Annotated in this window: 54 protein-coding genes, 1 pseudogene and 2 riboswitches (1 of these 57 cut by a window edge); of the genes and pseudogenes, 33 read left to right on the top strand and 22 right to left on the bottom strand. The window is 62.1% G+C overall.

The genetic code is table 11. The annotated features are described in order from the left end of the window. Positions 1-592: 592 nt before the first annotated feature. A complete protein-coding gene (locus tag C1H84_RS05950) occupies positions 593-2,488 on the top strand; it encodes an AAA family ATPase (RefSeq protein WP_113606829.1) in 1,896 nt (631 codons plus the stop codon). Positions 2,489-3,305: 817 nt separating this feature from the next. Here the strand turns inward: C1H84_RS05950 and C1H84_RS18510 are convergent. The 3 genes from C1H84_RS18510 to C1H84_RS05935 all read right to left on the bottom strand — a co-directional run bounded on the left by C1H84_RS18510 (position 3,306) and on the right by C1H84_RS05935 (position 5,577). Beyond that, positions 3,306-3,434, bottom strand: a complete 129-nt coding sequence (locus C1H84_RS18510; RefSeq protein WP_244910820.1) for a flavin reductase family protein — start codon at positions 3,432-3,434, stop codon at positions 3,306-3,308. 72 nt (positions 3,435-3,506) lie between these two features. Then, entirely contained in the window at positions 3,507-4,547 is a 1,041-nt protein-coding gene (locus C1H84_RS05940; RefSeq protein WP_113606828.1) for a methionine synthase, read from the bottom strand. Positions 4,548-4,584: 37 nt separating this feature from the next. Then, positions 4,585-5,577 (bottom strand): putative oxygenase MesX, encoded by a 993-nt coding sequence (locus tag C1H84_RS05935; RefSeq protein ID WP_113606916.1) that lies wholly within the window; start codon positions 5,575-5,577, stop codon positions 4,585-4,587. A gap of 122 nt (positions 5,578-5,699) precedes the next feature. Here C1H84_RS05935 and C1H84_RS05930 point away from each other — a divergent pair, with 122 nt between their 5' ends. The 4 genes from C1H84_RS05930 (at position 5,700) to C1H84_RS05915 (ending at position 10,104) form a co-directional block, all read left to right on the top strand. Beyond that, entirely contained in the window at positions 5,700-6,641 is a 942-nt protein-coding gene (locus tag C1H84_RS05930; RefSeq protein ID WP_113606827.1) for a LysR family transcriptional regulator, read from the top strand. A gap of 221 nt (positions 6,642-6,862) precedes the next feature. Next, a riboswitch (SAM riboswitch) is annotated at positions 6,863-6,953 on the top strand. Positions 6,954-7,093: 140 nt separating this feature from the next. Further along, a complete protein-coding gene (locus C1H84_RS05925) occupies positions 7,094-8,410 on the top strand; it encodes an O-acetylhomoserine aminocarboxypropyltransferase/cysteine synthase family protein (RefSeq protein ID WP_113606826.1) in 1,317 nt (438 codons plus the stop codon). Next, positions 8,407-9,612 (top strand): cystathionine gamma-synthase, encoded by a 1,206-nt coding sequence (locus C1H84_RS05920; RefSeq protein ID WP_113606825.1) that lies wholly within the window; start codon positions 8,407-8,409, stop codon positions 9,610-9,612. The genes C1H84_RS05925 and C1H84_RS05920 overlap by 4 nt, the downstream gene beginning before the upstream one ends. 189 nt (positions 9,613-9,801) lie before the next feature. Beyond that, on the top strand, positions 9,802-10,104 hold the full coding sequence (locus tag C1H84_RS05915) for a hypothetical protein (protein ID WP_146955920.1): 303 nt from the start codon (positions 9,802-9,804) through the stop codon (positions 10,102-10,104). 329 nt (positions 10,105-10,433) lie between these two features. On the opposite strand, the gene C1H84_RS05910 is transcribed toward C1H84_RS05915, so the two are convergent. From C1H84_RS05910 to C1H84_RS05900, 3 genes are read right to left on the bottom strand one after another with little or no spacing between them, the layout of a single operon-like run. Further along, complete coding sequence (locus tag C1H84_RS05910) at positions 10,434-11,105, bottom strand: hypothetical protein (protein WP_146955918.1); 672 nt, start codon at positions 11,103-11,105, stop codon at positions 10,434-10,436. A gap of 14 nt (positions 11,106-11,119) precedes the next feature. After that, positions 11,120-12,163 (bottom strand): restriction endonuclease, encoded by a 1,044-nt coding sequence (locus tag C1H84_RS05905; protein WP_244910819.1) that lies wholly within the window; start codon positions 12,161-12,163, stop codon positions 11,120-11,122. Between the two features lie 37 nt (positions 12,164-12,200). Continuing rightward, complete coding sequence (locus C1H84_RS05900; RefSeq protein ID WP_113606821.1) at positions 12,201-12,749, bottom strand: HNH endonuclease; 549 nt, start codon at positions 12,747-12,749, stop codon at positions 12,201-12,203. A 780-nt stretch (positions 12,750-13,529) separates the two neighbouring features. Between C1H84_RS05900 and C1H84_RS05885 the strand changes: the two genes are divergently transcribed. From C1H84_RS05885 to C1H84_RS17950, 5 genes and pseudogenes are all read left to right on the top strand, one after another. Then, the gene (locus C1H84_RS05885; RefSeq protein WP_146955916.1) at positions 13,530-14,204 is read left to right on the top strand and encodes a MerR family transcriptional regulator; all 675 of its coding nucleotides are present in this window, start codon (positions 13,530-13,532) and stop codon (positions 14,202-14,204) included. A gap of 123 nt (positions 14,205-14,327) precedes the next feature. Beyond that, complete coding sequence (locus C1H84_RS05880) at positions 14,328-15,008, top strand: hypothetical protein (protein WP_113606819.1); 681 nt, start codon at positions 14,328-14,330, stop codon at positions 15,006-15,008. A gap of 220 nt (positions 15,009-15,228) precedes the next feature. Continuing rightward, positions 15,229-16,092 (top strand): annotated as a pseudogene (locus C1H84_RS05875) (AraC family transcriptional regulator). 127 nt (positions 16,093-16,219) lie between these two features. Continuing rightward, complete coding sequence (locus tag C1H84_RS18695; RefSeq protein WP_220124879.1) at positions 16,220-16,333, top strand: PLP-dependent transferase; 114 nt, start codon at positions 16,220-16,222, stop codon at positions 16,331-16,333. A 234-nt stretch (positions 16,334-16,567) separates the two neighbouring features. Next, positions 16,568-18,127 (top strand): hypothetical protein, encoded by a 1,560-nt coding sequence (locus tag C1H84_RS17950; RefSeq protein WP_146955914.1) that lies wholly within the window; start codon positions 16,568-16,570, stop codon positions 18,125-18,127. Positions 18,128-18,375: 248 nt separating this feature from the next. Here the strand turns inward: C1H84_RS17950 and C1H84_RS05870 are convergent, their stop codons facing one another. The 4 genes from C1H84_RS05870 to C1H84_RS05855 all read right to left on the bottom strand — a co-directional run bounded on the left by C1H84_RS05870 (position 18,376) and on the right by C1H84_RS05855 (position 21,647). Next, positions 18,376-18,894, bottom strand: coding sequence for a gamma carbonic anhydrase family protein (locus C1H84_RS05870; protein ID WP_113606818.1), 519 nt, complete (start codon positions 18,892-18,894; stop codon positions 18,376-18,378). A 39-nt stretch (positions 18,895-18,933) separates the two neighbouring features. Continuing rightward, positions 18,934-19,776, bottom strand: coding sequence for a formyltetrahydrofolate deformylase (gene purU / locus C1H84_RS05865; protein ID WP_047118389.1), 843 nt, complete (start codon positions 19,774-19,776; stop codon positions 18,934-18,936). 78 nt (positions 19,777-19,854) lie between these two features. Beyond that, on the bottom strand, positions 19,855-20,364 hold the full coding sequence (locus C1H84_RS17945) for a hypothetical protein (protein ID WP_146955912.1): 510 nt from the start codon (positions 20,362-20,364) through the stop codon (positions 19,855-19,857). Between the two features lie 230 nt (positions 20,365-20,594). Next, entirely contained in the window at positions 20,595-21,647 is a 1,053-nt protein-coding gene (locus tag C1H84_RS05855; protein WP_244910818.1) for a flavin-containing monooxygenase, read from the bottom strand. Between the two features lie 90 nt (positions 21,648-21,737). Beyond that, positions 21,738-21,814, top strand: a riboswitch (ZMP/ZTP riboswitch). A gap of 40 nt (positions 21,815-21,854) precedes the next feature. Here C1H84_RS05855 and C1H84_RS05850 point away from each other — a divergent pair. After that, positions 21,855-22,715: a bifunctional methylenetetrahydrofolate dehydrogenase/methenyltetrahydrofolate cyclohydrolase gene (locus C1H84_RS05850; protein WP_425323558.1), complete on the top strand. Its 861-nt coding sequence runs from the start codon at positions 21,855-21,857 to the stop codon at positions 22,713-22,715. A gap of 503 nt (positions 22,716-23,218) precedes the next feature. Here the strand turns inward: C1H84_RS05850 and C1H84_RS05845 are convergent. From C1H84_RS05845 to C1H84_RS05835, 3 genes are all read right to left on the bottom strand, one after another. Then, positions 23,219-23,605: a hypothetical protein gene (locus C1H84_RS05845; protein ID WP_146955910.1), complete on the bottom strand. Its 387-nt coding sequence runs from the start codon at positions 23,603-23,605 to the stop codon at positions 23,219-23,221. Positions 23,606-24,554: 949 nt separating this feature from the next. After that, positions 24,555-24,893 carry a hypothetical protein gene (locus tag C1H84_RS05840; protein WP_244910817.1) on the bottom strand — a complete coding sequence of 113 codons (339 nt, stop codon included), beginning with the start codon at positions 24,891-24,893 and terminating at the stop codon, positions 24,555-24,557. Positions 24,894-25,129: 236 nt separating this feature from the next. Next, positions 25,130-25,591 (bottom strand): hypothetical protein, encoded by a 462-nt coding sequence (locus C1H84_RS05835; protein WP_146955908.1) that lies wholly within the window; start codon positions 25,589-25,591, stop codon positions 25,130-25,132. Between the two features lie 303 nt (positions 25,592-25,894). Here C1H84_RS05835 and C1H84_RS05830 point away from each other — a divergent pair, with 303 nt between their 5' ends. Further along, positions 25,895-26,353, top strand: coding sequence for a MarR family winged helix-turn-helix transcriptional regulator (locus tag C1H84_RS05830; RefSeq protein WP_244910816.1), 459 nt, complete (start codon positions 25,895-25,897; stop codon positions 26,351-26,353). Between the two features lie 215 nt (positions 26,354-26,568). After that, complete coding sequence (locus C1H84_RS17940) at positions 26,569-26,859, top strand: hypothetical protein (protein WP_146955906.1); 291 nt, start codon at positions 26,569-26,571, stop codon at positions 26,857-26,859. A 113-nt stretch (positions 26,860-26,972) separates the two neighbouring features. Here the strand turns inward: C1H84_RS17940 and C1H84_RS05820 are convergent, their stop codons facing one another. Then, positions 26,973-27,233, bottom strand: coding sequence for a GlsB/YeaQ/YmgE family stress response membrane protein (locus C1H84_RS05820; RefSeq protein WP_053797467.1), 261 nt, complete (start codon positions 27,231-27,233; stop codon positions 26,973-26,975). 423 nt (positions 27,234-27,656) lie between these two features. Then, entirely contained in the window at positions 27,657-29,024 is a 1,368-nt protein-coding gene (locus tag C1H84_RS05815) for an MFS transporter (RefSeq protein ID WP_113606812.1), read from the bottom strand. Between the two features lie 99 nt (positions 29,025-29,123). Here C1H84_RS05815 and C1H84_RS05810 point away from each other — a divergent pair, with 99 nt between their 5' ends. Continuing rightward, positions 29,124-30,041: a LysR family transcriptional regulator gene (locus C1H84_RS05810; protein WP_113606811.1), complete on the top strand. Its 918-nt coding sequence runs from the start codon at positions 29,124-29,126 to the stop codon at positions 30,039-30,041. Positions 30,042-30,090: 49 nt separating this feature from the next. After that, positions 30,091-30,447: a VOC family protein gene (locus C1H84_RS05805; RefSeq protein WP_113606810.1), complete on the top strand. Its 357-nt coding sequence runs from the start codon at positions 30,091-30,093 to the stop codon at positions 30,445-30,447. A gap of 33 nt (positions 30,448-30,480) precedes the next feature. Here the strand turns inward: C1H84_RS05805 and C1H84_RS05800 are convergent, their stop codons facing one another. Together C1H84_RS05800 and C1H84_RS05795 are read right to left on the bottom strand one after the other, a co-directional pair. Continuing rightward, positions 30,481-31,098 (bottom strand): response regulator, encoded by a 618-nt coding sequence (locus C1H84_RS05800; RefSeq protein WP_113606809.1) that lies wholly within the window; start codon positions 31,096-31,098, stop codon positions 30,481-30,483. Continuing rightward, on the bottom strand, positions 31,079-32,260 hold the full coding sequence (locus tag C1H84_RS05795) for a sensor histidine kinase (RefSeq protein WP_146955904.1): 1,182 nt from the start codon (positions 32,258-32,260) through the stop codon (positions 31,079-31,081). Before C1H84_RS05795 ends, C1H84_RS05800 begins: the two co-directional genes overlap by 20 nt. A 110-nt stretch (positions 32,261-32,370) precedes the next feature. Between C1H84_RS05795 and C1H84_RS05790 the strand changes: the two genes are divergently transcribed. From C1H84_RS05790 to C1H84_RS05765, 6 genes are all read left to right on the top strand, one after another. Continuing rightward, entirely contained in the window at positions 32,371-33,171 is an 801-nt protein-coding gene (locus C1H84_RS05790; RefSeq protein WP_113606807.1) for a GAP family protein, read from the top strand. 68 nt (positions 33,172-33,239) lie between these two features. After that, on the top strand, positions 33,240-33,737 hold the full coding sequence (locus tag C1H84_RS05785) for a hypothetical protein (RefSeq protein ID WP_113606806.1): 498 nt from the start codon (positions 33,240-33,242) through the stop codon (positions 33,735-33,737). 51 nt (positions 33,738-33,788) lie between these two features. Next, positions 33,789-34,232, top strand: coding sequence for an NUDIX hydrolase (locus C1H84_RS05780; protein WP_047118405.1), 444 nt, complete (start codon positions 33,789-33,791; stop codon positions 34,230-34,232). Positions 34,233-34,371: 139 nt separating this feature from the next. Further along, positions 34,372-35,208, top strand: a complete 837-nt coding sequence (locus C1H84_RS05775) for an exodeoxyribonuclease III (RefSeq protein WP_082123803.1) — start codon at positions 34,372-34,374, stop codon at positions 35,206-35,208. A gap of 9 nt (positions 35,209-35,217) precedes the next feature. Continuing rightward, positions 35,218-36,228, top strand: coding sequence for a tryptophan--tRNA ligase (gene trpS, locus C1H84_RS05770; RefSeq protein WP_113606805.1), 1,011 nt, complete (start codon positions 35,218-35,220; stop codon positions 36,226-36,228). Between the two features lies 1 nt (position 36,229). Further along, a complete protein-coding gene (locus tag C1H84_RS05765; RefSeq protein ID WP_047118407.1) occupies positions 36,230-36,748 on the top strand; it encodes a 2'-5' RNA ligase family protein in 519 nt (172 codons plus the stop codon). A gap of 258 nt (positions 36,749-37,006) precedes the next feature. Here the strand turns inward: C1H84_RS05765 and C1H84_RS05760 are convergent, their stop codons facing one another. From C1H84_RS05760 to sdhC, 4 genes are all read right to left on the bottom strand, one after another. Then, positions 37,007-37,789, bottom strand: a complete 783-nt coding sequence (locus tag C1H84_RS05760) for a succinate dehydrogenase iron-sulfur subunit (protein WP_047118408.1) — start codon at positions 37,787-37,789, stop codon at positions 37,007-37,009. Next, on the bottom strand, positions 37,789-39,576 hold the full coding sequence (sdhA, locus tag C1H84_RS05755; RefSeq protein ID WP_047118409.1) for a succinate dehydrogenase flavoprotein subunit: 1,788 nt from the start codon (positions 39,574-39,576) through the stop codon (positions 37,789-37,791). Before sdhA ends, C1H84_RS05760 begins: the two co-directional genes overlap by 1 nt. Positions 39,577-39,647: 71 nt before the next feature. Continuing rightward, entirely contained in the window at positions 39,648-40,091 is a 444-nt protein-coding gene (locus tag C1H84_RS05750) for a succinate dehydrogenase hydrophobic membrane anchor subunit (RefSeq protein WP_047118410.1), read from the bottom strand. A gap of 3 nt (positions 40,092-40,094) precedes the next feature. Next, a complete protein-coding gene (gene sdhC / locus C1H84_RS05745) occupies positions 40,095-40,475 on the bottom strand; it encodes a succinate dehydrogenase, cytochrome b556 subunit (RefSeq protein WP_082123805.1) in 381 nt (126 codons plus the stop codon). A gap of 278 nt (positions 40,476-40,753) precedes the next feature. Here sdhC and C1H84_RS05740 point away from each other — a divergent pair, with 278 nt between their 5' ends. From C1H84_RS05740 to C1H84_RS05690, 11 genes are all read left to right on the top strand, one after another. After that, complete coding sequence (locus C1H84_RS05740) at positions 40,754-41,869, top strand: mannose-1-phosphate guanylyltransferase (protein WP_113606804.1); 1,116 nt, start codon at positions 40,754-40,756, stop codon at positions 41,867-41,869. Positions 41,870-42,048: 179 nt separating this feature from the next. Further along, the gene (gene betT, locus C1H84_RS05735) at positions 42,049-44,181 is read left to right on the top strand and encodes a choline BCCT transporter BetT (RefSeq protein WP_113606803.1); all 2,133 of its coding nucleotides are present in this window, start codon (positions 42,049-42,051) and stop codon (positions 44,179-44,181) included. A gap of 133 nt (positions 44,182-44,314) precedes the next feature. Continuing rightward, a complete protein-coding gene (locus C1H84_RS05730; RefSeq protein ID WP_113606802.1) occupies positions 44,315-45,520 on the top strand; it encodes an amidohydrolase in 1,206 nt (401 codons plus the stop codon). Between the two features lie 280 nt (positions 45,521-45,800). Beyond that, positions 45,801-46,889 carry a BMP family lipoprotein gene (locus C1H84_RS05725; protein ID WP_047118415.1) on the top strand — a complete coding sequence of 363 codons (1,089 nt, stop codon included), beginning with the start codon at positions 45,801-45,803 and terminating at the stop codon, positions 46,887-46,889. 116 nt (positions 46,890-47,005) lie between these two features. Then, a complete protein-coding gene (locus C1H84_RS05720) occupies positions 47,006-48,619 on the top strand; it encodes an ABC transporter ATP-binding protein (protein WP_047118416.1) in 1,614 nt (537 codons plus the stop codon). After that, a complete protein-coding gene (locus tag C1H84_RS05715) occupies positions 48,616-49,824 on the top strand; it encodes an ABC transporter permease (RefSeq protein ID WP_047118417.1) in 1,209 nt (402 codons plus the stop codon). The genes C1H84_RS05720 and C1H84_RS05715 overlap by 4 nt, the downstream gene beginning before the upstream one ends. Positions 49,825-49,841: 17 nt before the next feature. Continuing rightward, a complete protein-coding gene (locus C1H84_RS05710; protein ID WP_082344940.1) occupies positions 49,842-51,095 on the top strand; it encodes an ABC transporter permease in 1,254 nt (417 codons plus the stop codon). A 9-nt stretch (positions 51,096-51,104) separates the two neighbouring features. Next, positions 51,105-51,515, top strand: coding sequence for a cytidine deaminase (locus C1H84_RS05705; RefSeq protein WP_047118419.1), 411 nt, complete (start codon positions 51,105-51,107; stop codon positions 51,513-51,515). Between the two features lie 28 nt (positions 51,516-51,543). Beyond that, positions 51,544-52,857 (top strand): thymidine phosphorylase, encoded by a 1,314-nt coding sequence (locus tag C1H84_RS05700; RefSeq protein ID WP_113606801.1) that lies wholly within the window; start codon positions 51,544-51,546, stop codon positions 52,855-52,857. 246 nt (positions 52,858-53,103) lie between these two features. Beyond that, entirely contained in the window at positions 53,104-53,793 is a 690-nt protein-coding gene (locus C1H84_RS05695) for a DedA family protein (protein WP_047118421.1), read from the top strand. Positions 53,794-53,884: 91 nt separating this feature from the next. Next, positions 53,885-55,093 carry an adenosine deaminase gene (locus tag C1H84_RS05690; RefSeq protein WP_113606800.1) on the top strand — a complete coding sequence of 403 codons (1,209 nt, stop codon included), beginning with the start codon at positions 53,885-53,887 and terminating at the stop codon, positions 55,091-55,093. Positions 55,094-55,184: 91 nt separating this feature from the next. On the opposite strand, the gene C1H84_RS05685 is transcribed toward C1H84_RS05690, so the two are convergent. Next, positions 55,185-56,675 carry an aldehyde dehydrogenase family protein gene (locus C1H84_RS05685; RefSeq protein WP_113606799.1) on the bottom strand — a complete coding sequence of 497 codons (1,491 nt, stop codon included), beginning with the start codon at positions 56,673-56,675 and terminating at the stop codon, positions 55,185-55,187. A gap of 121 nt (positions 56,676-56,796) precedes the next feature. Between C1H84_RS05685 and C1H84_RS05680 the strand changes: the two genes are divergently transcribed. Next, positions 56,797-57,051 carry the 5' portion of a MazG nucleotide pyrophosphohydrolase domain-containing protein gene (locus C1H84_RS05680; protein ID WP_047118424.1) on the top strand. It continues 444 nt past the right edge of the window, so the window shows 255 of its 699 coding nt (coding positions 1-255); the start codon lies at positions 56,797-56,799; its stop codon lies beyond the right edge, outside the window.

The raw sequence follows: 57,051 nt of genomic DNA, 5'->3' as shown, positions 1-57,051 counted from the left end.
CCAGCTTTCAAGCTGTGAACTCTCTCGTTCTATCCGCATAGTCCGTACTGGCCCAGTGAGGCGTCGATATGGATCTAGCGAAGTTCTTTTCAACATGATCGATCGAGCGTGGACAGCAGCTCGGCCAGCTCGATGCCCAGTCCATGCATTAGTTGACGATGACGTCAAGGGTTGGGGTCTGTGCCCCGCGCTCGACGCCGATGACGTAGGTCCTGTCCATATCAACGTGGCGTGCGAAGGATTCTGGCATCTGCTATTTACTGGAGGACATATCGACTGACCGGATTTGCGGTACCCACTAACCGTATTTAGCGCACTCAAGTTATTTGATGACATCTACTTTTTGACGTGATATGGTTTCATCACTCTCGGAGAATTAACATGTTTGGCGTTTCGCCTGTTAAGTGATCCAAGTTCCGCAAGGCGTTTTGCGCCTATTTTTCTGTTTATCCAAACTATCAGTTAGCGGAAATGGAGACCACCCCGCTTGGTTTGACGTAAAATTGGAAGAATAAATTTTCGAAGATCACTTAACAAGTTTTGAGCTCTGCTATTATGTTGAAAAAAGGCTCCTAACTCATGCGAGGTTTTCTTGAGAATTTCTAAAGTAAAGATTAATAATTTTCGTTCCCTAAAGAATGTAGTAATTGATTTTAACTCAATTACTTCATTTGTAGGACCGAATGGCGTGGGTAAGTCAAGCGTGCTCCGGGCGCTGGACTGGTTTTTCGCGCCCATCGGAAAGACCCCCCTGCTTGAAGATGACGACGTTACTAATGGATGCGCAAACGAGCCAATTCGTGTAGAGGTACAATTCTCAGGACTATCTGACGAAGATAAAACCGAGCTTGGATCTTACGTGCCTGAAGGTGCAACCACATTCGTTGCGTGGAAGACTCGTTCTGTCGACGGCCGCGAGAACCTATCAGCAAACGCAAAGTCGTATCCCGCATTCAACGAAATACGCAATGCTTCCAGCGCAACGGAGAAACGGGCACTTTATAACACTCTTAGAGCTGCAAATCCTGAGATTGGTCTCTCTTCTGTAGGCAGCACCGCTGCCGTTGACGCTAACCTTCGCCAGTTCGAATCTGAAAATCCTGATTTACTCGAAGATGCGCCCGAGACGCTTCAAACTGATTTTTTCGGGTTCAATAGCGCCAGTAAGATGAGCGGTCTTTTCGACTATGTACTGATCACAGCAGATCTTCGCGCGACGGAAGAATCGTCTGATGCTAAGACAAGTATCATTGGCCGAATTCTCGAGCGAACGATTGACAGGACGGCGGCAGATGAAGAAATCGCTAACTTTATCGAAGTTAGCCGCAAGACCCAACAATCAATATATGAAAAGCACTTCAAAGACCCACTGGAAGACGTATCGCGCCGACTCAACGAGGTTGTAGGAAGCTATAGTCCAGGTCGGATGATCAAAGTGTCGCCATCGGAGGTTGAACTCAAGGCTGCAAAGACCGCCTTTGGCGTGAGTATCCAAGATGGGGATATTGAAACCACTATTGATCGTCAGGGCCACGGGTTTCAAAGGACAATTCTCATTTCGGCACTTCAAATGTTGGCGACTGAAGGGGCAGCTTCTGAGAAGGGTGTCATTTTCTTAGCTATTGAAGAACCTGAACTTTTTCAACATCCGATTCAGGCTCAGGCCTTCGCCAAGGTACTTCGCGATCTTGCTGAAGACACTGGTAAGAATATTCAGGTTGCTTACGCGACGCATAGTCCTTATTTTATTGATGGCGCGAACTTCCATGAAGTTCGTCGTTTGGTGCGTGCCACGGGAGGGGAACGTAACGTTACCGTTCATTCATGCACGGTGGCCGATGTCGAAGTTCGTATCGGTAATCCGGCAAAGAATGAGCAGACCAGGCGACAACTGGCAAGTGTGATCAGTAGCCAATTACCTTCAGCAATTTTCGCCAACGTGGCCTTAGTCGTTGAAGGAACTACAGAACGCGCCGTACTTGAAGGGCTTGCCGATCGCGAATCTATCGGGAAGTTAGAAACCTCTGGTGTCGTGGTTGTACCAGCTCAAAGCAAGACGGGGCTTGCGCTTCCCCACGCAATACTTTCATGCCTTGGAATTCCTACGTACTCGATTTTTGATGCAGATTCAGGCCTCGAAGCTCGACTCAATTCGAAGGACCTTGCGGTTTCAAAAGTTCGAGATAGTGTGAATAACAACTATAAAATGAATCGAGAAGCCTTGCGGTACTTCAATCTGCCTGAGGTGGATATGCCCTCCAAAGTTGTTGGTGATACTGTTGCCATTTTCGAAGACCACCTTGAATCATTACTAGTGAACGAGTGGGCCGGATGGCAAGATGCATGTGACGCCCATGAAGCCAGTACTGGAGAAGTTATTGCTAAGAATAGTTCCATCTACCGAACGATCGCTCGAAGTATGACATCAGAAGCTCCAACACAGCTACAAGAAATCTTAGATCGAGTCATGAAAATGGCAACGACCTAATCAGCTGTCGACTTACTCATGCTGTCAGCGTAGCCCTACCATTCAGAACGATATTTCTGTGCTGTGCAGTAACTTGTGTCAACGCGTTCGACGGCACGACGTATCGATATGCCGGCGCTGCGCCGTTGTTTCAGTTGTCGCTTTTCTGAATCAGAGAGTGGTTGGCGTCGTTTCTTCACGCCGTGTTCGGCGGGCAGTAGCAACAGTATCGATTTCGCGATACCAAATTTTGGCTGAGGCTGATGCTAAGTTCGCCTACTTCATGGCGCTGGCTCAGGGCTTTGGCCGGGCTTTTGTGTATCGATGCGCAACTTTGAAAGCTGGCTGATTTCCCACGTCAGGCTGCCTGCGGATGCATTTCTCGTTGAGTTCTATTCGTGGCGAGATGAGTTGCTGGTAGTGGTGGCATGCCTGGAGTGACATACAGTTACTTCATGGAAGCTTCTGATTAAGTTCAGCGTCAGTCGGTGATTAATTGAAACACTACTTGGCATTTCCGCTTTCAACGACAGAGTACTCACCGCGCCGGCGCCACGACCTGTTGTGATAGACCAGTACATCTCCGGCTTGGCCCGGCGCTACATTGTGGGCAACGTGGGATTCTAGGGCGCGTGCCATGAACACTGTTGATTCTCCAGCCGGAACACGTTCGGTGATCTCGCAGCGCACTCAGGCCCGTACGCAGTCATAGACGGTTTCACCACTCTCCAGCTGGGTCCAGGTCTGTGTTTGGGCAAAACGGTCACTGCCGCTAAAAGCACCTAGCTTCGTCACCTCAATGTCCGGGCATCCAGGAAATGCACCATCTTTGGTGCTCCTAGGCAAGCACCCTGGCGGCCGGGGACGGCGCCGAGACTGAGAACAGCAGCAGCTGCGCGCTCACCGATGCCACCGACAACACGGTCAGCGCCACCGGGCCTTGGCCTGCGTCCGCGGTAATCAGCACGGCACCGCCGGGTGCTCGCGCAAGATCGTCTTGAAGTCTTCCGCGGGCAGCGACGGCGCCGCCACCGGGGTTCTAGACGCGGGCGCCGACAAGCTCCTCGCGCAGCACAGCGGCGCCGGCGCTCAATGCACTGAGCTTCGCCAACGCCACATCACGTGGGAACGGAGCCATGCCGCAGTTGGTGCTCGGGATGAGCTTGTCAGCATCCACGTACGCAAGCGCCTTGCGCAGGGTCTCCGCCACCTCTTCAGGGGTCTCGACCTGCCGGTTTGCCACGTCGATGGCGCCGAGCATGACCCGCTTGCCGCGCACCAGCTCCACGACCTCCACCGGGACATTCGAGTGGTGGGATTCAAGAGAAATGGTGTCGATGGAGGAGCGTTGCAGCAGCGGGAACGACTTCTCGTAGTGGCGCCACTGGGTGCCCAGAGTTGCCTTCCAATCGTTGTTCGCCTTGATGCCGTAGCCGAAACAAATATGCGCAACCGTCTCCGCCTTCAGGCCCTCGCAAGCGCGTTCCAGGGCTGCCACGCCCCAGTCGGCCACCTCGTCGAAGAAGACGTTGAATGCCGGCTCATCGAACTGGATGACATCCACGCCAGCGGCTTCCAGTTCCCTGGCCTCCTGGTTCAAGATGGCGGCGAACTCCCAGGCCAGCTTTTCGCGGCTGCCGTAGTAGGCGTCGTGCAGGGTGTCCACCATGGTCATCGGGCCGGGCAGGGTCCACTTGATCTGGCGGTCGGTCAGCGTGCGCAGGAACTTCGCATCCTGCACAAACACCGGGGCCTTGCGTTCCACTGCGCCGACCACGCTGGGCACGCTGGCCTCGTAGCGGTCGCGGATCAGCACCGTCTGCTTGTTGACGAAGTCAACGCCTGACAGGTGCTCGATGAAGGTGGTCACGAAGTGCTGTCGGGTCTGCTCACCGTCGGAAATGATGTCGATGCCGCGCCGGGTCTGCTCCAGCACCGCGGCGCGCATCGCGTCCTGTTTGCCCTCGGCCAGTGCCGCACCTTCAAGCTTCCACGGCGACCACAGGGTCTCGGTTTCCGAGAGCCAGGAAGGCTTGGGCAGGCTGCCGACGATGGAGGTGGGAAGCAGGGTATTGGTCATAACTGGTCCTTTGAATTCGTGAGGTGTTCAGGGGCGCTTAGGCGGCGGGGACGGCGTAGCCGGCGGCCCATGCGCTCAGCAGTTCGCGGTTCGGGGTGATGAAGTGTTCTTCGGTGTACCTGCCCTGGCTTGCGCCCAGGCGGGTGCGTTCTTCGCGGTCGTAGGAAACCTGGGTGCGCGAGAAGTCCTGCGCGCCCAAGGAAGGCCGGTAGACGGCCGGTGCGGGGGAGTTCGCGTTGTAGATCTCCGGGCGGTAGATCTTCTGGAAGGTCTCCATGGTGGCAATCGTGCTGGCCAGTTGCAGGTTGGTGTAGTCGTTCAGCAGGTCGCCGCGGAAGTAGAAGGCCAGCGGGGCAACGGAGCCGGCGGGCATGAAGTAGCGCACGCGCAGGCCCATCTTCGCGAAGTACTCGTCGGTCAGCGAGTAGTCGTCCTGCTGGTATTCCAGGCCCAGCACCGGGTGGCTGTTGCCGGTGCGGCGGTAGGTCTTGGAGGTGGAGACGCTGATGCAGATCACCGGCAGCTGTTCGAAGCGCTGGCGGTAGGCCTCCGAGTCAAGGAAATGCTGGAAAAGCCGGCCGTGCAGCTCCCCAAAGTCCTCCGGGACCACCGGTTTGCCGGATGCGTCGGCGGTTGCCGGCAGCAGCACGCTGAAGTCGTAGTCCCGCACGTAGGAGGAGAAGTTGTTGCCCACGATGCCGTGGGTGCTCGTCCCGGTGTAGCGGTCCAAGATGCTGGTGTTCAGCACCTCCAGCAGCGGGAAGTCCTGCGCACCCTGTGCCGAGTCGAAGTGCACGTTGGCGGAGATGATTTCCAACTGGAGCGTGAAGCGCTCGCCGTCCGGATTGTCCCAGTGCATCAGGGAATTCAGGCGCCGGTCGATCATCGTCAGCGCGTTGCCCAGGTTCTCCCGGCGGTTCTCGCCGCGGGCCAGGTTCGCGAAGTTCGTGGTGATGCGCGAACTCTCGGCGGGGGTGTAGTCCTGGTTGAAGTCGGTGCTGGAAATGCTGAAGGTCAATGCGTCTGCCATGGCGGCCAATCTGTTGGACATGGGCCTGGACAGGCCGGAATCAGGTGGATGCCTCAATCATGCAGGGCCTTTTTCGATATCGGGTAACTGGGGCTAACTATGGATTGATATAGACTCAGCCTATGGTTCAAAAGGCAAGCGGCCTGACGCTGCAACAGCTTCGCTACTTCACCGCGGTCGCAACCGAGGGATCGATCTCCGCGGCAGCCGACCTGCTCTACGTGGCCCAGCCGAGCATGTCCTCGGCGATGAAGGCGCTCGAATCCCGACTGGGGCGCACGCTGCTGGTGCGCTCGGCCAAGGGCGTGACGCTCACTGTCGAGGGTGCCGAGTTCCTAGGCTACGCCCGCCAGGTGCTCGAACAGGTGCAGCTGCTGGAGCATCGCTACCTGGGCCGTCCGCCCTCCCGCCGCCTGCTGGGCATCTCGACCCAGCATTACTCGTTCTCCGTGGATGCGTTCGTGCGCATGGTCCAGGCCAGCGGTGCCGAGGAGTACGAGTTCTCGCTGCGCGAGACCCGCACCGAGGAGATCATCGAGGACGTGCGCACGCTGCGCAGCGAAATCGGCATCCTCTACCGCAACGACTTCAACCGCAAGGTCATCGACAAGCTGCTGCGCGAATCCCGGCTGGTGTTCCACCCGCTGTTCCTTGCAGACCCGCACATCTTCATCTCGCGCAGCAACCCGCTGGCATCCCGCCGTCGCGCCACCCTGGAGGACCTCGAGGACCTGCCGCGGCTGACCTTCGACCAAGGTGCGAACAACTCGTTCTACTTCGCCGAGGAAATCCTCTCTACCCTGTCCAGCAAACGCGAGATCAGGGTCTCGGACCGCGCGACCATCTTCAACCTCATGATCGGCCTGGGCGGGTACACGATCTCCACCGGCATCATCAGCGACGAGCTGGACCCGTCCATCGTTGCCATCCCGCTGGACATCGACGAGCGGATCGAGATCGGCTGGATCGACCATGCCGCGATCCCGCTGACCGAACAGGCCCAGCGCTACCTTGAAGAAGTGCGCTCGGTGGTCTCCGAGTTCGACGTGCACCTGCTGGGCTGAAATGTCATAGTGCGTCTTCAATTCGTCCTCACGCGACACATATAAACCCATATTCCCCGGAATTCAGGGGTTTTTGCCTCATTCAGCGCGTCACAAAGGCCGTACGGGGCAGGGTCCAGCATGACGAAACCGCGACATATGACGGGCCGCAGCGCTGCATGAAGCGCTGGCCGCGCCACCGCTTGCTCCTGGCGGCGCCGGTGGCCAACCATGGAACTACCTACCCATCAAGAGCGACTAAGAGATCTGGCTCGTCGACGTCGCAGCAACCATCGGGAAACCGAAAGGTGCTAATGCCAGGAACGATGGAGCAGCTCCGAGCCGCGTTATGAACTGCGGCGCTGTGCCTCGTACCGTGATGTCCAGGCCGGCAATCGGCCCGGCGCCGGCGGTGCGCGGCACCGTGTTCGGTGCACTCTCTCGGGGACTACACAACGAGAAGGAGTACTGCCATGGCCCAGCCACGAGACCTCGCACAGCAGTCAACCGCGGCGATCCACGCCGGATACACCCCGAGCGGGGACTACCGACCGCTGACCGTGCCGCTGTATTCCTCCGCGGCCTACAATTTCCCCTCGCATGCGGATGCGGTGGAGAAGTTCGCGCTGCGCCAGACGGGCTTCACCTATTCGCGCACCGGGAACCCCACGGTGTCGGTCTTCGAGCAGCGCGCCGCCGCCCTGGAAGCCGGAGCCTACGCGGTGGCCACCGCCACCGGCCAGGCGGCCGTGGCGCTGGCCCTGTTGGCCCTGACCCAGGGACCCAAGCACATCATCGCCTCCAGCCAGCTCTACGGCGGGACCGTTGACCTGCTCACCGATTCATTCAAAGACTTCGGCATCCGGATCAGCTTCGTGGACCCGGACGACCCGGCGGCCTGGGAGGCCGCCATTGAAGAAGACACCCGCGCGTTCTTCCTTGAATCGGTCACCAATCCACTGTCCACGCTGCCGGACCTGCCGGCGCTCAGCGAGATCGCCCACCGCCACAACATCCCGGTGGTCGTGGACAACACCCTGGCCACCCCTGCCAACTTCCGGCCGCTGCTGCACGGCGCGGACATCGTGGTGCACTCGGCCACCAAAGCCCTGGCAGGCCATGGCCAAGTACTTGGGGGCGTGGTCGTGGACTCCGGGACCTTCGACTTCTCGGACCCAATCCGCTGGGCGCAGATCGCCGCGCCGCGGGCCCGCTACGCCGGCACTTCGCTGCTCGAACGCTATGGGGCCGGAGCCTATTCCATGCTGGTGCGCTCCAAGTTCCTGCACGATCTGGGCCCGACCCTACCGGCGGCCAGCGCCCACGGCATCCTGACCGGCATCGAAACGCTGTCAGTACGCACCGCTGCGGCGCAGCAGAACCTGCTGCTGCTGGCAAACTTCCTGCAGGCCCACCCCGCGGTGGCGCAGGTGCACCACCCCAGCCGCCCCGGGCACCCGCACTTTGAGCGGGCCAAGCGCTTCTTCCCGCGCGGCACCGGCAGCGTGCTGGCGGTGGAACTGCACGACGAGGCCCTGGTCTCCGCGTTCATCGACAGCCTGGAGGTGATTGTGCTGGCCGCCAATATCGGCGACACCCGCACCATGATCGCCCACCCTGCCACCATGACCCACTGCCGGCTCTCCGAAGCGCAGTTGGCCGACGCGGGCCTGAACCGCGCGGTGCTGCGGATCTCGGTAGGGCTGGAAGACCCCGCAGACTTGATCCGCGACCTGGACCGCGCGCTGAACGCGGCCCAGGCCGCGACCCGAGAGGAGAGCTTCGCATGAGCGGCTTCAATACGCTGGCGGTGCACGCCGGCCAGGAAAAGGATCCGCACACCGGTGCGGTGATCCCTCCGATCTACCAGACCAGCACCTTCATCCAGGACGGGATCAACGTGCTGCGCGCTGGCCACGAGTACTCCCGCGGCTCCAACCCAACCCGCAACGGGTTCGAAGCCCAGCTCACCGCCCTGGAAGGCGGAGCCGCAGGCTTCTCCTTCGCCTCCGGGATCGCGGCGGAAGACGCGCTGCTGCGGGCGCTGCTCGCCCCGGGCGACCACATCGTGCTGGGCGCCGACGGCTACGGCGGCACCAACCGGCTGATCACCCGGCTGCACTACAAGTGGGGCATCACCGCCAGCGCCGTGGACATCACCAACCTCGACGCGGTGCGCGCCGCGCTGCGTCCGAACACCGCGCTGCTGTGGGTGGAAACTCCCTCCAACCCGCTGCTGGGCATCGCGGATCTGGCAGGCTGGGCCGCCGTGGCGGCGGAGGCCGGCGCGTTGCTGGTCGTGGACAATACCTTCGCCACCCCGTACCTGCAGCGCCCGCTGGAATTCGGCGCGCACGCGGTGGTGCACTCGACCACCAAGTACATCGGAGGGCACTCTGACGTGCTCGGCGGCGCGGTGATCGTGGGGGAGCACCTGCACTGCGGGCAGTCGCTGGCCGAGGCCGTGGGCTACCAGCAGTTCGCCGGCGGAGCGGTGTCCGGACCGCAGGACAACTACCTGGCCTCACGCGGGTTGAAGACCCTGGGGCTGCGCATGGAACGCCACTGCGCCACCGCCTCCACGCTGGCCGGGTGGCTGGAGGACCGGCCGGACGTGGCCCGCGTCTACTACCCGGGGCTGCCCGGGCATCCGGGACATGAACTGGCAGCCCGCCAGCAGCGGGACTTCGGCGGGATCCTCTCGCTGCAGCTGGCTGACGAGGCAGCCGCCCGCGCCTTCGCTGAGTCAATGGAGCTTTTCCAGCTTTCGGTTTCGCTGGGCGGGGTCGAATCGCTGGTCTGCTATCCGCGGGAAATGACCCATGCGTCGCTGATCGGCACCCCGCTGGAAATCCCTGCGAACCTGGTGCGGCTGTCGGTGGGAATCGAGGAGGCTGACGACCTGCTGGGCGACCTGGAACGCGGGCTGGCAGTAGCTGCGAAGGCATCCGAAGCGGGCCGAATCCAGTATGGGAGCCTGGCCACCGCCTGATCCGCCACCGAAAACCGAATGCGGGCCTTCCTCGCTGGAAGGCCCACATCAACGGTTAATCGTTGGGACGACTTAGGCGATTCGCACTTGTGGTGCACGTCAGACAGGGAATACTGGGTTCCACATGTGATGATCTCGGGTCAGCTTGATCGGGGAACCAGAATGACAACTGCATCCCGGGAGCCGAACATGTCGCAAAATCCAATGAAAACACTTGGCATTACGGGTGCGGTGGCCATGGTCGGTCTGAACATCACCGTGCTGGCCTTCTTTGTCCTGTGGCTGATTGCCGACAGCGCCGCCATTGGCCGCATGGAATCGGAGTCCAGCATTGATCCGGGCCAGATGCTTCCGAATTCCGAACTGCTGTGGTTGGCAGCGCACGGTTCCGTGCTGATGGTCGTCGTTCTGGATGTGCTGGCTGTTGCATGGCTGGTCAAGGCGAAAGGTGTCCCGCAGCATGCCGCCAGTATGGAATTGAACGTCGATTAGGCCAGAGACCGCCTGGTTTCGCAAAGCAATGCGGTCGGCGCCGCAACCCTATGGCAGTGGAACCCCGCACCAATATTTGATCGGGATAATCCAGAACCTGGAATTCTCAAGCTTCGCTACGTGAAACCGGATGATTGGCCACTAAGTGAAATGAAGTGATCCAGGACCGGTCGACTGATAATCAGTGGTTCTTGGAAAAGTGAAAACCGCAGGTGAAAAGTAGCTCATTACCTGCGGTTTTCCAGCTTCTGCTCGTCCCGATACCGTGAGTCGAAATACGGCTTCCCGTAATTATTTGTTCGAGGTTTCTGGGCAGCAAGGATGCGTAGTTAGTTCTCTTTGCCGGCTCGTTCATTGAGCCAGATCGCATGATCCAGATGTGTAACGGTCTTGCCGTGGCCGGTGGCTTTGTGGGATTCGGTGACAACAAGCCGGGCAAGGGCTGGAGTGACACTTAGCCCGAGCATGTGGGTATCGGCGACTCGTTGCACGGCTCGAACGATCCAGGTGTCGGGCTTGACATCGCCGTATCCTAGGAGCATGCCGAGGTAGTGGTAGGTGACTTTCCCGAGACCGTGAACGCTGCAATAAGCGTGTTCATGGTCTGCCTTCAAGTAGTTGAATTCTTGTGCTGTGTAGACAGGAGGAGCCAGCTCGATTAGATTCTGGGCGACCTGCAAGACTGCCTGGGCTTTTGATGTCCCGGACGTTTTGCCGCGACCGAGGATGTCCTCGATATCTGCTGTGCTGAGTGTTAGCAGTTCGCGGAGGTCTTGGGCAGCCTCGGGGTAGGTTTCCTTGAATTTCTTGAGACGTGGAAGCAGCCCTTTGCCATGTTTGGTGGTGTATCGGGTCTGGATCGAATAGATAGCGTCGAGGATCGCCATGGGCAGATGGTTGGGCCATCCACCGGCGTAGGCGGTGAGCTGTTCTTCAGTCAGTTGCTGAACGTCGTTGCTAAAGTGCTTGATCAGTTCCGAGTGAGGGGTTTGGGAAGTCATGATTTTCTCCATGGTCAAGATGCAGTGTCGGCGACGACGAGCAGTGGCGTCAGAGGCATGATGGTTCGCCACCGTTCAGGAAGCGCTGCGTAATGTTCCAGAACGAGGGAGACAATGTCCTCGCCAGTGATCAAGCGCAGTCCTGGTCGTTGACGTTCGAGCGCCAGAGCGTCGCGGCTGTAGGTTCCTAGGGTCATGAATACTACGAGTTCGCCGGCACCTTGGACACCGATGAGTTGCTGTACTTCAGGAGCGCCAATCGTGGCGGTCATGCGTTTGCACTGGACTTTGATCAGTGGCGGTTCGACCCCGAGAGGGTCTTTATGAGCGATGACATCCACCCCTCCGTCCTGCGAATAGGCAGTGACCCGTGCTTGGTACCCGAGTGCCCGCAAAAGATCGGCGCTGAACTCCTCGAACTGGCGTGGAGTGATGCGCTCTTGAAGTACTTCAAGGACGAAATCTCGGGTATGGCGTTCGATCCTGGATGCCCGGGGTTCATCGGAAACCTCGTCCTCGGAGGTGTTGCGGGCTGCGGCTTGTTCGACGACCGCGGTGACTTTTTCGATGTCTTCGGTGCGAGTTTTGAGGGCGGCGAGGAACTCGTGCGTGTGCTTGCTGACTTTGAAGAGCGTCAGCGCTGAGCCAATTTCATAGAGTGCTGGTTGGGTGAAAACGGTGCGGGAGAGACCGATTTTCTTCCATTGCACTTTGCGCCGGTGCCGGTGGGTAGGTGCTGTGGAATCGAAATAGTAGTCACTGCTGATGATACCGATGTTAATGGTGCTGTCGGGTTTGTATGGCGCGACAACGATGTCCCCGATCTGCATTTCCTCCCGGAATCGAAAGAGCATGCCAGCCCAGGTGGGGATTGCTTTGCGGCGTTCTTCGGGGATGATGCGGGCGAGCTCGGCTTTGAGTCCTTCGCGACCGCCCGGGATATGCGAGAGATCTGAAATGGTGTCCCAGCTGAGGCTGACGAAGTTCTCCTCAGTCAGTTCGGTGGTGAGGGTGTCGTTATGGAGGCCCCATACCTGCATGATGTGTTCTTCTTTCACGGGTACTATCTAGCGGTTGCGTTTAGGTCGAATTTTTCTAGTCGAGACGTCGAACGGTGACGTTAGCGCCCTTTGCGCGGTTGCATGGTCCGCAGAGGATCTGCAGGTTTTCGGGATTGCTGCTTCCACCGCGAGAGAGAGGGATGATGTGGTCAAATTGAAGGTCGGACTCTGAGCCGCAATGGCAGCAATGGCCTTGATCTCGATGCAAGACCAGTAGCTTGACGTCGTCAGGGATCCCACGACGTACTACTGGCTGATGCCTGAGGTGTTCAAGTGCTACCGAATTCTCTACTTTCCGCTGTCGTCGCAAGCGGTCGGCCTTGATCACTGCGTAGACTTGGCTGGCTTTGAGGTCATCGAGATCGGCGTAGATAGTGTTTTGGAAGAACCAGTAGTTTTTTCCTCTGACTCGCGCCAAAATTTTCGGCTGGTCTATCTGGCGGGAAAGGAGGTATTCGTACTCTGATCGGCTGATCTTTCGCACCGGATACTCTTTCTTCCCTAGAGTGAGTACTAGCTTGCCAGAGGAACCCCAGAATCCCTTATCGAAACGAATTCGAGCAGTAGGTACCTTATGAACCATTGATGACCCCCATCATGCATTAAAGCTATTTGTAGCAGTATATGTTTCATGGCCGACAAGTTCGGTTTGCTAAGCATGGTGAATGCAAGAGCCGTTTAGGTCTGATGCTCTTTGATTCTGTGGCAAAGCGTGCGCCAGACATTCCCATGTCTTTGGTGATTCGGGGTGCTGGTTTCCCGGATTGGATGGGTTTTGCGGCGGTGCGGATTTGTGAATCTATGAAGGTAGGGCGGTATCCGACGAGGTCGCCGCCGGTGGTGCTGCGTTTGCGTAGATCTTCGGCTAGTTCGAGCATTTTCTGGGTGGAGTACCCGAGTTGATCCAGGGTGGTGGTCACGAGAGCATCATCCGGATACAGAGCGTGGAACGCTTTATCCAGTCCGGGAGCTTTCGCAAGTGCCCCGGGTGCCTGTGGTCGATGTAGAGGTCACCACGAGTGGCGCCGGCCTCAAGAAGATCCTGGATCTGCTGGGTCTTGCCGTACGATACGGCTGCGGCTCGGCGGAAGCCTTCGTCCGGGCGTTCCGTGCGGTGCACGGTGCAGGCCCATGCGATGTTCGTCGTGAATGCGACCCCTTTCGAATCGAACCAATACTCAGGTTCAGCCTGACCGTCGAAGGGAATGCTGGCACGAGGCTCTGGTGGCTGAGGCAATTCAAGGCCGACGCTTCAGTATTGGGTTGATCGAAACGAACCGCAAAAGTCGGGCGCGACTATGTTTACCCTCGGGATTGATTGACACAATGGTTTGCTCGACAGTACCCATGTGTCATGGGGACGATGACTACACGCCAAGCCGCGGAGGTCTTGCAAGTTACCACCGAAGCTGTCAGGAAAATGCTGAAAACCGGACGCCTGGAACAAACTGGTGTGGTTGGGCGCATGCTTCTGATCGATGCAGATTCGGTGCATCGCGTACACCGCGAAGGCAAACGCGCGGGCCGTTTGTGGACAGATCAAACCGCGTGGGCCGCCCTCTTCTTGCTCTCTGGCCAGAAAGTCACCTGGTTGTCCTCAAGTGAACTATGGCGGCTTCGGAAGAGGCTTGCCAGTATCACCGCCGAAGAATTCCAGCAGCTCGTCCGCAACCGTGCCACACCACGCCGCTTCCGCGGCGGCGCCTCATCCAAAGCCCAGCTAGCCAAAACCATAGGCCTCACCGGCACTGGAATCCTCAAAGACCAGCGTATCGCCAGCTCCTTCGGTCTGGCAGCAGGATCGACTGCCCTGGAGGGCTACGCGAAAGCCGGATTCATCGACAAAAATGCCCGTAAACTCGGGCTCCGGGAAGATGCAACCGGGGACATCCTGATCAGGGAAATCCACTTCGCACTGCCCCTGGAAGACGGCAAAGTGCCAATAGCCGCCATCGCGGTTGATCTGCAAGACGCGCACTCCACACGTGAGCGTTCCGCTGGAAAAGCAAAAATCGAAGAGTTGCTGCATGACCAATAAGAGACGTCAACGCCCAACCATCAGCGTCGAAATCCCTGCAGGAGGATGGCCAGCCCCTGGCCGCAGTGACTGGAACTGGCCCAAGCCTTCGACACCTCGAAATGGACTCTCGTCGGAGGTCCCATGGTGCAGTTGCACGCTGCCATAGCGAACGTTCCCCTCAACCGTCCTACAACAGACGTTGACCTGGTGCTCCATGTGGAAACCGGATCGGTGACCGGGCCTGAGGTGAGTCGTACGCTGTCTCAGCTCGGCTATGAACTGCAATTGCCCGTGCACAAGGACTCACCATCCCACCGATTCACCCGGCAACGCAATGGACTCGTGGAAACAGTTGATGTCATGGTCGCCGACCATGGAATCTCCAAACCACCCCTGACCATCGGCGGCCGAGAACCATTCCAAGTCTCTGCAGGAACACAGGCCTTGAAGCGCACTGCCAACTGCCGGATCCTGGATTCTGCAGGGACAGTAAACACCACGATGAGCATCCCCAACGCACTGGCGGCGCTGGTGTTAAAAGGCGCAGCATACCGAGAGGACACCAGGGACCGGGGCCGGCACTTGGAAGATGCCGCTTTGCTATCGACGATAATCAGCGATCCGCTCGCACTGGTAGTAGAGCTTCAAGGATCTGACCGGTCCCGGATCATTGGACTCTATAAGCAACTCTCAATTCTAATCCACCCTGCCTGGGCACTTATTGAGGAAGACCGCCGCCGCGATGGCCTCTACGCTCTCGATATTCTCTCTAGAAACCCTCAAGGCTTCGCAACAGATGGAGAATTGGGACCTGCTTTCTAACGCGAAGAGCGGATTTCACTGCGAGGCCAGATTTTATATAGTGCGGCATGCGGGAGCGCAATGGAGGTAACCGTTAGCGTTGTATCTTCGTCGCTTGGCTTCTACTGCTGCGTCGGAGCAGTTTGAAAAGACATTTTTCAACCTACTGATCTGAACGAACCGCAAAAGTCGGGCGCGACTATGCTTCCCCTCGGGATAGTGGATGGTGAAGGGTGGGAACATGATCGGAATTCTGAATCGGCTCATGGAGCAGATAGAACTGCAGCTCGATGCCGAGATCGATTTCGGCCAGTTGTTGGAGGGCGCGGGTACCACCGTGTACCACGTGCGCCGCATGTTCTCTTCGCTGGCAGGAATGCCGCTGTCCGAGTACGTGCGCCGTCGACGCATGACGGTGGCGGCCGCAGACCTTCTGGAAGGCCAGGACCTGCTGGGTCTCGCCGTGCGCTATGGCTACAGCTCGGCATAAGCTTTCGGGCCGGCGTTCCGTGCGGTGCACGGCGCTGGCCCGGGCGATGTCCGTCGTGACGGAGGCCCCCTTCGAAGCCAACCAATACTCAGGTTCAGCCTGACAGTCGAAGGGAGTGTCCCCATGGATGCCCGAATTGTTGAACGTCCGGAATTCAAGCCGGTGGGCCATGCTGCCCGTGTGCCGTTGATCCATGAAGGGGTGAACCCGCAGATCCAGGCCCATATCGCCTCGTTGCCGCTGGCCGAACATGCCAGGCTCAAGGAATTGGCCAATACCGAGCCGGCAGGCCTGCTCCAGGTCAGCGCGGAGGTGGATGCCGACTACCGGGAAGGAGCTGAACTGACATACCTGCAAGGTGTCGCGATGCTGGATGGGACCGTGCGGGAAGACTTAGATGCCATCACGGTTCCCGCCGGGACCTGGGCGGTGTTCCGCACGTCGGGTCCTTACCCTGCGGCCCTGCAGAACGTCTGGGCTTCCACCGCTACGCAGTGGTTCCCGTCGAATCCGTGGCTGCTGCGCGAAGGCCCGTCCATGGTGGCGGTGCTTGAACGGTCCGAGGACTTCAGCACCGCCACCTGCGAGCTGTGGCTGCCCGTGGAACGCGGGTAGGGCAGCCGGCCCGCAGTGGGTCAGGAGTTGGCGTCCCGGTGCTTGGCGGCCAGGCCAAGGTAGGTGTCGGCGTTCTTCTTCAGCCCGGCGACCTCGCCATCACTCAGCCCTCGGTCTCCCTCGGCAGGTGGAATCCCTGGTCTGCCACCCGCGCGAAATGACCCATGCATCGCTGATCGGCGCTCCGCTGGAAATCCCGGCCAACCTGGTCCGGCTTTCGGTGGGCATCGAGGAGACCTAAGACCGGATCATCGATCTGGAACGCGGGCTGGCAACGGCGGCCAAGGCCGCCAGAACAGAAGGAGTTCAGCACAAAGAATGGCGTCTGCCTGACGGTCGGTGTATATACAAACCAGGCCCGGTGTCGTTGATTGCTGGGGTCGCTGAAGGACTGATGCCATGGCCGCGGCGTCGGGTTTCGGCAAGGTGTGTTTGGAAACGTCCATTTTAACTGTAGATGTGCAATGATTTCCGCATGAAGCTCACCAAGTTGGAAAAACGACTTCTCGAATGTATGCGGAAGGGTGACGAGCTGGACTTAGAGCCGCATTATGACAAGCCAGAGTCAGTTCCTGAAACGGTAATTGCGGCCTGGGGAAGCAGACATACAATCCGTGCCTCTGTGATCCGTGAGATAATGAGGGGAACTGTTCCGGATCTAGAAGCGGTTGATCCCCGTGGGCTACAGCTTCGAGGAGCCAGGATTAGCGGACGCTTGGATCTGGAAGATGTTGAATGCCTATTTCCCTTGAAAATGACGGCATGCTATTTTGAGCAGGGAATTGACGCAGAGTCGGCAATTTTTCCCCGATTAGAATTGCGCTACTGCGTTATTGAAGCTTCAGTAGAAAGCAGCCGAAAGGCAAAAATTCATAGCGCGGTGTGCCTAACCGGAGCTAGAATCAACGGACGCCTAAGTTTTACAGGTTCGTTGTTGAAGAACCAATCCGGTCCTGCACTTTTAGCCGACCGGCTATTAGTTGAGGGTGATCTATTTCTTCGTGAAAAGTTTCGCTCTAATGGTGCAGGGGAGTTTGGCGCTGTGCGACTGACTGGTGCGATCGTCAGAGGGCGGTTAGACCTTTCGAATGCCGTAATGAAGAACGAGACTGGGCCAGCACTTTCTGCCGATGGGTTAGTGGTGGATGGTGATCTACGCCTTGATGAAGAGTTACGTGCATTTGGGAATGGGGAACATGGTGCGGTGCGTTTACTGGGAACGAAAATCGGTGGTCAGCTGAGTCTTTCTGATGCGATTTTGACAAACGAAACAGGCCCTGCCCTTTTGGCCGATAGGTTGTCAGTCGACGGAGATCTATTCCTTGATGGAAATTTTTGCGCGTGTGGCAGCGGCGAATATGGCGCAGTACGCTTGAAGGGGGCGAAGGTCTGTGCGCTTCACATTGGCGCGGGTATTCTGGAAAAATCACGTTGGGGAGTCAAATGGGTTGTGGACGGCTTATCTTACGAAGGCTGCCCGACCGAGCAACCGAAAGCATGGCTGAAGTTCCTTAAGAAGCAGACTCTAGACTATGCCGCGCAGCCATATCAGCAATTGGCCCATAATTTCTTTGAAGCGGGACACGACTCGCGTGTGCGGAAAACACTTATTACTCAGCGCTTTGACCAGCTGCGACGTGGTAAACCGGGAGTGAAAGATTGGCTTTGGGGCGCGTTCACGGGGATTACTGTGGGCTTTGGGTATCTCTCATGGCTTCCAATCGTTTGGCTTATCGCAATTTTTGCCGTCGTCTATTGCTTGGTCACGAGAGTTTATTCGGACGGCCTTGCATCGACTTCGGAGTTGAAAATCGCTGGAGCGGACCCGACTTGTACAGGGTTAGAACAATTTCAAATGGTTGTCGATATGGTTGTACCACTGGTTTCCACGGGGGTAAATGAAACTTGTCAAGTAGTTGCCAGGGTGCCGGACGGGGAAGCTTTGGCGATAGTATCCATGGTTGCTCAAGGCGCAAGCTGGGCTTTGCTCACTTTATTTGTTGCTGGGTTTACAGGAATAATCCGAAGAAACTAGGGATATAGAAGTCCTGCAGCTGGTGAAGCCATTGCATCGGCTAGCGGTGAGGCTGTAATGACTAGTAGGTCCTGTTCGTCATTGAGTTAGCAGCAAGGGCACGTTTACCTAAATCTAGGCCAGAATCAGATCTTAGTACTACCCGGTCTACCAATCGTTCAATAACGTTTCTTAAGCTTCAGCACTGGCGCTCTGAAGGGGCGGCCGCCAACTCAACTTACTCGCAAGGAAGGCCGCCCTTTAGGCGACTAAGAATTGGCGACCAGGTGCTTGGCCGCCAGGCCAAGGTAGGTGTCGGCGTTCTTCTTCAGCCCGGCGACCTCCTCGTCGGTCAGTTCGCGGCGAACCTTGGCCGGGACGCCTGCCACCAGCGAGCGTGGCGGAACCTGGGTGCCTTCAAGCACCAGAGCACCGGCGGCCACCAGAGACTGCTCGCCGATGACCGAGCCGTTCATGATGGTGGCGTTCATGCCCACCAGGCAGCCGTCGCCCACGGTGGCCCCGTGGACCACTGCGCTGTGCCCGACGGACACGCCCGCACCCACGGTGCAGGGGTATCCGGTGTCGGCGTGCAGCACCACGTTGTCCTGCAGGTTGCTGCCTTCACCAACGCGGATCGGCGCCGAGTCTCCGCGCACGGAAACGCCGTAGAACGCGCTGGAACGATCGCCCATCACCACGTCCCCGCTCAGGGTAGCGGTAGGGGCGGTGAAAACATCCTGGCCGACCTGCGGCGTATGGCTGTCGATGGTAATAATGTGAGTCATGGCACCACTGTAATAGGGGCGGATAGGACCCTGCGACTATTACGAGAAGACGATGGTTCGCTGTCCGTCCAGCATGACGCGGTGCTCAGCGTGCCACTGCACGGCGCGGGTCAGCGTGCGGCCCTCGACGCTGCGGCCCAGGGCCACCAGCTGCTCCGGAGTGCGTGCGTGGCTCACCTGAGTGACTTCTTGGTCGATGATCGGGCCCTCGTCCAGATCCGAGGTGACGTAGTGGGCGGTGGCGCCGATCAGCTTCACGCCGCGGGCGTAGGCCTGGTGGTAGGGCTTGGCTCCCTTGAAGGACGGCAGGAACGAGTGGTGGATGTTGATGACCCGACCCTCCATGCGCTGGCACAGCGAATCGGAGAGGATCTGCATGTAGCGGGCGAGCACCACAAGCTCGATATCGTAGTCGTCAACCAGCTTCAGCAGCTCGGCCTCGGCCTGCGACTTGTTGGAGGGGGTGACCGGAAGGTGGACGAAGTCCACGCCGTAGAACTCGGCCATGGACTTTAGGTCCAGGTGGTTGGAGACGATGACCGGGATATCGATGGCCAAGGTGCCGGCGCGCTGGGCGAACAGCAGATCGTTCAGCGCATGCCCGGCCTTGGAGCACATGATCAGCGTTCGGGTGCGTGCGGTGGTGTCGTCCACGCGCAGCGACATGTGGAACTCGTCGCGGATGGGAGCCAACGCCGCACGCACCTGCACCAGGGACTGCTCGGTTGCCACCTCGATGCGCATGAAGAAGGTTCCGGACTCGGGGGACTCGTATTGCTGGGACTCGGTAATGTTGCAACCGGCACCCAGCAGACCTCCGGAAATGGCATGGACGATGCCGGGACGATCTACGCAGGACAGGGTGACGGTGTACTTGTTCATGCATTGAGGTTAACCGTCTAACGCCCTGCGTGCACATTCGCCGCCTACGGTTACGTCTTCCGGCGTCCCGTTTTGCCGCTATTTGTCTGCTTCGTCAGGCGAATCGGCGAAGATCGTCACCCAGATATCGGTGCCATCAGCCACGTTGACGGTGACGGTTTGGCTGGCAGCCGGGTTACTGATGTCAAACAACCCTGCGGCTCCGCCGTTCAGCGAGCAATCACTTGAGACCTCCTTGCCGCCAACGCCGTCGAGGGAGGCAGACCATTTGCCGGTGCCCGAGCACTGGACGGCTACGCCCAGGTGGGAGTATCCCGGGGGCATCGGTTCTACGTCGAAAGAAGTGGTGCCCGCGCCGGCAACCTGCTGGCGAATCTCTGATGACGGGCTGCCGTTCTTGAGCACCGAAGCCTGGGCTTCGAAGATATCGGAAGTTTTTGGTGCGCTTTCCGGGCTTGCGCTGCCGGCAGTGGGGCTTGCCCCAGTTGTCGTTTCACCGGCTGAATCTGCCTGACCGGTGCAGCCAACTGCGGCAACGCTCAAGAATACGAACAATGAGAAAGCACTAGCCTTCCTGAGGTTTTTCATCTCAGGAGACTACAGTCGGGAACAATTAAAGTCGATCGTTTGCAGAAATAAGACATCAGCACAGAATGCAGACGGCCATCCAGCTACGCCGTGTCATCGGCCTGCCTGGTTCGGAACCTGTTCGACGCTGTGCGTGGAGCGACGAACCAGGGTTTGTAGCATCTTCAGACGAAGCGTACGCAGGGAATCGGACACGTGCTCCGCCCCGCACACGCCGGTGAGGTTCCCGACTAGGCAGGAACTGCCGCCAGGTACTTGCTCGCTGCCACCGCTGCCTTGCGCCCGGCGCGGGTGGCGCCCAGCGTGGAGGCCGAGGCACCGTAGCCCACGAAGTACATACCCGGAAGCTCAACCGCGCTGACCGAATCCTCGGCGATCAGGATGCCGCCGGCTTGTGTGTGCAGATGCAATGGACGCAGGTGGTCGTGCGCATGGCGGAATCCGGTGGCCCAGAGGATGGCGTCGATGGGCTCGGCGCTGCCGTCCTGGAAGTGCACGCTGCGCGGGCCCAGGAAATCGATCTCGCCGCGGGAAACCAGCGCGCCGGAATCGATGGCCGCCTGCATCACGGGGGTCAGCATCAGCCCGGTGGCGCCCACCACTGACTTCGGCGGCAGGCCCGCGCGGGTGCGCTCGTTGACCTGGCGCTCCACCTGGACGCCCCAGTCCGCGCTCGGCGTGCGCCAGTCCGGCTCGGAGCGGGTGGACCACAGGGTGTCCACGCCGGCGGCGCGCAGCTGCACGATGAACTGGGTGGCGCTGGCGCCGCCGCCCACCACCAGCACCCGCTGGCCGGCGAACTGCTCAGGGCCGATGAAGCCATTGGTGTGCACCTGCGGGCCGTCGAAGCGGCCTGGATAGCTTGGCCAGTTGGGGTTGGTCCAGGTGCCGGTCGCGTTGATGATGCTGCGCGCCTGCAGCGTTCTTCCGTCGGCCAGCTCAACCGTGAAGACACCGTCCTCGTGGGTGACCGCGCGAACCTCGGCGTCATGGCGCACCGGCAGGTTCTTCTCCCGCTCGTAGGCGCCGTAGTATTCTGAGACGACCTCGGAAGCCGGTCGGGTCGGGTCCTGGTTATCGAAGGGGAACTCGGGCAGCGATGCCACCGCGTGGGTCTTGCCCAGGGTCAGCGTGCGCCAGCGGTGCTGCCAGGCGCCGCCCGGACCCGGATTGGCATCCAGCACCACGTAATCCTCCCAGGGCTTCAGTCCCCGGCGCTGAAGATGGAATGCGGCGGACAGTCCCGCTTGCCCCGCACCGATCACGATGTTCTGGTAATACACTGCTGCCTCCTTACCCCTGTAACCGGATCCGCAGGACCTTCATTCCGCGTGAGGCGGTTGTCACACGGGCTATGGCTGGGCATTGGATAGAATTGAACCCGTGACTGGCGTTTGGTGGACTACCACCGGGGAGCTAATCGTGGGAGCCGCGCGCCTGGGTTCGCACACCACCTGCCTTGGCAACAGGGCCCCTACGGAAGGATGAGCGTGAGCGCACGCATTCTCGACGGCAAGGCCACCGCGGCCACGATTAAGCAGGAACTGACCGAGCGCGTCGCCAAGCTGAAGGCCGCCGGCCACAGCACCGGACTGGGCACCATCCTGGTGGGCAACGACCCGGGCTCGGCCTGGTACGTGGGCGGCAAGCACAAGGACTGCGCCGAGGTGGGCATCGAATCCATCCGCGTGGACCTGCCGGAAGAAACCACCCAGGACGAACTGCTGGCCAAGGTGCGCGAGCTGAACGAGAACCCTGACTGCACCGGCTACATCGTGCAGCTGCCGCTGCCCAACCACATCGACCAGGATGTCATCCTGGAAGCCATGGACCCGGCCAAGGACGCCGACGGCCTGCACCCGATGAACCTGGGCCGCCTGGTCGCCAACGTGAACCGCCCGATGACCTCCCCGCTGCCCTGCACCCCGCTGGGCTGCGTGGAGCTGCTGGCCCGCCACGACATCGACCTGACCGGCAAGCACGTGCTTGTGGTCGGCCGCGGCGTGACTATTGGCCGCCCGGTCGGCCTGCTGTTGACCCGCCGCGACGTGAACGCCACCGTCACCCTGGCACACACCGGCACCACCAACCTTGACGAGCTGCTGGCGCAGGCCGACGTGGTCATCGCCGCCGCCGGCTCGGCCCACATGATCAAGACCGCCAAGCCGGGCGCCATCCTGCTGGACGTGGGAGTTTCCCGCGTTGACGGCAAGGTCACCGGCGATATCGACCCGGCCCTGTACGAGGTTGCCAGCTGGATCTCCCCGAACCCGGGCGGCGTGGGCCCGATGACCCGCGCGATGCTGCTGAACAACGTGGTGGAAGCCGCGGAGCGCAACGCCGCGAACTAGAAGTTAACGGGTGATGGCCGGCGGATGTCCCGAACGGGACCGCCGGCCTTCATTCATCTACGATCTTGGCAGGGTCGAAAAAGTCCTCCCCGTTCAAGCCAATGAACTGCAGGAACTTGTAGCTCGGGATTGGACGAGGGGCGTCGAGGTCAGCCTCCCCGAGGGCGATGCCGCGCATCCGCCTACTACGCATGGGCGACGTAGCTCAGACAATTCATAGGCCCTGAGTTGGGTCTTTGCTGTGGCTTGCCGGACTGGATTCGGGAGGGACGGCGATTTGAGAGCATGCATGCGCCGAAGCCGACTGGTGGATTCTTGTCGGCATAGTGATTATTGCGAACGTCGAGACGCTGGCCAGCCATCATGCCGCTGGTGCCTGATGCTGGGAGGCGGGAGTCGAGGGGTTAAACACTGAAGCATCCCACGAGGACTGCGGGATGCTTCAGTGCGAAAGGGCTTCTTTCAGTTATAAACAAGACCAGATTAACATCCAGTGGGGTAGCTCAGTTCATAAGGTCTGGATCATCCAGCGAACGTTCAGCATCCGGTTTGCCCAAGGCGCCCGGACGGGTGTTGTACGAGCTCTCGTAGTCCCTGTCACTGCGCACATAGCACGGAATTTCAAAGGTGATCGCGCTGTGAGCCCAGTACCTGACCCGGAAAGTCCTCGCGCCTTCAGGCGTGCCTTTGGCGATGAATTGGCTCATCACTTGACCCTTGGCTTCTACCGGCACATTCTCCAGAGCCGGATTTGGCACCGAGACGAACCAGAAGCTCAAGTCGTCGGCCGTGATGTCATAGATTGCAATCAGTACGGATCGTCCATGGACTGAAACGAGGCCCATCACATCATCAACGAGTTCGTGCGGCTCCGCCAGCACGATGGGCATTCCTTCTCTTCAGCCGTAGGAGGCGAGATGTACGCGGGCTTGGCGGGATCCGAGGATGTGTTTGACGTGATCGGCTGTTTGGGTTCGCAGTTCGTGGGTTGACATGGCTAACCTCCGCTCTGTAGCTCTTCCGGTATCTCCGAGGAACCACACCGCAATGAGTCAAAGTGGTTGTCCTGATGGCAAAGCAGGCCACGGATATTATCGCGGAGTGTCTTTTGGACTGTACGCGTCTTTCACTTTAATAGATACCCTTTGGTGATGGACTGCAATGAATACCCCGTGAACATAGCGTTGGTATCCAGCGGTTGCCCAGCCTCGAAATGCGCCGAGACCTTGGTCCTGGTAGTGCGAAGGCACGGAACAATGGCGTCTGCGGCGCAGGCGGACTCGCAGTAGGTAGCCGGACCAATTTGACCACGGAACGCAGGAACCTTGCTGCCCGTGCTCTTCGCAGGCTATCCATCTTACGGGACGCCTCGTCAGAGGCTACTCCGTACGACGGCACTGTCCGGATCGACGGTGGCACGGCTGGATCCCAAACCATTTCGACTGGCAGCCGTGCTGGAGCCCCGCAGCCGACCCCAAGCTCACACATTGGATACCTGCCGCGCTGGAGCAAGCAATGCGCTGGACTCTCGGTCCGGGTCAATCCAAACGAGCGCAACTGGATTCGGAACATTTCAATTAGGCAGACGGAATTGCACGATGTTCACGCCGAGGACTGGTACCCGCTGACTTGGATAGAGCCCATGGTGCAACACAAGAACTGGATGATTCCGACTGCGATCGAAGAGGGCGGGACTTCGCCCGCAAGCCTTTAGGGAGAGAACTCCGGTCCGATCCCAGCCCGTGCCTGGCACCATGAACTGATCGATGGAGCAGAGCAAGAGCCGGAACCGAAGCTTGATTACCTCGAATTAGCAGAGGTGCCCGATGTTGGAGTCATTCAGCGTGTCGGCACTGAGTAGCGGGTAGACGTCGTACGCTGCGCTTGCATCTGCGGGCAGGACGGGATTAAGTGGGCCACCGCGGTGTGCTTCCAGAATTTCACGCGAAATTCCATCACGCGGGATGAGCCGAGTTCGTGGAAGAACTCCCCTGTGGTGCACTTGGAAGGTGACGGCTGCTTGACTTTCAGCGCTGGCTGCGGCGTCGTGACATAAAGCAGCTGCAGTTCCTCTGTCTCGGGGTTGATCATCGCTACTAGGGCATCACGTCCGTGGATGGAAACCATGCCCATCGCGTCGGTGAGTGATTCGTTCGGCTGGGTCATCACGATGGGCATGCCCGGCTCCCATCCATAATTCGACAGATGAGCTTTGCCTTCGCGGGTGGCGAGAAAATCAGCGACTCGGACAGCTGTCTGGGTTCTAGCGATTCGACCTGGCATTTAAGATACTTCCCTTTCCTGCACTGCTCATTTGATAAGTGATGATGAGGTGGAAACCTCCGTAAGCGGAACTCAAAAATAGCCCCAACTTTCGACGCTGCCGCATTGGCGGGCAACGGATACTGCGCTGATTAGGCGATGCTCAGGTCCGACGGTGTTCCGCCCCGGCCAAAATCGAGACCGCCTGTGGGGGTTAGCGAGGGGGCGATGAATGGCTGTTCCAGCCAATCTTGCTGCGGATGCAAAGCTGCGTCCAGAGGTTCCGATGGAAGCGCTAGGTTTTCTTTGCCGGCGACCGCAAATTGTAGATTGCGGACTTCGAACTGGATGCCCAGGGAGTTCTCCATTTGTGGCAGCAGCGTGTCATTCACGTATTGCATCAGCTCAGAAACATGGTCTTCGCTTTTCGCGGTGCATGCCAGGTTCAAGACTAATTGATCCGGGGTACCGGTGATGGTGCATATAGCCGAATGAACCGTATCTTTGCTCCGGCACTCGTGTGATCCGAAAGCGGCGATCTGCTGCATCCGCTCCGCCCATGCGTTGGCAGGATGCGTCGAGGGATCTACTGGAACTGCTAAGGATTCTTTCATTATTCACTCCGGTATTGATAGCTGTTTCGTAGTAGAATATCTGTAGACAGGCTAACTATTAGCTAGGTTACATTATACTTTTTTGATTAGGCAAGCTGACCGCAGGCAATGGCGAGGAAGGGGCATCGGAAGGCACGAGCGATGAGTTCGTACCCGGCGGAGGGAATTCTCATGAGTAGTTATGGAGCAAGTGGATATTGGTATGACACGGCTACCACGGCGCCAGGGGCCGTTGATTTGTTGAACCTGATGCGCAGGTATCGAGAGTCGGAACGTAAGATGCGAGCCAAAACGCGTGGGTCCATGGGAATGAACGAAACCGATATGTCCGCTTTGCGCTTCTTGCTCGGTGAGCACCGTAAGGGGGTGATTCCGCGTCAACGGGATTTTGCCGAAGAGCTGGGCATCTCTAATGCATCCGTGTCGGTGTTGATAGACCGTTTGTGCCGCGACGGGTATGCCGAGCGCATTGTCCACCCTGCCGATCGCCGCTCGGTGGGGATCGTGCCCACCGAATACAGTGATTCCGAAGTTCGCGGAACGCTGCACAAGATGCATGAGCGCATGATGGATGCAGTGAACACCCTGACCGCTGACGAGCGGATTGGGGCGGCCAAGTTCTTGGCAGCCATGATCCGAAGTGTTGAAGCCGACGAAGCGGAAGAAATTCAGTCCCGCGAATCCGCGGTTGCTTCCTCCTCGTTGCCAGATCGGAAATCTGATAGGAATTCAGCTTCCTCGGCTTCGGATCATCTGCGGTAGTCCGAGGGTTGCATGGAGGTTGGGAATCGACCGGACTCCCGCCGCCGCAGACCGGCGTGGAAGCCACCAGATCCACCTGGGGTGCGAAGTCGATTTCAGCTTCTACCGTATCGTTCCTGATGAAAATCTGACGGTCGCCCTTCGTCTTAGGTTCAGGAACGTAGATTAGGAAAATAGTAAATTCAACTCGTTCTGGAAGAATGGAGTGATAGCTAATGCCACGTAAGCGTCTTGATGTTTCTCTCAGTCATGATGAGTTCGAAGATCTTAACAACGCTTTGGAAGACCATCGGGATGGGTTCAAGAGGATGGCGCAGGAGGCAATCAACGGTTTCGGCCTCGAGCCCGCCTACTGGACCGGTCGAGCCGAAGAAGTGGAAGGTCTTCGTGAGTCGGTGCACGAGCATAGTGCTGACGAACCTGACGTTCCACCTGCGGATTCGGATCTTCCACGGGAGGCAGAATCGGCTCTGGATCTGGATCCCGAATCCGAGCCACGCAATTAATTGGTTCGGAATGCCTAATCATCCCATCCGCCCGACGCGGGTATTGTCTCAAGAATCCAACCGAAAGAGCGGTCCACCACATTGTGTGGTGGACCGCTCTACGATAGGACTAATTAGGCGCGCTTGCGGGTAAGAAGCCCCCAGATCACCAGAACAATCAGTGAACCACCGATAGCGAGCAGCCACGTAGAAAGGGACCAGAAGCGGTCGATTTCGACATCGAACAGCGCTGAACCGATCCAGCCGCCCACGACCGCGCCGACCACGCCGAGCAGCAAGGTCGCGAGCCATCCGCCACCTTGTTCTCCTGGCTTTATGGCCTTGGCAATCGCGCCGGCAATCAATCCTAAAATTATCCAGCCTAAGATACCCAACGAACACTCCTTCGATTAGCCTGCGGCTTGACTAGAACGAAAATGTCATAGCCTACTGGTTTTACAAGCTACTGCTTCGGCAAGCACGTGGCTCTAAACTGGATGATTCCTGATAAGGGCGCAGGTCAAGAGGAGCTTGAAACAATCCTCACAAGTACCGCATGCGGCGCTATGCGTCAATCTGTCTCGGCAGCTTGGGCCGACGGTGCCGTCAGCGAAGATCGTCCTAACGAAGCATGCAAATGAACGGTGTTTACGGACGATGGGTGGATCCGCGAACCCATGCCTTGAGATTTAGCGGAGGCCATCGTCGAACTATCGCCGGTTCCCGAGCTCACTTTCCGGCAAAGCCGGGCAAAGAAAACCCCGCCCTAGCGAAACAAATTCGCTGGAACGGGGTTTTCGTCTAACAGGGGGTCAACGCTACTTGGAAACCTCTTGCGTCTGGGCTTCGACGGCGCGCTTGTCGAATACCAGGGCGCCGACTTCCTGCTCAGCCTGGTTGTGGAAGGACAGGTCGATGCCGCGGCGGTCGCGGATCAGGGAGACCGCGATGAAGGCGAGCACCACAACCACCAGCAGGTATACGGACACGGCGGTGGTGCCACCGGTTGCCTGGACCAGCGCCTGGGCGATGGTCGGGGCGAAGGCACCGCCGAGGATCGCGCCGATGGCGTAGGAGATCGAGACGCCGGAGAAGCGCACCGAGGCCGGGAACAGTTCGGAGTACAGTGCCGCCTGCGGCCCGTAGGTCAGGCCCAAGCCGATGGAGAACAGGCCGAAGGCCAGATAGAGCATGCCCAGCGAGCCGGAGTTGACCAGTGCAAAGACCGGGAACAGCGATGCGGCCAGAACCACGAAGCCGATCTGGTAGGTGCGCACGCGGCCGATCTTGTCCGCCATAACGCCGGCGATCAGGGTCACGATCAGCCACACGGCGGCGCCGAAGGCCACGGCGATGAGCACGTCGGTGCGCTCCAAGCCGATCGGTCCCTCGGGATCGGTGGTGTAGGCCTGGAAGAACCCGCCGGTGGTCATGTAGCCTGCGGCGTTATTGCCAGCGAAGACCAGCGCGGCGATCAGCACCAGCGGCCAGTGCTTCTTGAACAGGACGAGGATCGGGACCTTGGTCTGCGCCTTGTGTTCGGCGATCTCCTCGAAGACCGGGGACTCGTCCACGGAACGACGAACGAAGAAGCCGATGGCGATCAGGATGATCGAGACCAGGAACGGCACGCGCCAGCCCCACTCGAGGAATGCATCGCCGGGGGAGATGACGCCGGTCATCAGCGCCATCATGCCGCTGGCCAGCAGCATGCCCAGGGGAACGCCAACCTGCGGGTAGGAGCCCGAACGTCCGCGCTTGCCTTCCTCGGCATGCTCGACGGCCATCAACACGGCGCCGCCCCATTCGCCGCCGGCGGAGATGCCCTGGATGATGCGCAGCAGCAGCAACAGGATCGGAGCCCACAGCCCGGCGGTCTCGTAGGTCGGCAGCACGCCGATCAGCGTGGTGGCAGCTCCCATGAGTGACAGGGTCAGCACCAGCATGGCGCGGCGGCCGATCTTGTCGCCGTAGTGTCCGGCCAGGAAGGCGCCGAGCGGACGGAAGAGGAAGGACAAGCCGACCGAGGCGAAGGAGATCAGCAGCGCGATGTCCTTGCCGGCGGGCTCGAAGAACAGGTGGCTGAAGACCAGGCCTGCCGCGGTGGCGTAGATGAAGAAGTCGTACCATTCGACGGTGGTACCGATGACTGTGGCGAACGCGACGCGCCGTTGGTTTGCGTTCATGAAGTGGGCAGCTCCTTGGAGAGGTGAATCACTTCAGTGTGACACCACACATAGGTAAGGTAAACTTCAAATACCTGTAGAACTTCTGAAGGTTGGCTTATGTACACGATGCGGCATCTTGAAATCATGGCCGAGCTTCCGGACCATAGGACCCTTGGATCCGCCGCGGACGAACTGCGTATTTCCGAGTCAGCGCTGTCCCAGGCGATTACCGCCATCGAGAAACTGGCCGGCGAAACGCTGTGCCTGCGGCGCAAGGCGCACGGCTTCACCCTGACAGCCTCCGGAGTGCATTTTTCGGCGATGGCCCGCAAAATCATCTCCGATGTTACGGAACTGGCGGCCACCTTCCCGCAGCAGGAAGGCGTGCTGCGCGGACCCGTGCGCTTCGGCTGCTTCGCCTCGCTCTCCCCGCACCTGATCCCCTCGACCATGCAGGGATTCGACCACCCGCAGGTGGAACTTTCGGTGCAGGTGGGCACCCATGAGTCGCTGCTTCCGGCGCTGCGCAATGCGGACCTGGATGTCGCCTTCGTCTATGACCTGGGCCTGCCTCCGGACATGGACAAACAGGAGATCTACGAAACGCATATGCAGGTGGTGCTGCATCCGGAGCACCCGCTGGCGCGCCTGGAACGGCCGCTGGAACTTGCCGACCTGGTGGACGAGCCGCTGGTGATGTACGAATCCGATCCGTCCACCGAATACGTGCTCCAGCTGTTCGCCGCGCAGGGCCTGAACCCCAAGGTCATCGCCGAGGTGCCGCAGATGATCCTGGTCTCCGCGATGGTCGGGAGAGGTCTGGGCTACGGCCTGCTGATGCGCCGCCCGAACAACGCCGAGATGTCCTTGGAAGGCAAGCCGCTGGCCTTCCGCGACCTGCATACCCCGGTGTCGCCGACCGCTCCCAGCTCCCTGAGCTCGGTCGTGGCGATCACCCCGCTCGGGGTCAAGGTGCCGGCCCGGGTGCAGGCGCTGATCGAGCACTGCCGCGAAGCCATGGCGGATTCCTGGTAGCCCTACCCAAGCGCCGGCGGCTCCCGCATAATGGGGCGCAGGAGGCATCATGATTGGCACATGGCAGGCATTGGTGATCGACTGCGAAGACCCGGACTCGCTGGCGGCGTTCTACGAGCAGCTGCTGGGCATGGTCCGCATCGACAACGACCCTGACTGGGTGAGCATCGGCGACGCGCCCGACCGGCCGGCCGTCGCGTTCCAAGCCGTCAGCCCCTATGTCGCGCCCGAATGGCCGGGGCATGTGCACCCGCAGCAGATGCATCTCGACGTCAGGGTCAAGGATCTCGATCTGGCCGAGGAGCTGGTGCTGAACCTCGGCGCCCGGAGCACCGGGCAGGGGACCAAGACCTTCCGTGTCTACCTCGACCCGCAGGAGCACCCCTTCTGCCTGGTGAGCTGGTAGCCGCGCCCCGCTACCATACCCGTCCGCAGCTAGCTAGCCTCCGGCTCCGTAGGCGATCTTCGCCGCCTGCAGCCTAGTGCTCACCCCGAGCTTGGCAAGCACCGCCGACACGTGCGTTTTCACCGTGCTTTCCCCAATGCCCAGACGCTGCGCCAGCTGCGGATTGCTCAGTCCCTCGCCGATTCCCTGGAGCACCTCACGCTCCCTGGCAGTGAGCCCCTCGGGCAGCACCACGGGCGGCGCCGCGGCCAGCGCCCGTTCCATGACCCGGGCGGTGACCTGCGGATCCAGGACGGATTGGCCGCGGCCCGCCGCGCGCACCGCGTCGATGATCGCCTGCGGCTCGGCGGTCTTCAGCAAGAAGCCGTGGGCGCCGGCCTGCAATGCGCCAAAGAGGTAGTCGTCATCGTCGAAGGTGGTCAGCACGATCACCCTTGTTTGCCCGGAAATCTGCGCGGTCGCCGCGATGCCGTCCATCACCGGCATACGAAGGTCCATGAGCACCACGTCTGGGCTGAGCGCCCGGGCCATGGACACGGCCGCGGCACCGTCCGCCGCCTCCCCGACAACTTCCAGGTCCTCTGCCGCCTGCAGCACCAGGCGGATGCCCAGGCGCACGGTTGAATGGTCGTCAACAAGCAGGATCTTCATGGATTCCATCCTGTAGCTGGGCGGCGGTGGGCAGGGTGACCTGAACCCGGAACTGGGGGACGGGGCGAATGTCGCAGCTGCCGCCTACGGCCTGGGCTCGGGTGCGGATGCTCTCCAGCCCGATGCCGCTGCCGAAGCCGTGTCCGACATGCTCCGGGACCGGGTTGCTGGCATGGATCCAAACGCGGTCCCGCAGCTGCTCCAGACGCAAGCTCAGAGTGCTGCCCGGGGCGTGCTTGGCGTGGTTGACCAGCAGCTCGCGCACCGTGCGGTGCGCGGCGGTGTGCACGGCGGCGGGGATGGACTCAGGGTGCGGCACCGAGTACTCCAGCTCGATCTCTTCGGAAGCCTCGGCGACCAGCTGCGGCACGTCGGTCAGCCGCGCCGCCAGCGCCGGGGTTCCCGCATGCAGCATGCGCACCATCTCGCTCATTTCCTCCAGCCCGGTCACGCTTTCGCGGCGGATGGCCGCCAGCGGTTCGTTGCCCGGCGCGGCCGCCAGCGCCGCTCCGGAGAGCAGGGCGATGGAGGAGAGCCGGGCGGAGAGCACGTCGTGCATTTCGCGGGCCAGCGCGGTGCGCTCGGAAATCCGGGCCGCGTGGTGCTCGGCGCTCAGCCGCTCCGCCCGCGCCTCGGCGGCGGCGGCCAGCGCCGCGGAACGCTCGGCCTGCGAGGCGGAAAGGTCCTGGGCGGTGCGCACGTTCTGCGCCCACAGCATCGGGGTGAACAGGATGAAGCCGGTGAGGAACAGGCTCAGCACCACCTGCTGCGCCAGGTGCGTGGCATCCCAGGCGAGCACCGCCATCACCAGCGACACCAAGCACATGAGCGTGAACGAGATCCGGCGCAACGTCAATCCGCCGAGCAGGAAGACGCTGAAGACCGCCTCGAAGGCCATGAAGTATCCGGCAATGCTGCCCAACGCCAGCAATCCCAGCCCGGAAGAGGCCATGGCCAGCGCGGCGGGCAGCAGCCAGCGCCTTCGCAGCAGGACGGCGCCCAGGCCCAGCAGCAGCACCGGGAACCAGAGCCAGCCAGGCAGCCCGGAAAGCGGCGGGTTCACCACGCCGAAGGCGTGCAGCACCGCGGCAAGCAGCAGATACATCCCGGCCGTCTCCGGCTCGTCCTGGCCGCTGCCGATACGCCGGATCAACGTCGTCATGATTCCAGCATGCCCCATCCGCAGGGCGGCGAGGCATCCGCCTTAAGGGGGAGATTGAGCCGTCCTGCTGCCCGATACCCCTGCGCCGCGATCCGGGACAGGCTGGAAGCATGGACATCTTCACGAATGCCGCACCCGCCTCACTGGTGGTGCTCGCGCTGATCGACGCCACCAGCATCGGCACCCTGGTCATCCCCATTTGGCTGCTGCTGCGCCGCGACTACCGCCGGGCGATTCCCCGGGTGCTGCTCTACCTCGGACTGCTGGCCGGCTTCTACTGGGCGATCGGTCTGCTGCTGCGCTCCGGCTTCCAGCTGGCGTATTCCCGGATGTCCTTGGACACCCCGATGATGCGGCTGCTGGGGCTGGCCCTGGGGGCGGGGATGATCATCTGGGCCTTGACCTACCGCACCGACGAGCAGAAGCTCGTCGCGGCGCGCAAGGCCGGGACCGCAAGCGGTGAGACCGTCAAGGCCGGCGGGCTGCAGGGAACTGCTACCGGCCAGCCGCAGGTTTCCGGGGCGCTGCGCCGGAGGCTGGGGACCGCGCTGGATACCCGCACCGGGGTCGTGGCGCTGGCCTTGCTGGCGGGGCTGCTGGAGCTGCCCACCATGCTTCCCTACCTCGGCGCCATGGGCGTGTTGCAAGGCGCCGGATGGAGCTCCGGGGTGCAGGTGCTGGTGCTGGCCGGGTACTGCCTGGTGATGATCGCTCCGGCGCTGGTGCTGGTGGGTGTGCGCAGGGCGGCCGGGGACCGGATGGAGCACTGGCTGCAGGCGGCGGGAAGGAAGTTGGGCCGCTACGCGCAGGAGACGCTGGGCTGGGTGGTGGGCATCGCCGGGTACTTCCTGATCAGGTTCAGCCTGGACGGGGTGCAGCTGCGCGAGCTGGTCGGCGACGTGCTGGGATAGCCACGCTGTGGGCGAAAGGACAGCTGCGCGATTGGCCTGCATCCGGGGATGATGCGAGAATTGAAGGCATGGAACCTCTAGGCAGCAGCGCGAAGCAGGGTCGGAAAATCACCCTCAACGCATCGACCCTGGCAATGTCGGTCATGGTCATCGTCCTTCTGGTGGCGGTCATCTTCGCCGCCAATTCAAATGAGATCGTCGGCTGGTTCGTTGTCGTCATCTCCGCCGGCTGGCTGCTGCTCGCCGGGTTCATGATGTTCGGCCTCAAGCGCGGAGCGCAGAAGATCAACAACTCGCTGCGCGAAGCCACCGCGGCGGCCACCCCGCGCGCCCAGGCCGGCAGCGTCGTGGTCGACGAAGCCACCAGCCAGCGCGACATGAAGCTGGACCACTCCTTCAAGATCGTCCAGGTCCAGGCCCGGGTCATCGCCGAGCAGCGCGAGCTGAAGAACCCCGAGTCGGAAGAAATGATCGACCGGGCCCTGGACACCATCCAGATGACCGCGAGCAACGCCCGGGATATGATCAAGCCGGCCAAGCCGCTTGACGGCGAAATCATCGGTTAATTTCAAACTTTTCGAGACGGCTTCGGCCGTCTCGATGTCTTTAAGGACCGCGTGCATCTGATTCCCGTGGTCTATGTCGTTTTCCGGCGCGAGGACCGGATCTTGTTGCAGCAGCGCCGCGGAACCGGTTTCATGGACGGGCATTGGGCCTCCGGGGCCGCCGGGCATGTCGAGGCCGGGGAAACCGTGCACCAGGCCGCCTGCCGCGAGGCATTCGAGGAACTGGGGATGAGCATCGAGCCGGATGGCCTGGAGCCGCTGGCCGTGCTGCACCGAGCCCCGAACCGCGTCGACTTCTTTTTCCAGTGCACCAGCTGGTCCGGCCAGCCCAAGCTGATGGAGCCGGACAAGGCCGCCGAGCTGCAATGGTTCGACCTGAAGGCGCTGCCTAGTCCCGTGGTCCCGCATGAATTGCATGTCCTGGGCCAGTTGTGCTCCGGCGTTCCGGGGATCGGATCGTTCGGCGATTTCACGCCGCCTGCCGGGCTGGACTAACCAGTACTCCAGACGATTCGCGCAGGCTGATGGGAGCTGCCCGCGCGGAGGGAGGCTACGTTCTCCGCACTCGGCGTTTCCCGGAGGGGCGCGAGTCGATCAGCGGGTAATCAGCACGCGAATTTTGTAAGCTGGAAGGGTGATACCAACCAGCGTGGAAATTCTGAGCAAGAACGCCGGCGCCCTGCGCGTGGCTTCGGTCAACGTCAACGGCATTCGCGCCGCCTACCGCAAGAACATGGCAGATTGGGTCGCCGCCCGCGACGTCGACATCCTGTGCCTGCAGGAAGTGCGCGCACCGGACAAGGTGCTGCGCGAACTGATCGGCGAGGGTTGGCACATCTTGCATGCCGAAGCCAAGGACAAGGGCCGTGCAGGCGTGGCAGTGCTCTCCCGCGTCGAGCCGGTGGCCGTGCGCGAGAACATCGGCGACGAGTACTTCGCCGACTCCGGACGCTGGGTGGAAGCCGACTTCGAGGTCAACGGGGAAACCTTCACCGTGGTCTCCTGCTACGTGCACTCGGGCGAACTGGGCACCCAGAAGCAGGAGGACAAGTACCGTTTCCTGCAGCGCATGACCGACTACCTGCCGGCCCTGGCAGCGGAAAAGGACCATGTGCTGGTGGTGGGCGACCTGAACGTCGTGCACACCGAGAAGGACATCAAGAACTGGAAGCCGAACCACAACAAGCGCGCCGGCGTGATGGATGAGGAGATCGCCTACTTCGACGGCTTCTTCTCCTCGGTCGGCTACAAGGACGTGGCCCGCGAACTGGCCGGAGACGTCCAGGGCCCCTACACCTGGTGGTCCTACCGCGGACAGGCCTTCGACAACGACGCCGGTTGGCGCATCGACTACCACATGGCCACCCCGTCGCTGGCCAGCAAGGCCATCAAGTCCCATGTTGACCGCGCCTCAGGCTACGACCTGCGCTTCTCCGACCACGCACCGCTGGTCGTCGACTACCAGTTTTAAGGAATTTTCATGACTAAGTCCCGCGTTCTTTCGGGCATGCAGCCTTCGGGCGACTCCCTGCACCTGGGCAACTACCTCGGCGCACTGGTCAACTGGGTCAAGACCCAGGACGAGTTCGACGCCTTCTTCTTCATCCCCGACATGCACGCGATCACCGTGAGCCAGGATCCGGCCGAGCTGCGCGCCCGCACGCGCAAGACCGCCGCCCAGTTCATCGCCGGCGGCATCGACCTGGAGAAGTCCACGCTGTTCGTGCAGTCCCAGGTGCCCGAGCACGCCCAGCTGGCCTGGGTGCTGAACTGCATCACTGGCTTCGGCGAGGCCAGCCGCATGACCCAGTTCAAGGACAAGTCGGCCAAGGGCGGCGCGGACGCGGCCAGCGTCGGCCTGTTCACCTACCCGGTGCTGATGGCCGCCGACATCCTGCTCTACCAGCCGCAGGGCGTTCCGGTGGGCGACGACCAGCGCCAGCACGTGGAGCTTGCCCGCGATCTGGCCAAACGCTTCAACCACCGCTTCGGGCAGACCTTCACCGTGCCGGAGGCCTTCATCCCGAAGGAGGGCGCGCGCATCTACGACCTGCAGAACCCGACCTCCAAGATGTCCAAGTCCGCCGAGTCCCCTGCGGGCCTGATCAACGTGCTCGACGAGTCGAAGCTGATTGCCAAGCGCATCAAGTCCGCGGTCACCGACGCGGACACCGTGATCGCCTACGACAAGGCCGAGAAGCCCGGCGTCTCCAACCTGCTGGACATCCTGGCCGCCGTGACCGACCGCCATGTGCCGGACCTGGTCGCTGAATTCGAGGGCAAGATGTACGGGCACCTGAAGGTGGCAGTGGCCGACGCCGTGGTGGAGCGCCTGGCTCCGATCCGCGCCCGCACCCTGGAGCTGCTGGACGATCCGGCGGAACTGGACCGCCTGCTGCTAGCCGGCGCCGAGAAGGCCCGACAGGTTGCTTCCAAGACCGTGGCAGATGTCTACCAGAAGGTCGGCTTCCTGCCGCCGCTGGGTGTCTGACATGGATAACCTTGAACCCCGATTCACGCTGGGCGTGGTGATCCCGGTGCCGCAGCCGCAGCGGGAGACCCTGCGCGCCTGGCGCCGGGAGTTCGGGGGAGCGGACACCGAGGTGATCGCTCCCCACATCACGCTGGTGTCCGGGTCCTACCTGAACACCTGGGAGAAGGCCGCCGCGCAGGTGCGCCAGGTGGCGGGTCAAACCGCGAGCTTCACAGTGCAGCTGGGTGCCGCGCGGACCTTCCGTCCAGCCAGCGAAGTGGTCTACCTGCCGCTGCTGGACGGGGCGGAGGAATGCTGGGCGCTGCACCGCGGGCTGCTCTCCGACGCGCTGCGCCACGAGTCGAACTTCGCGTACCATCCGCATCTGACCATTGCGCAGAACGTGCCCCCGGAGAACCTGGACGCCGCGCAGGCAGCGCTGGACCAAGTGGGCCTGTCCTTCGAGGTGAGCTCGATCCAGCTGTTCGACACCCGCGGCGGGCAGTGGAGCCTGAGCGAAGAGATTGAACTGGGCTAAGGCCCGCCGACACACGAAAAGAACGCCAGCCCAAAGGCTGGCGTTCTTTTCGTTGAAGGTCTGCTCGGCAGCCCAAGCCTCTGGCTCGGCCCATGCACGCAGCATGGCGGCGCCGTTGCAGGTGCCCCGCGGTGGCAGTTGCCGGGCAAGGGGTTCGGCGGACTTCAGGCCCCGCGGGGGACCGGGGAACGGCTCTTTCCTCCAGCAATGCCAAAAGGCCCGAACCATGAAACTGGTTCGGGCCTTTGCTTCGCGTACTTAGACGGTGCGCGAGAGGATCGCCTGCTTGACCTCGGCGATAGCCTTGGTCACCTGGATGCCGCGTGGGCACGCTTCGGTGCAGTTGAAGGTGGTGCGGCAGCGCCACACGCCTTCCTTGTCGTTCAGGATCTCCAAGCGCATGTCGCCTGCATCATCGCGCGAGTCGAAGATGAAGCGGTGCGCATTGACGATCGCTGCCGGGCCGAAGTACTGGCCATCGGTCCAGAACACCGGGCAGGAGGAGGTGCAGGCGGCGCAGAGGATGCACTTGGTGGTGTCATCGAAGCGCTCGCGGTCCTCGACCGACTGGTAGCGTTCCTTGGTCGGCTCGTGGCCCTTGGAAATCAGGAACGGCATGATCTCGCGGTAGGACTGGAAGAACGGTTCCATGTCCACGATCAGGTCCTTCTCCAGCGGAAGACCCTTGATTGCCTCAACGGTGATCGGCTTGGAGGTGTCCAGGTCCTTCAGCAGGGTCTTGCAGGCCAGGCGGTTGCGGCCGTTGATGCGCATGGCATCCGAACCGCAAATGCCGTGGGCGCAGGAACGGCGGAACGACAGCGAGCCGTCGTGGTCCCACTTGACCTTGTGCAGGGCGTCCAGCACGCGGTCGGTGCCGTACATGGTCAGCTTGAAGTCTTCCCAGTAGGCCTCTGCAGTGGTCTCCGGCAGGTAGCGGCGAACGCGCAGGGTGATGTTGAAGGTTGGGATCTCTCCGCCGCCACCAACACCGGCCTTCAACTCAATCTTTGATGGTGGTTCTGGCAGTTCGGTGCTCATTAGTACTTACGCTCCATTGGCTGGTAACGGGTGAAGACAACCGGCTTGGTTTCCATGCGGATGCCGGCGATGCCCTCGGTAGTAGCGTTGTGGTCGCGGTAGGACATCGAGTGGACCATGAAGTTCTCATCGTCGCGGTTCGGGAAGTCCTCGCGGTAGTGACCACCACGTGATTCCTTGCGGTGCAGCGCTGCGGTGGTCATGACCTCCGCCAGGTCCAGCAGGAAGCCCAGTTCCACGGCTTCGAGCAGATCCAGGTTGAAGCGCTTGCCCTTGTCCTGGATGGACACGTTCTTGTAGCGTTCGCGCAGGCTCTCGATGACCTCCAGAGCGCCCTTCAGCGAGGTCTCGTCGCGGAACACCTGGACGTTGGCGTCCATGATCTCCTGCAGGGCCTTGCGCAGCTCTGCGACGTTCTCGGTGCCGGTGGAGTTCAGCAGGCCGTCCAGCTGTGCGGTGACCAGGGCTTCAGGGTTCTCCGGCAGCTCGACGAAGTCAGCGGTCTTGGCGTACTCGGCGGCGGCGATGCCGGCGCGGCGGCCGAAGACGTTGATGTCCAGCAGCGAGTTGGTGCCCAAGCGGTTTGCGCCGTGGACCGAAACACAGGCGACCTCGCCGGCTGCGAACAGGCCCGGGATGGTGGTGTTGTTGTCCTGCAGGACCTCGGTCTCGATGTTGGTCGGCACGCCGCCCATGGCGTAGTGCGCGGTCGGGTACACCGGCACCGGGTCGGTGAACGGCTCGACACCCAGGTAGGTGCGGGCGAATTCGGTGATGTCCGGCAGCTTGGATTCGATGTGCTCTGGCTCCAGGTGGGTCAGGTCCAGCAGCACGTAGTCCTTGTTAGGACCGCAGCCGCGGCCTTCGCGCACTTCGTTGGCCATGGCACGGGCCACGATGTCACGTGGAGCCAGGTCCTTAATGGTCGGAGCGTAGCGCTCCATGAAGCGTTCGCCGTCCGAGTTGCGAAGGATTGCGCCTTCGCCGCGGGCGCCCTCGGTGAGCAGAATGCCCAGGCCTGCGAGGCCCGTCGGGTGGAACTGGAAGAACTCCATGTCTTCCAGCGGCAGGCCCGAGCGGAACGCGATGCCCATGCCGTCGCCGGTCAGGGTGTGGGCGTTGGAGGTGGTCTTGAAGACCTTGCCTGCGCCGCCGGAAGCGAAAATCACGGACTTGGCCTGGAACACGTGCAGTTCGCCGGTGGCCAGGTCGTAGGAGACGACGCCGGCAACACGCTTCTGCATGTAGGCGGTGCCGTCTTCGCGGAAGGCTTCTTCCTCAACCATCAGCAGGTCCAGCACGTAGTACTCGTTGTAGAACTCAACGTTGTGCTTGACGCAGTTTTGGTACAGGGTCTGCAGGATCATGTGGCCGGTGCGGTCTGCTGCGTAGCAGGCGCGGCGCACGGCGGCCTTGCCGTGGTCGCGGGTGTGGCCGCCGAAGCGGCGCTGGTCGATCTTGCCCTCAGGGGTTCGGTTGAACGGCAGACCCATCTTTTCCAGATCCAGCACGGCGTTGATGGCTTCCTTGGCCATGACCTCTGCTGCATCCTGGTCGACGATGTAGTCGCCGCCCTTGATGGTGTCGAAGGTGTGCCACTCCCAGTTGTCTTCCTCGACGTTGGCCAGTGCGGCGCACATGCCGCCCTGGGCCGCGCCGGTATGGGAGCGGGTTGGGTAAAGCTTAGTTAGCACTGCGGTGCGTGCACGCTGACCGGATTCGATCGCTGCACGCATACCTGCACCGCCGGCACCGACGATGACTACGTCGTACTGATGTACCTGCATTCTTGATGCTCTCTTTTCTACAAAAAACTGTCTGGCTAAAAGTTCGGCTCTAAAACGGGGGTTTTAGGGTTTTAGCACTGTGGCAGGGTGCTGCCCGCGACGCATGGGTCGAAGGTGAAGATCACCAGGGTGCCGAGCACAACGATGAAGATCGTCGCGACGTACAGGATGCCCTTGAGCCATGCTCGGGTCGAGTGCTTCTCTGCGTAGTCGTTGATGATGGTGCGCACGCCGTTGGTGCCGTGCAGCATGGCCAGCCACAGCATGGCCAGGTCCCAGAACTGCCAGATCGGGTCGGCCCACTTGCCGGCGACGAAGCCGAAGGAGATGGCGTTGATGCCGTCGCCAACGATCAGGTTGGAGATCAGGTGGCCGAAGATCAGGACGATCAGGGCCACGCCGGATAGGCGCATGAACAGCCATGCGAGCATTTCGAAGCTGCCGCGGGACTTCGGACCGCGCTTGTACTTCGGGTCGATGCGCTGGCTGCGTGGAGCAGGAATGGTGACGCTCATGGCTTAGTGTCCTCCAAATGCGAGGGAGAGATGGCGGATGGCGAAGCCTGCGAAGACGACGACCCACAGGATCATGACGCCCCAGAGCATCTGGCGCTGGTACTTGGTGCCCTGCTTCCAGAAGTCAACGAGGATCAGGCGCAGACCGTTGAATGCGTGGAAGAGAATGGCCGCGACCAGGCCGGTCTCGCCCAGTGCCATCCACGGGGTCTGGTAGGTGCTGATTACTGCGTTGTATGCATTGGCATCCACGCGCACGAGGGCCGTATCCAGCACGTGAACGAGTAGATAAAGAAAAATTACGACACCGGTGACTCGGTGTCCCACCCAGGACCACATGCCTTCATGGCCGCGGTATAGGGTGCCTGACGAAGTCTTCGACACTGAACTAACCTCCAAGGCTCGCAACGGCGCATGTGTATATTGCACACAATGAGATTTGACGCACTTGTGCGAGCGTTCCTTGTGCGAGTCTAAACCACTTGCCGGGTCTCAATCTATTTCGTGTCTCGATCCTGTGAGTATGTTCACCGAATAGTGTCGTCTATGCGGTAAAAGGCTCGCAAAGCCCGAATATTAGGTCATGCGGGCCTTGTCTATTTACCCTGCAGGTGTCGCTCTCAATACCGGTATTTCCCGGAGAATGAATTAGTCTGGAATGCGTGAATGCAGACCTATTAGCCCGATTCCACGGCGTGATTCCCGCCGGCGGAGTCGGTACCCGACTGTGGCCCCTTTCCCGTGCATCGGCTCCCAAGTTCTTGCACGATCTGACGGGATCGGGCTCGACCCTGATCCGCGCCACCTACGACCGCCTGGTGCCGCTGGCCGGCGACCGCATCATGGTGGTGACCGGACGCGCCCACCGCGGCGCCGTGGTCGCCCAGCTGCCCGAGCTGTGCGACGAGGATCTGGTCCTGGAGCCGGAGCCGCGCGACTCCGCCGCGGCCATCGGCCTGGCCGCCGCGATCCTGTCGCTGCGCGACCCGGAGATCATCATGGGCTCCTTCGCAGCTGACCAAGTCATCGAGCCTGTCGAGGTTTTCCAGGCGGCCCTGGGCGAGGCGATCCACACCGCCGCCAGCGGCAAGATTGTGACCATCGGAATCCACCCGACCCACCCCTCCACCGGCTTTGGATACATCAAGACCGGCGAGCAGCTGGACGTGGCCAGCGCCCCGAGCGCGCGCGGCGTGGTCGAGTTCGTCGAGAAGCCGGATGAGGACACCGCCCGCCGCTACCTGGCCAGTGGAGGTTTCCTCTGGAACGCGGGCATGTTCGTGGCCCCGGTGGGCCTGATGCTCAAGCACCTGCAGGCCAACGAGCCGCAGCTGCACGAGGGCCTGATGAAGATCGCGCAGGCCTGGGACACCGAGGCGCGCGACGAGGTCATGGCCGAAATCTGGCCGGGCCTTCCGAAGATCGCCATCGACTACGCGGTGGCCGAGCCCGCCGCCGCGGCAGGCGACGTGGCGGTCATCCCCGGCGTGTTCAACTGGGACGACGTGGGGGACTTCGCCGCCATCGGACGGCTGAACAAGGCCAGCGCGGATGAAGGCATCATCAATCTCGGTGATAAGCAAGTGCGCGTCTACGCGGACAGCGCCACCGGCGTCGTCTACTCGGACCGCCCGCGCGTGGTGGCCCTGGTCGGCATCGAGGACGTCGTGGTGGTCGACACCGCCGACGCGCTGCTGGTGACCACCAAGGACCATGCGCAGAAGGTCAAGCAGACCGTCGAGCAGCTCAAGGCCGACGGCGCGACCGAAGTGCTCTAGACCTGCCCACGCGCCGGCCTCCCGCAGCGTGCGGGAAGCCGGCGCGTGTCCAGTTTCACGAATAAATTGGCCAACCGGGTCGTGACCACACCGAAGGCAACTGCCTTCGGCCACGTTAGCCTGTGCTTCTGCTGTGCGTAACCGGGGTGGATCCTTGGCCGGTTGGTATGTTTGAAGTCATGACTACGGCCAATAGCGAGTCCGATTCATCCGATGCCGATACGGCGCAAAACCCCGGAACGCCACGCACCCGGATCAACAAAGTGGTATTTTTCGGCTCAGCATCTCTGGTGCTGGGCATTGCTCTTTGGGCCATCTTCGACCGCGATTCGGCGGACCTGGCCATTTCCACCGCCGTCGACTGGATCGGCAGGAACTTCGGCTGGTATTACACGCTGATCATCGTCGCGGCGCTGCTGTTCGTGATCGCGGCAGCCGTCTCGAAGGTCGGCAAGACCCGGCTGGGCCCCGACCACGCCCGGCCCGCCTTCAACATGTTCACCTGGGCGGCCATGCTCTTCGCCGCCGGCATCGGCATCGATTTGATGTTCTTCTCCGTTTCCGAGCCGATCACCCAGTACCTGGCCCCGCCGACCGGGGAGGGATCCACCGTGGAGGCCGCGCGCCAGGCCATGGTCTGGACGCTCTTCCACTACGGCCTGCTCGGCTGGGGGCTGTACGCGCTGATCGGCATGGCCCTGGGCTACTTTTCCTACCGCCGCAACCTGCCGCTGTCCATCCGCTCGGCGCTGTATCCCATCCTGGGCAAACGCACCTCGGGCTGGATGGGGCACACCGTGGACATCGCAGCGATGCTGGGCACCATCTTCGGCATCGCCACCTCTCTGGGCATCGGCGTGGCCCAGCTGAACTACGGGCTGCACTTCATGTTCGGGATCCCGGAGAACCGCAGCTGGCAGATCATCCTGATCGTCACCGCCGTGGTCATGGCCACCATTTCGGTGCTCACCGGCGTGGAGAAGGGCATCCGCCGGCTCTCCGAGCTCAACGTCCTGCTCTGCGTCGCGCTGATGCTCTTCATCCTGGTCACCGGCGGCACCGCCTACCTGATGGACGGCATCATCACCAACGTCGGGGACAGCATCGCCCGGTTCCCGTCCATGGCGCTGGACACCTTCGCCTACGACCGCCCGGAATCCTGGCTGAACGGGTGGACGCTGTTCTTCTGGGCCTGGTGGATCGCCTGGGCCCCGTTCGTCGGCCTGTTCCTGGCCCGCATCTCCCGCGGCCGCACCATCCGCCAGTTCGTCACCGGCGTGCTGGTGGTCCCCTTCGCCTTCATCCTGCTGTGGATCTCCATCTTCGGCAACAGCGCCCTGCAGCTGGTGCGCTCGGGCAACGAGGCATTCGGCGAGGTCGCCATGAACACCCCGGAACGCGCGTTCTACAGCCTGCTGGAACAGTTCCCGGCTGCACCGTTCACCGCAGCTGTCGCCACCTTCACCGGCTTGCTGTTCTACGTGACCAGCGCCGACTCCGGCGCGCTGGTCATGGCCAACTTCACCTCCCACCTGAAGGACCCGCAGGCCGACGGCTCCAAGCCGGTGCGGCTATTCTGGTCGCTGGCCACCGGCCTGCTGACCCTGGGGATGCTCTTCGTGGACGGAGTGCCGACCTTGCAGGGAGCCACGGTGATCATGGGGCTGCCGTTCTCGTTTGTGCTGCTGTTGATCATGCTCGGCCTGTTCAAGTCGCTGCGCATAGAATCCGCGCTGGCCAGCAGCTACAAGAACACCATGCACGAAGCGCTGACCAGCCGGCTGGGTTCGGTGAACGACCGGCGCAGCTGGAAGCAGCGCCTGGCCCGCTCGATGACCTATCCGGGGCTGAAAGCGGCCCGGCGCTATCTGGACGAGGTTGCCCGGACGGCGCTGGACGAGGTGGCCGAGGAATTCCGCCGCCGCGGGGCGGACGTGGAAGTCACCCTCGAGCCGGTGCCGAACCTCCAGCTTCCCTCCCTGGACCTGCTGGTGGCCACAGGCGTCGAACGGCCGTTCAAGTACCAGGTCTACCCGGTGCAGCTGCCGGTGCCCCGGTATGCGCGTTCGGCTCCGGGCAACGACGTCTACTACCGCATCGAGGTGTTCTCCCAGGAGGGCAGCCACGGCTACGACCTGATGGGGCTGAGCAAGGAGCAGGTGATCGGGGACATCCTGGACCAGTACGAGGCGCACCTGGGTTATCTCGACGGGCAGCTGCAGGCCGACGAGCCCAGCCAGGTCAACGCCGAAGCGGTGATGACCACCCGCTGGGAATCGGACTTCGCGCACACCGTACGCGAGGAGTCCTAGGACCCGGCGCGGCGGCCGGCGCGGCGTTGCGTCCCGCCGCGGCGCCGTGTCCCGTGTTTCGCGGTTGGCGGCCACATTACGGATAAACTGTCTTCCTCAGGCTCAAGACGCGTATTGTCGAAAGGTGTCTTCAGTGAGTGAATTAGGAAATTTAGGGTCGGTCAAGGACTGGACCGAGTCCTTAACGCCCGAGTTGATCGAGTTCCGCCGCGAACTGCACCGCAACCCTGAGCTTTCTTTCGCTGAATTCCAAACCACCGAACGCATCCTTGAAGCCCTGCGCTCTGCCGGGCTGGACCCGGTGAAGATGGAACGCACCGGAGCCTACGTGGACGTCGGTGAAGGCCCCATCCGCCTTGCCCTGCGCGCTGACATCGATGCGCTGCCGGTGCTGGAGGAAACCGAGCTCGACTACGCCTCGACCATCGAGGGCATCGCCCACTCCTGCGGCCACGACATCCACACCACCGTGATGCTGGGAACTGCGCTCGCGCTGGGCCGCATCCAGCAGGCAGGACAGCTCGCGGGCCGGATCCGCGTGATCTTCCAGCCCGCCGAGGAGAAGCTTCCCGGGGGAGCGGTCTCGGTCATCGAGCAGGGAATCCTCGACGAGGTCCCGCGGATCCTGGCCCTGCACTGCGAGCCTCGCATCGACGCCGGGAAGATCGGCACCCGCATCGGCGCCATCACCTCGGCCAGCGACACCATCCGCATCGAGGTCAACGGCCGCGGCGGGCATACTTCCCGCCCGCACCTGACCGAGGACATCGTCTTCGCGATGAGCCAGATCGCCACCCAGGTTCCCGCCGTGCTCGGCCGCAAGGTCGACGTGCGTTCGGCCGTGTCGGTGGTCTGGGGGCAGATCCACGCCGGCAGCGCGCCCAACGCCATTCCCGCCACCGGCTACCTGGCCGGCACCATGCGCTGCCTGGACGGCGACGTCTGGTACGAAGCCGGGGAGCTGCTGGATGCAGCGGTGCGCCAGATCGCCGCGCCGTACGGGGTGGAAATCAAGCTGCAGCACACCCGGGGCGTCCCACCGGTGGTCAACGCCCCGGCCGAAACCGCGCTGATCGAATCGGCGGCCCGCCAGGAGTTCGGGACCGATTCCATCGAGCTGACCCCGCAGTCCATGGGCGGCGAGGATTTCGCCTGGATGACCCAGAAGGTGCCCGGCGCGATGCTGCGCCTTGGCACCCGCACCCCGGGCGGCAAGATCTTCGACCTGCACCGCGGCGATTACGTGCCTGATGAGAGGTGCATTGCGGTAGGCGTGCGGATCATGTGCGCGGCCGCGCTGCAGGCAATCGACGCGGCGAACGGCATTCGGGCCAAATAACCGGAGAATTTGCCAATAATTTTTCGACTCCACTAGTCACACCGTGAATTGGCGAACTGACTTGGGCATTGACGTTAAGCGCTTGCCGTATGCCGCTCCGGAATTTAGCGAATTGTAATGTTTGCCGTCTTTACCAGTGACATATCTCCGATAGGCTATGGAGACGATGGGAACGTTCGCTCCTCTGAGGCGCGTGCGGTGGGCATCGGCAACGGCGCCCTGCGTGGGAAGAAAGGCCTCACGGCTCCCGGTTATCTCGCATAACTTTTTGGAGGATTAGATGCGCTTCGTATCGCGCAAGACCGGCATGGCCGCGGCCATGATCGGCATTTCTGCTTTGGCATTGACCGCCTGTGGCGCGGCCCCGGAAGAAACGGCCCCGAAGGCCGAAAACCCAGACTACACCGGTTGCATCGTCTCGGACTCCGGCGGATTCGATGACCAGTCCTTCAACGAGTCGTCCTACCGCGGCCTGAAGAATGCCGAGAAGGACCTCGGCATCAAGATGCAGGAGGCAGAGTCGAAGTCCAACGCCGACTTCGCCACCAACCTGCAGGGCATGATGAACAACAACTGCGACCTGACCGTCACAATCGGCTTCCTGCTCGGCGACGCCACCAAGAAGGCCGCAGAGGAAAATCCTGACAAGCACTTCGCCATCGTCGACTTCCAGTACGACGAGCCGATCAAGAACATCAAGCCGATGATCTACGACACGGCCCAGGCCGCCTACCTGGCAGGCTACGCTGCCGCCGCTTCCTCCGAGACCGGCACCGTCGCCACCTTCGGCGGCATCAAGATCCCAACCGTCACCATCTTCATGGACGGCTTCGCCGACGGCGTTGCCAAGTTCAACGAGGACAAGGGCAAGGACGTCAAGCTGCTGGGCTGGGACAAGGACAAGCAGGACGGCACCTTCACCGGCGACTTCGAGAAGCAGGACAAGGGCAAGCAGGTCACCAGCAACTTCATCGCCAGCGGCGCTGACGTGATCATGCCGGTAGCCGGTCCCGTGGGCAAGGGCGCAGGCGCCGCAGTCAAGGAAGCCAACACCGGCGGCAAGGACGCCAAGCTGGTATGGGTTGACTCCGACGGCTACCTGACCGCTCCTGACTACAAGGACGTCATGCTGACCTCGGTCATCAAGACCATGGACAAGGCCGTTGAGGACCTGGTCACCGCCGACTCCAAGGGCGAGTTCGACTCGACCCCATACATCGGCACCCTGGAGAACGAGGGCGTAGCCCTGGCGCCGTTCCACGACTTCGACTCGAAGGTCTCCGACGAGACCAAGTCCGAGATCGAGGCGCTGAAGGCGCAGATCATCTCCGGCGAGCTGAAGGTCGAATCCCCGTCGAGCCCCAAGTAAGGGTCTTGAGCCAATAACGTCACAGAGCGCGTCACCGCTCGCCGCAGCAGCGGTGAACGGAGACGCGCTCTAAGACTGCCCACTGCAACACACCGAACAATGAAGATGGTGGAATCGTGAAACTCGAACTCCGGGGAATCTCGAAAGCCTTCGGTTCTTTCTACGCCAACAAGGACATCGACCTGGTCGTCGATGATGCCGAAATCCACTGTCTGCTCGGTGAGAACGGCGCTGGAAAGTCGACACTGATGAACGTCCTCTACGGGCTGTACCAGCCCACCGAAGGACAGATCCTGCTGGATGGAAAACCAGTTGAATTCAACGGCCCGGGCGATGCCATGGCCGCCGGCATCGGCATGGTGCACCAGCACTTCATGCTGATCCCGGTCTTCACCGTGGCCGAGAACATCGCCCTGGGCGCCGAAGCGACCAAGGCCGCAGGCGTGCTTGACCTGCAAGTCACCCGCAAGAAGATCCGCGAGATCTCCGACCGCTACGGCTTCGACGTGGATCCGGATGCGCTGGTCGAGGACCTTCCGGTCGGCGTGCAGCAGCGCGTGGAGATCATCAAGGCGCTGGTCCGCGACGCCAAGGTGCTGATCCTCGACGAGCCCACCGCGGTGCTCACCCCGCAGGAAACCGACGAGCTGCTGGAGATCATGCGCCAGCTCAAGGCCAACGGCACCTCGATCGTGTTCATCTCGCACAAGCTGCGCGAGGTGCGCGCGGTCTCCGACGTGATCACCGTGATCCGCCGCGGCCAGGTCATCGACTCGGTCGGCGCCGAAACCAGCACCACCGAACTGGCAAACCTGATGGTGGGCCGCGCGGTGGAGCTGAACCTGAACAAGGAGCCAGCCACCCCGGGAGCGGCTCGCTTCCAGGTGCGCGAGCTGAGCGTGGTCAACGAGCTGGGCGCCACCACCCTGGATGCGGTCAGCTTCGACATCCACGAGGGCGAGATCCTCGCCGTGGCCGGCGTGCAGGGCAACGGCCAGACCGAGTTGACCGAGGCGATCCTGGGCACCCAGCCGGTGGCCGCCGGATCGATCTCGCTGGACGGCACCGAACTGGTCGGCAAGTCGGTCAAGCAGGTGCTGCGCTCCGGGTTGGGCTTCGTCCCCGAGGACCGCTCGGTCCACGGCCTGGTCTCGCAGTTCACCATCGAGGAGAACCTGGTCCTGGACCTCTACGACCGCCCGCCGTTCGCCAAGGGCATCTCGATGAACCTGGGCGAAGTGAAGAAGAACGCGACCAAGCAGATCGCGGACTTCGACGTGCGCACCGACAACCAGCTGAACCCGGCCTCCAGCCTCTCCGGCGGCAACCAGCAGAAGGTCGTGATGGCCCGCGAGCTGTCCCGAGACCTGAAGCTGTTCATCGCCTCCCAGCCCACGCGCGGCGTCGACGTGGGCTCCATCGAGTTCCTGCACCGGCGCATCGTCGCCGAACGCGACAAGGGCACCCCGGTGATGATCGTGTCCACCGAGCTGGACGAGGTCATGGAGCTGGCAGACCGCATCGCCGTGCTCTACAAGGGCCGGGTCAACGGCATCGTGCCGGGCAACACCTCCCGCGAGGTGCTGGGCCTGATGATGGCAGGCGTCAGCGCCGAGGAGGCCTTCGCCCAGGCAGACTTCGCCACTTCCGCCAACGAACCGGTGGAAGCCCAGCCGGTGCCGCTGGAGACCACCGAACCCACCGACACCCAGGAAGGAGAAGCACAGTGAGCGAGATCAAGGCACCTGTTCTTCCCGACCCCAAGAAACCGGGCAACGACCTGTTCAAGTCCATCACCCAGGGACCTGGACTGGTCTCCGTGCTGGGCGTCATCGTCGCGCTGGTCATCGGCGGCCTGCTGATCGCGATCACCGACGAGAAGGTCGGCGAGGCCGCAGGCTACCTGTTCGCCCGACCTTCGGACTTCTTCTCCGCGCTGTGGAGCGCGGGCACCGAAAGCTACGTGGCGCTGTTCAACGGCTCCATCTACAACTCCTCGCAGGGCTTCGCCCCGCTGCTGGAAACCCTGACGGTCTCCACCCCGCTGATCTGCGCGGGCCTGGGCGTGGCACTGGCCTTCCGCGCCGGCATGTTCAACATCGGCGCCCAGGGCCAGCTGATCATCGGCGCCACCATGGCAGCCTACGTCGGCTTCGCCTGGCACCTGCCGGTGGTCGTCCACCTGCTGCTGGTGATCGTCTTCGGCCTGCTCGGCGGCGCGCTGTGGGGCGGGCTGGTCGGCCTGCTCAAGGCCCGCACCGGCGCCCACGAAGTGATCCTGACCATCATGTTCAACTACGTGGCGCTGTACCTGCTGGACTTCCTGATGAACACCGAGGCGTTCCGCCGCCCGGGCGAGACCAACCCGATCTCCCCGATCCTGGACGCCAACGCGATCTTCCCCTCGCTGCCCGGCTCCCGCCTGCACCTGGGCTTCCTGATGGCCATCTTGCTGACCATCGGGGTGGCCTGGCTGCTGAACCGTTCCACCATCGGCTTCGAGTTCCGCGCCGTCGGGCACAACCCGGACGCCGCGCGGACCGCCGGCGTGAACGTCGCCCGCTCCACCATCCTGGCCATGGCCTTCGCCGGCGCGCTGGCCGGCGCCGCCGGCGTGGCGCAGGTGGCGGGCACCGAGAAGGTGCTCACCGCAGGCGTGGCAGGCTCGCTGGGCTTCGACGCGATCACCGTGGCGCTGCTGGGCCGCTCCACCCCGTGGGGCACCTTCTTCGCCGGCCTGCTCTTCGGCGCCTTCCGCGCCGGCGCGGTCAACATGCAGATCACCACCGGCACCCCGATCGACATCGTGCTGGTTGTCCAGTCGCTGATCGTGCTGTTCATCGCGGCTCCTCCGCTGGTCAAGGCGATCTTCGGACTGAACCGCAAGAAGAAGCGCACCAGCGCTACCGAATCGATTAAGGCAGGTGCCAAGTGACCGCCACGCTTCCCTCGATGTCAGCGATCTCGGTGCTTCCGAGCAAGAAGACCCCGATCATCTTCAGCGTACTGGCAGTCATCGTGCTGGTCAGCTTCGGCCTGCTGGGCAACTCGCAGACCGCGAGCTTCTCGCTCACCTCCGCCGGCGACGCGTTCTCCCTGCCCGACCTGGTCTTCCCGGGCCGCGCCTCGAACATCGTCATCGGCGTGCTGCTGGCGGCGCTGGCCGCCTACTCCTGGATGCTGCGGGCCAAGGGCCGGGTGCTCCCGGTCTGGGCCGTCGCGGTGGGCGCGGTGCTGTTTGTGCTCGCGTTCCTGATCTGGGTCGTCTCCGGCGCCAACATCAACTCCATCTCCCTGGCCAGCCTGCTGGCCGGCGGCGTGGTGCTGGCGGTGCCGCTGGTCTTCGGATCGCTCTCCGGAGTGCTCTCCGAACGCTCCGGCGTGGTCAACATCGCCATCGAGGGCCAGCTGCTGGGCGGCGCGTTCACCGCGGCCATCGTGGCCTCGGTAACGCAGAACGCCTTCGCGGGTCTGGTCGCCGCCGGCATCGCCGGCGCGGTGGTCTCCCTGGTGCTGGCGCTGTTCTCCATCAAGTACCTGGTCAACCAGATCATCGTCGGCGTGGTGCTGAACGTGCTGGTCTCGGGCATCACCGGCTTCCTGTTCACCACCGTGATGCAGGAGGATCCGGAGCTGTACAACTCGCCGGTGCACCTGCCGACCATCGCGATCCCGGGCCTGTCCGCCATCCCGGTGATCGGCCCGATCCTGTTCAAGCAGTCGGTCATCGGCTACCTGATGTACATCGCCGTGTTCCTGGTCTGGTTCGGCCTGTACAAGACCCGCTGGGGCCTGCGCGTGCGCGCCGTGGGCGAGCACCCGAAGGCCGCCGACACCCTGGGCATCAAGGTCAACCGCACCCGCTTCTGGAACGTGACCCTGGGCGGCATCGTCGCCGGCATCGGCGGCTCGTTCTTCACCCTGGTCGCCATCGACTCCTTCACCAAGGAAATCTCCGGCGGCCGCGGCTTCATCGCGCTGGCCGCGGTGATCTTCGGACGCTGGAACCCGCTTGGCGCGTTCGCCGCGGCGCTGCTCTTCGGCTTCGCGGACAACCTGCAGGTGATGCTCACGATCATCGGCACCCCGGTGCCGAGCCAGTTCATGGCCATGATGCCGTACCTGGTGACGATCTTCGCGGTCGCCGGCCTGGTGGGACGCTCGCGCGGCCCCGCCGCCGTGGGCGATCCCTATGTGAAGGAATGACCCGTTCCCATGAATAACACCACCGCGCCGTGGTCGCAGCTTGAAGCTGCGGCCGCGGCCGCGTTGTCCAAGGCCTATGCACCCTACTCGAATTTCCGGGTCGGCGCCGCGGCGCTGAGTAGCGACGGGCGGCTGGTTTCCGGCTGCAACATCGAAAACGCCGCTTTCGGGGTGACCCTGTGCGCCGAATGCTCCATGCTCGGCGAGCTGTTCGCCACCGGCGGCGGCACGCTGGACTACTTCGTGTGCTTCGGTCAGCTCAAGGACGGCCCGCTGGAGCTGATCACCCCGTGCGGCCGCTGCCGCCAGCTGCTCTTCGAGCATCGCGGGCCCGACCTGAGGATCAAGACCGCCTCCGGGATCGTGGGCATGGACCAGCTGCTGCCGGACGCCTTCGGACCGCACAACATCATCGACTGACCAGAGAACAGAACGAAAGGCCCCACCCATGGCTGCCGAACAATTCAGCGCCGTCGAAGTCATCCGCACCAAGCGTGACGGCGGCGAGCTGAGCAACGAGATGATCGACTGGACCATCGACGCGTACACCCGCGGCGTCATCGCCGAGGAACAGATGGCCGCGCTGAACATGGCCATCTACTTCCAGGGCATGCACCGCGCGGAGATTTCCCGCTGGACCAACGCCATGATCAACACCGGCGAACGCATGGACTTCTCCACCCTGGCCGACCCGGCCGGACGCGGCCTGGCGACCACCGACAAGCACTCGACCGGAGGCGTGGGGGACAAGATCACCCTGCCGCTGGCTCCGCTGGTGGCCAGCTTCGGCGTGGCCGTCCCGCAGCTCTCCGGCCGCGGGCTGGGCCACACCGGCGGCACCCTGGACAAGCTCGAGTCGATCCCGGGCTGGCGCGCGGAACTGTCCAACGAGGAGCTCTTCGCCCAGCTCTCCACCGTCGGCGCGGTCATCTGCGCCGCCGGCGCCGGGCTGGCCCCGGCGGACAAGAAGCTCTACGCGCTGCGCGACGTGACCGGGACGGTGGAGGCGATTCCGCTGATCGCCTCCTCGATCATGAGCAAGAAGATCGCCGAGGGCACCGGAACCCTGGTGCTGGACGTCAAGGTGGGCTCCGGCGCGTTCATGAAGACCGAGTCCATGGCCCGTGAGCTGGCCGAGACCATGGTGAACCTGGGCACCGACGCCGGAGTGAACACCGTGGCGCTGCTGACCAACATGGACACCCCGCTGGGGCTCACCGCGGGCAACGCGATCGAGGTCCAGGAGTCCGTCGAGGTGCTCGCCGGCGGCGGTCCGGAAGACGTCATCGAGCTGACCGTGGCCCTGGCCACCGAGATGCTCGCCGGCGCCGGCATCTGCGACGTGGACGTGCGTGCGGCGCTGAACGACGGCCGCGCCATGGACAAGTGGCGTGCCATGATCTTAGCGCAGGGCGGCGACCCGGACGCGAAGCTGCCGGTGGCCCGCGAATCGCACACCGTGCTGGCCCCGGCCGAGGGCGCGCTGCTGAAGCTGGATGCCATGGACATCGGCTTGGCCGCCTGGACCCTGGGCGCCGGGCGCGCCCGCAAGGAAGACGCGGTGCAGGCCGGCGCCGGCGTGCGGCTGCACGTCAAGCCCGGAGCTCTGGTGCGCCGCGGGGAGCCGATCGCCACGCTGCTGACCGACACCCCGGAGAAGATGGAGCGCGCCATCGAACTGGTGCAGCGCTCCATCCTGATCGGCGCGGACAGCGACCGCCCGGACATGCGCTTGATCCTGGACCGCATCGCCGCGAAGTAGCCTGCCAAACCGCCAGCCGCCCCCGCACGGGGGCGGCTGTCGGCATTTAACCCGGAGACGAACCGGGCGGAGGGAACTCATGGGATCCGCCGGGCGTTAAAAGATTCAACTCATCCCCGGGATGGAGAAGTGTCCGGTGCAAATCACGACCTCGGTAGGGTGCGCGCCGGCGGGATTCTGGTGGAGAATGAACTAAGAGCGCGGCAGCGAGCCACCGCGTGCAGCGAGGAAGCGATACACCCACCGATGGAATTGGTCAACGAAGCGATCATGCATGCGGCCACCGCATGGTGGATCCTGCCGCTGCTCTTTGCCTTCTGCCTCATCGACGGGGTCTTCCCCGTCGTCCCCTCCGAAACCTTCCTGGTGTCGCTGGCCGCCGTGGGCATCAGCACCGGAAGCCCCAACCTGCTGCTGATCTTCGTGATCGGCGTGTCCGGGGCGATCATCGGTGACCAGATCACCTTCCGCATCGGCCGGAGCATCGGCTACCGGCAGTACGGGTGGATGCAAAAGGGCCGGGCCAAGAAGATCCTCGACTTCGCCACCCGCAAGCTGGAAACCTCCGGCGCGCTGCTGATCTTCACCGCCCGCTACATCCCGCTGGGACGCGTCGCGGTGAACATGACGGCCGGGGCCACCGGCTTCTCCTACCACCGCTTCACCTTTTTCGACGTCATCGGCTGCATCACCTGGGGCGCCTACTCCGTGGGCATCGGCGCGCTGGCCGGCAACTGGCTCTCGGAGAACAAGCTGCTGGGCATCGGCGTCTCAGTGGTCATCGCCGTGGTGCTCGGCTACGTCATCGACAAGATCGTCAGCCGGGTGCTGGAGCGGGTCCACCGCCGCAAGCTGCGCCAGCTGGCCGCGAAGCGCGGCGGGACGCTGGGAAAAGCTATCCAAACTGTGCCTCCGGGTGAGCAGCCGGAGATTTAACCTCCGGGGCCGGTAGCCGTCGACAAGATGTGTCCAGAACTTCAGCCGTGGTGGCTATCAGTCAGCCCGAAATGCGACTAGGCTCAATGGTGTGACTGAAGAAATGATTCATGCTGCCTACGATCCCGAGTTCGACTTCCGGGACCTGCCAAAAGTTTCTCTGCACGACCACCTCGACGGTGGTCTGCGCCCGTCGACCATTATCGAGCTTGCCGCAGAGGCCGGGCACGAGCTGCCCGCAACCGATGCCGAGGCTTTGGGCAATTGGTTCCGTGAATCGGCCGATTCCGGCTCGCTGCCGCGCTACCTGGAAACTTTCGAGCACACCCTTGCAGTAATGCAGACCCGCGAGGCCCTGATCCGCGTGGCCCGCGAGTTCGTCGAAGACCTGGCCGAGGACGGCGTGATCTACGCCGAAGTCCGCTACGCCCCGGAACAGCACCAGCGCCAGGGCCTGAGCTTGGACGATGTCGTGGACGCCGTGCAGGAAGGACTGGACCAGGCCTGCGAAGAACTGAACAGCGAAGGCCACCCGATGCAGGTCGGCCAGCTGCTGATCGCCATGCGCCATGCCGACAACGGCGTGGAGATCGCCAAGCTGGCGCTGCGCCACCGCGGCCACGGCGTGGTCGGCTTCGACATCGCCGGCGCCGAGGAGGGCTTCCCGCCTTCGCGCATGAAGGAAGCCTTCGACCTGCTGGCCGAGAATCTGTTCCCGACCACCGTGCACGCGGGCGAAGCCGCGGGCCTGGACTCCATCAAGGACGCCATCCTGGTGGGCCGCGCCCAGCGCCTGGGCCACGGCGTGCGCGTGGCCGAGGACATCGAGATCGAGTTCGGCGGCGTGGACGAGGACGGCGAGGAAGTCGGCGAGGACACCGGCCTGGTCTCGCTGGGCCCGGTGGCCAACTGGGTGCGCGAACGCGGCATCCCGCTGGAAATCTGCCCTTCCTCCAACCTGCAGACCGGGGCCACCGCCGAATTCGGCGAGGGCATCGAATCGCACCCGATCGACCTGCTGGTGCAGACCGGGTTCAACGTCACGATCTCCCCGGATAACCGCCTGATGTCCGGCACCACCCTGTCGGACGAGTTCGAGCTGCTGGTCGAGGCCTTCGACTACGACCTTGAAGACCTGCTGGACCTGACCTTGAACGCCGCTGAGGCGGCCTTCGTGCCGCTGGAGATGCGCGAACTGCTCGTCGAGTACATCAACGACTTCTACGACCACCTGCTGGACGGCGACGACGAAGATGACGAAGACGAAGACTTCGATGACGAGGACTACGAGGAAAACTAGCCTCGCCAGTTCCTGAGCAAAACAGCACCAAGGCAGCCTGCCCGGATCATTCCGGGCAGGCTGCCTTGTTCAATCTCTAGATGTTCAATTTCTAGAACGGGTACTTCTTGGGGGTGCTCTGCACGCCCACCCAATGGTCGGTAGTGAACTCCTCGATGGCCCACTCGCCGTTGAAGCGGCCCAGTCCCGAGTTCTTCTCGCCGCCGAACATCACGTGCGGCTCGTCGTTCACCGGGATGTCGTTGATGTGCGTCATTCCTGCCTTGATGCCGCGGGCGAAGCGCACGCCCTTTTCGACGTCGCGGGTGAACACCGCGCTGGACAGCCCGTAGCGGGTGTCGTTGGCCAATTCGAGCGCATGCTCTTCGCTGTCCGCCTTGGCGATGCCCACCACGGGCCCGAAGATCTCCTCGCGGAACAGCTCCATCTGAGGGGTCACGTCGGTGAAAACGTGCGGCGGGATGACCCGGCCCTGGATCGCCCCGGAGAGCACCTCGCGGGCTCCCTCGGCCCGGGCCTGCTCGATCTTGGCGGTGACGGAGGCCAGCTGCGCGTCGTTGATGACCGGGCCGATCAGGTTCTTGCGCTCCGCCGCATCGCCGAAGCCCAGGGTGGACACCAGCTGCGCGTACTTCTGGACGAACTCGTCGTAGACCGGCGCCTGCACGATGATCCGGTTGATCGCCATGCAGATCTGGCCCTGGTGCAGGAACTTGCCCAGCGCCGCCGCCTTCACCGCTTCGTCCAGCTCCGCGTCCTGAAGCACCACGAACGGCGCATTGCCGCCGAGCTCCAGGGCCACGCGCTTCATGTGCTCGCCGGTCACCGCGATCTTGCCGACATTCTGCCCGACCTCGGTGGAGCCGGTGAAGGACACCAGCGAGGGGGCCGGATGGGCGACGAAGTAGTCGCCGATTTCCGAGCCGGAACCGACCAGCACGTTCAGCACGCCGGCCGGCGCCCCAGCTTCCTCGAAGGCCTTGGCCAGGACGAGGGCGCCGGAGAGCGGGGTGTCGGAGGCGGGCTTAAGCACCACCGTGTTGCCCAGCGCGAGGGCCGGGGCCACCGAGCGGGCGGAGAGCAGCATCGGGAAGTTCCACGGGCTGATCACCGCGACCACACCCAGCGGTTCGCGGTAGACGCGGTTCTCCTTGCCGGGGAAGTTCGAGGGCATGATCTTCCCGTGCACGCGGGACGGGAAGGTCGCCGCTTCGCGGATCGCGGCAATGGTGCCGCCCAGCTCGATGTTGGCCTTCAGCTGCGCGGAACCCGACTCGGCGCTGAGCAGGGCCAGGATGTCCTTGTAGTTGGCCTGCAGGTAGTCGGCGGCCTTTTCCAGCACGGCGGTGCGGGCGGCCGGCGGCAGGGCAGCCCATGCGGACTGAACCTCGGCGGCGGCCTGGTAGGCGGCGTCCACGTCAGCGGTGGAAGCCTGGCGGATTTCGGCAAGCACCGCATCGTCGAAGGGATTGGAAGAGGTCAGCGTGGAGGCGGAGGTGCCCTGTACCCACTGGCCGTTGATGAACAACGAGGAGGGCAGCTTCGCAAGGAAGGCTGGGCGTTCGGTTTCCTGCACGGTCATGGTCAGTCCTTTGGCTTGGAGGGTGAGGCTTAACGCAATGCTAGCCCGGATGTAATGCTCATTACAGACGGCGGTGTTCCGGCCCTGTCAGAGGCCGATTCCGCGGGGATAGGATGAATGCATGCCCAGCGAGAGAACTTCCATGGACCACCTGATCCAGACCGTGCGCACCCTGCGCGAGAAATGCGCGTGGACTGCGGCGCTGACCCACGAATCGCTGCGCACCTACCTGATCGAGGAAAGCTACGAGGTCCTGGATGCCATCGGAGCGGGGGACGCGCCGGCGCTCAAGGAAGAACTGGGCGACGTGTTCTTCCAGATCCTGCTGCATTCGCTCATCGCCGAGGAGCAGGAAAGCTTCACGCTGGAGGAGGTC

Origin of the sequence: Glutamicibacter soli, from assembly GCF_003309065.1 — a bacterium.
GTDB classification, from domain to species: Bacteria; Actinomycetota; Actinomycetes; order Actinomycetales; family Micrococcaceae; genus Glutamicibacter; species Glutamicibacter soli.
Note: the sequence above shows the minus strand (reverse complement) of the source record. Positions and strands in the feature narration are given on the sequence as shown.

What these genes read in the sequence shown, in the direction of transcription:
- C1H84_RS05940 (WP_113606828.1), bottom strand. Translation starts at nt 4,547, where the DNA reads ATGACCAATACCCTGCTTCCCACCTCCATCGTCGGCAGCCTGCCCAAG.
- C1H84_RS05935 (WP_113606916.1), bottom strand. Translation starts at nt 5,577, where the DNA reads ATGGCAGACGCATTGACCTTCAGCATTTCCAGCACCGACTTCAACCAG.
- C1H84_RS05930 (WP_113606827.1), top strand. Translation starts at nt 5,700, where the DNA reads ATGGTTCAAAAGGCAAGCGGCCTGACGCTGCAACAGCTTCGCTACTTC.
- C1H84_RS05925 (WP_113606826.1), top strand. Translation starts at nt 7,094, where the DNA reads ATGGCCCAGCCACGAGACCTCGCACAGCAGTCAACCGCGGCGATCCAC.
- C1H84_RS05920 (WP_113606825.1), top strand. Translation starts at nt 8,407, where the DNA reads ATGAGCGGCTTCAATACGCTGGCGGTGCACGCCGGCCAGGAAAAGGAT.
- C1H84_RS05915 (WP_146955920.1), top strand. Translation starts at nt 9,802, where the DNA reads ATGTCGCAAAATCCAATGAAAACACTTGGCATTACGGGTGCGGTGGCC.
- C1H84_RS05910 (WP_146955918.1), bottom strand. Translation starts at nt 11,105, where the DNA reads ATGACTTCCCAAACCCCTCACTCGGAACTGATCAAGCACTTTAGCAAC.
- C1H84_RS05900 (WP_113606821.1), bottom strand. Translation starts at nt 12,749, where the DNA reads ATGGTTCATAAGGTACCTACTGCTCGAATTCGTTTCGATAAGGGATTC.
- C1H84_RS05885 (WP_146955916.1), top strand. Translation starts at nt 13,530, where the DNA reads ATGACTACACGCCAAGCCGCGGAGGTCTTGCAAGTTACCACCGAAGCT.
- C1H84_RS05880 (WP_113606819.1), top strand. Translation starts at nt 14,328, where the DNA reads ATGGTGCAGTTGCACGCTGCCATAGCGAACGTTCCCCTCAACCGTCCT.
- C1H84_RS17950 (WP_146955914.1), top strand. Translation starts at nt 16,568, where the DNA reads ATGAAGCTCACCAAGTTGGAAAAACGACTTCTCGAATGTATGCGGAAG.
- C1H84_RS05870 (WP_113606818.1), bottom strand. Translation starts at nt 18,894, where the DNA reads ATGACTCACATTATTACCATCGACAGCCATACGCCGCAGGTCGGCCAG.
- purU (WP_047118389.1), bottom strand. Translation starts at nt 19,776, where the DNA reads ATGAACAAGTACACCGTCACCCTGTCCTGCGTAGATCGTCCCGGCATC.
- C1H84_RS17945 (WP_146955912.1), bottom strand. Translation starts at nt 20,364, where the DNA reads ATGAAAAACCTCAGGAAGGCTAGTGCTTTCTCATTGTTCGTATTCTTG.
- C1H84_RS05845 (WP_146955910.1), bottom strand. Translation starts at nt 23,605, where the DNA reads ATGCCCATCGTGCTGGCGGAGCCGCACGAACTCGTTGATGATGTGATG.
- C1H84_RS05840 (WP_244910817.1), bottom strand. Translation starts at nt 24,893, where the DNA reads ATGCCCATCGTGATGACCCAGCCGAACGAATCACTCACCGACGCGATG.
- C1H84_RS05835 (WP_146955908.1), bottom strand. Translation starts at nt 25,591, where the DNA reads ATGAAAGAATCCTTAGCAGTTCCAGTAGATCCCTCGACGCATCCTGCC.
- C1H84_RS05830 (WP_244910816.1), top strand. Translation starts at nt 25,895, where the DNA reads ATGGGAATGAACGAAACCGATATGTCCGCTTTGCGCTTCTTGCTCGGT.
- C1H84_RS17940 (WP_146955906.1), top strand. Translation starts at nt 26,569, where the DNA reads ATGCCACGTAAGCGTCTTGATGTTTCTCTCAGTCATGATGAGTTCGAA.
- C1H84_RS05815 (WP_113606812.1), bottom strand. Translation starts at nt 29,024, where the DNA reads ATGAACGCAAACCAACGGCGCGTCGCGTTCGCCACAGTCATCGGTACC.
- C1H84_RS05810 (WP_113606811.1), top strand. Translation starts at nt 29,124, where the DNA reads ATGTACACGATGCGGCATCTTGAAATCATGGCCGAGCTTCCGGACCAT.
- C1H84_RS05805 (WP_113606810.1), top strand. Translation starts at nt 30,091, where the DNA reads ATGATTGGCACATGGCAGGCATTGGTGATCGACTGCGAAGACCCGGAC.
- C1H84_RS05800 (WP_113606809.1), bottom strand. Translation starts at nt 31,098, where the DNA reads ATGAAGATCCTGCTTGTTGACGACCATTCAACCGTGCGCCTGGGCATC.
- C1H84_RS05795 (WP_146955904.1), bottom strand. Translation starts at nt 32,260, where the DNA reads ATGACGACGTTGATCCGGCGTATCGGCAGCGGCCAGGACGAGCCGGAG.
- C1H84_RS05790 (WP_113606807.1), top strand. Translation starts at nt 32,371, where the DNA reads ATGGACATCTTCACGAATGCCGCACCCGCCTCACTGGTGGTGCTCGCG.
- C1H84_RS05785 (WP_113606806.1), top strand. Translation starts at nt 33,240, where the DNA reads ATGGAACCTCTAGGCAGCAGCGCGAAGCAGGGTCGGAAAATCACCCTC.
- trpS (WP_113606805.1), top strand. Translation starts at nt 35,218, where the DNA reads ATGACTAAGTCCCGCGTTCTTTCGGGCATGCAGCCTTCGGGCGACTCC.
- C1H84_RS05765 (WP_047118407.1), top strand. Translation starts at nt 36,230, where the DNA reads ATGGATAACCTTGAACCCCGATTCACGCTGGGCGTGGTGATCCCGGTG.
- C1H84_RS05760 (WP_047118408.1), bottom strand. Translation starts at nt 37,789, where the DNA reads ATGAGCACCGAACTGCCAGAACCACCATCAAAGATTGAGTTGAAGGCC.
- sdhA (WP_047118409.1), bottom strand. Translation starts at nt 39,576, where the DNA reads ATGCAGGTACATCAGTACGACGTAGTCATCGTCGGTGCCGGCGGTGCA.
- C1H84_RS05750 (WP_047118410.1), bottom strand. Translation starts at nt 40,091, where the DNA reads ATGAGCGTCACCATTCCTGCTCCACGCAGCCAGCGCATCGACCCGAAG.
- betT (WP_113606803.1), top strand. Translation starts at nt 42,049, where the DNA reads ATGACTACGGCCAATAGCGAGTCCGATTCATCCGATGCCGATACGGCG.
- C1H84_RS05725 (WP_047118415.1), top strand. Translation starts at nt 45,801, where the DNA reads ATGCGCTTCGTATCGCGCAAGACCGGCATGGCCGCGGCCATGATCGGC.
- C1H84_RS05710 (WP_082344940.1), top strand. Translation starts at nt 49,842, where the DNA reads ATGTCAGCGATCTCGGTGCTTCCGAGCAAGAAGACCCCGATCATCTTC.
- C1H84_RS05705 (WP_047118419.1), top strand. Translation starts at nt 51,105, where the DNA reads ATGAATAACACCACCGCGCCGTGGTCGCAGCTTGAAGCTGCGGCCGCG.
- C1H84_RS05700 (WP_113606801.1), top strand. Translation starts at nt 51,544, where the DNA reads ATGGCTGCCGAACAATTCAGCGCCGTCGAAGTCATCCGCACCAAGCGT.
- C1H84_RS05695 (WP_047118421.1), top strand. Translation starts at nt 53,104, where the DNA reads ATGGAATTGGTCAACGAAGCGATCATGCATGCGGCCACCGCATGGTGG.
- C1H84_RS05685 (WP_113606799.1), bottom strand. Translation starts at nt 56,675, where the DNA reads ATGACCGTGCAGGAAACCGAACGCCCAGCCTTCCTTGCGAAGCTGCCC.